Annotated in this window: 54 protein-coding genes (2 of these 54 only partly in view); 31 read left to right on the top strand and 23 right to left on the bottom strand. The window is 73.7% G+C overall.

The genetic code is table 11. The features are described from left to right. The 4 genes in view from ABTY59_RS18440 to ABTY59_RS18425 are tightly spaced (at most 47 nt apart) and all read left to right on the top strand, a layout consistent with a single transcriptional unit that may run on beyond the window. Positions 1-1,240 carry the 3' portion of a glutamate synthase-related protein gene (locus tag ABTY59_RS18440; RefSeq protein WP_352020013.1) on the top strand. Its footprint begins 59 nt before the window's first position, so only the last 1,240 of its 1,299 coding nucleotides appear in the window; its start codon lies beyond the left edge, outside the window; it ends in the stop codon at positions 1,238-1,240. Then, the gene (locus ABTY59_RS18435; RefSeq protein ID WP_352020012.1) at positions 1,237-1,590 is read left to right on the top strand and encodes a hypothetical protein; all 354 of its coding nucleotides are present in this window, start codon (positions 1,237-1,239) and stop codon (positions 1,588-1,590) included. Before ABTY59_RS18440 ends, ABTY59_RS18435 begins: the two co-directional genes overlap by 4 nt. Before the next feature lie 47 nt (positions 1,591-1,637). Next, complete coding sequence (locus tag ABTY59_RS18430; RefSeq protein WP_352020011.1) at positions 1,638-2,930, top strand: MFS transporter; 1,293 nt, start codon at positions 1,638-1,640, stop codon at positions 2,928-2,930. Between the two features lie 7 nt (positions 2,931-2,937). Then, positions 2,938-3,717, top strand: coding sequence for a 4'-phosphopantetheinyl transferase family protein (locus ABTY59_RS18425; protein WP_352020010.1), 780 nt, complete (start codon positions 2,938-2,940; stop codon positions 3,715-3,717). 102 nt (positions 3,718-3,819) lie between these two features. Here the strand turns inward: ABTY59_RS18425 and ABTY59_RS18420 are convergent, their stop codons facing one another. Both ABTY59_RS18420 and ABTY59_RS18415 read right to left on the bottom strand, forming a co-directional pair. Further along, positions 3,820-4,626: a bestrophin-like domain gene (locus tag ABTY59_RS18420; protein ID WP_352020009.1), complete on the bottom strand. Its 807-nt coding sequence runs from the start codon at positions 4,624-4,626 to the stop codon at positions 3,820-3,822. Positions 4,627-4,793: 167 nt separating this feature from the next. Continuing rightward, entirely contained in the window at positions 4,794-6,572 is a 1,779-nt protein-coding gene (locus ABTY59_RS18415) for a CocE/NonD family hydrolase (protein WP_352020008.1), read from the bottom strand. Positions 6,573-6,963: 391 nt separating this feature from the next. On the opposite strand from ABTY59_RS18415, the gene ABTY59_RS18410 reads away from it, so the two are divergent. The 4 genes from ABTY59_RS18410 to ABTY59_RS18395 all read left to right on the top strand — a co-directional run bounded on the left by ABTY59_RS18410 (position 6,964) and on the right by ABTY59_RS18395 (position 10,340). Continuing rightward, entirely contained in the window at positions 6,964-7,815 is an 852-nt protein-coding gene (locus ABTY59_RS18410; protein WP_352020007.1) for a hypothetical protein, read from the top strand. A 410-nt stretch (positions 7,816-8,225) separates the two neighbouring features. Further along, the gene (locus ABTY59_RS18405) at positions 8,226-9,017 is read left to right on the top strand and encodes a bestrophin-like domain (RefSeq protein ID WP_352020006.1); all 792 of its coding nucleotides are present in this window, start codon (positions 8,226-8,228) and stop codon (positions 9,015-9,017) included. Positions 9,018-9,090: 73 nt separating this feature from the next. After that, positions 9,091-9,621, top strand: coding sequence for an MFS transporter (locus ABTY59_RS18400; RefSeq protein WP_352020005.1), 531 nt, complete (start codon positions 9,091-9,093; stop codon positions 9,619-9,621). Continuing rightward, entirely contained in the window at positions 9,528-10,340 is an 813-nt protein-coding gene (locus tag ABTY59_RS18395) for an MFS transporter (RefSeq protein WP_352020200.1), read from the top strand. The genes ABTY59_RS18400 and ABTY59_RS18395 overlap by 94 nt, the downstream gene beginning before the upstream one ends. A 96-nt stretch (positions 10,341-10,436) precedes the next feature. Here ABTY59_RS18395 and ABTY59_RS18390 read toward each other — a convergent pair whose 3' ends face one another. Beyond that, positions 10,437-10,832, bottom strand: coding sequence for a nuclear transport factor 2 family protein (locus ABTY59_RS18390; RefSeq protein WP_352020004.1), 396 nt, complete (start codon positions 10,830-10,832; stop codon positions 10,437-10,439). 91 nt (positions 10,833-10,923) lie between these two features. Between ABTY59_RS18390 and ABTY59_RS18385 the strand changes: the two genes are divergently transcribed. After that, on the top strand, positions 10,924-11,508 hold the full coding sequence (locus tag ABTY59_RS18385) for a TetR/AcrR family transcriptional regulator (protein ID WP_352020003.1): 585 nt from the start codon (positions 10,924-10,926) through the stop codon (positions 11,506-11,508). A 25-nt stretch (positions 11,509-11,533) separates the two neighbouring features. Here the strand turns inward: ABTY59_RS18385 and ABTY59_RS18380 are convergent, their stop codons facing one another. Then, positions 11,534-12,487: a terpene synthase family protein gene (locus ABTY59_RS18380; RefSeq protein WP_352020002.1), complete on the bottom strand. Its 954-nt coding sequence runs from the start codon at positions 12,485-12,487 to the stop codon at positions 11,534-11,536. Positions 12,488-12,882: 395 nt separating this feature from the next. Between ABTY59_RS18380 and ABTY59_RS18375 the strand changes: the two genes are divergently transcribed. Continuing rightward, positions 12,883-14,970, top strand: coding sequence for an AAA family ATPase (locus ABTY59_RS18375; RefSeq protein ID WP_352020199.1), 2,088 nt, complete (start codon positions 12,883-12,885; stop codon positions 14,968-14,970). A gap of 85 nt (positions 14,971-15,055) precedes the next feature. On the opposite strand, the gene ABTY59_RS18370 is transcribed toward ABTY59_RS18375, so the two are convergent. Continuing rightward, on the bottom strand, positions 15,056-15,814 hold the full coding sequence (locus ABTY59_RS18370) for a MerR family transcriptional regulator (protein ID WP_352020001.1): 759 nt from the start codon (positions 15,812-15,814) through the stop codon (positions 15,056-15,058). A gap of 228 nt (positions 15,815-16,042) precedes the next feature. Between ABTY59_RS18370 and ABTY59_RS18365 the strand changes: the two genes are divergently transcribed. The 5 genes from ABTY59_RS18365 (at position 16,043) to ABTY59_RS18345 (ending at position 21,414) form a co-directional block, all read left to right on the top strand. Then, on the top strand, positions 16,043-16,450 hold the full coding sequence (locus ABTY59_RS18365; protein WP_352020198.1) for a YciI family protein: 408 nt from the start codon (positions 16,043-16,045) through the stop codon (positions 16,448-16,450). Positions 16,451-16,457: 7 nt separating this feature from the next. After that, on the top strand, positions 16,458-17,603 hold the full coding sequence (locus tag ABTY59_RS18360) for an RNA polymerase sigma factor (protein WP_352020000.1): 1,146 nt from the start codon (positions 16,458-16,460) through the stop codon (positions 17,601-17,603). Between the two features lie 225 nt (positions 17,604-17,828). Then, a complete protein-coding gene (locus ABTY59_RS18355) occupies positions 17,829-19,028 on the top strand; it encodes a S8 family peptidase (RefSeq protein ID WP_352019999.1) in 1,200 nt (399 codons plus the stop codon). 140 nt (positions 19,029-19,168) lie between these two features. Then, positions 19,169-20,809, top strand: coding sequence for a serine/threonine-protein kinase (locus tag ABTY59_RS18350; protein ID WP_352019998.1), 1,641 nt, complete (start codon positions 19,169-19,171; stop codon positions 20,807-20,809). Then, positions 20,806-21,414, top strand: a complete 609-nt coding sequence (locus tag ABTY59_RS18345; protein WP_352019997.1) for a hypothetical protein — start codon at positions 20,806-20,808, stop codon at positions 21,412-21,414. Before ABTY59_RS18350 ends, ABTY59_RS18345 begins: the two co-directional genes overlap by 4 nt. Positions 21,415-21,519: 105 nt before the next feature. Here the strand turns inward: ABTY59_RS18345 and ABTY59_RS18340 are convergent, their stop codons facing one another. Then, positions 21,520-22,188 carry a response regulator transcription factor gene (locus ABTY59_RS18340; RefSeq protein WP_352019996.1) on the bottom strand — a complete coding sequence of 223 codons (669 nt, stop codon included), beginning with the start codon at positions 22,186-22,188 and terminating at the stop codon, positions 21,520-21,522. Next, on the bottom strand, positions 22,185-23,399 hold the full coding sequence (locus tag ABTY59_RS18335; RefSeq protein WP_352019995.1) for a sensor histidine kinase: 1,215 nt from the start codon (positions 23,397-23,399) through the stop codon (positions 22,185-22,187). Before ABTY59_RS18335 ends, ABTY59_RS18340 begins: the two co-directional genes overlap by 4 nt. Before the next feature lie 119 nt (positions 23,400-23,518). Between ABTY59_RS18335 and ABTY59_RS18330 the strand changes: the two genes are divergently transcribed. Beyond that, positions 23,519-25,060, top strand: a complete 1,542-nt coding sequence (locus ABTY59_RS18330; RefSeq protein WP_352019994.1) for a DUF1349 domain-containing protein — start codon at positions 23,519-23,521, stop codon at positions 25,058-25,060. A gap of 271 nt (positions 25,061-25,331) precedes the next feature. Next, a complete protein-coding gene (locus ABTY59_RS18325; RefSeq protein ID WP_352019993.1) occupies positions 25,332-27,035 on the top strand; it encodes a TROVE domain-containing protein in 1,704 nt (567 codons plus the stop codon). On the opposite strand, the gene ABTY59_RS18320 is transcribed toward ABTY59_RS18325, so the two are convergent. Next, complete coding sequence (locus tag ABTY59_RS18320) at positions 26,946-27,212, bottom strand: PH domain-containing protein (RefSeq protein WP_352020197.1); 267 nt, start codon at positions 27,210-27,212, stop codon at positions 26,946-26,948. The two genes, ABTY59_RS18325 and ABTY59_RS18320, sit on opposite strands and share 90 nt — an antisense overlap. Before the next feature lie 269 nt (positions 27,213-27,481). Between ABTY59_RS18320 and ABTY59_RS18315 the strand changes: the two genes are divergently transcribed. Genes ABTY59_RS18315 through ABTY59_RS18305 form a run of 3 tightly spaced genes read left to right on the top strand, consistent with a single transcriptional unit; the run spans position 27,482 to position 29,797 of the window. Then, positions 27,482-28,429: a nitrilase-related carbon-nitrogen hydrolase gene (locus tag ABTY59_RS18315; protein ID WP_352019992.1), complete on the top strand. Its 948-nt coding sequence runs from the start codon at positions 27,482-27,484 to the stop codon at positions 28,427-28,429. Positions 28,430-28,475: 46 nt separating this feature from the next. After that, positions 28,476-29,273, top strand: a complete 798-nt coding sequence (locus ABTY59_RS18310; protein ID WP_352019991.1) for a thymidylate synthase — start codon at positions 28,476-28,478, stop codon at positions 29,271-29,273. Continuing rightward, positions 29,270-29,797, top strand: coding sequence for a dihydrofolate reductase (locus ABTY59_RS18305; protein ID WP_352019990.1), 528 nt, complete (start codon positions 29,270-29,272; stop codon positions 29,795-29,797). Before ABTY59_RS18310 ends, ABTY59_RS18305 begins: the two co-directional genes overlap by 4 nt. 22 nt (positions 29,798-29,819) lie before the next feature. Here ABTY59_RS18305 and ABTY59_RS18300 read toward each other — a convergent pair whose 3' ends face one another. The 5 genes from ABTY59_RS18300 to ABTY59_RS18280 all read right to left on the bottom strand — a co-directional run bounded on the left by ABTY59_RS18300 (position 29,820) and on the right by ABTY59_RS18280 (position 34,247). Beyond that, positions 29,820-30,827 carry a HEAT repeat domain-containing protein gene (locus ABTY59_RS18300; RefSeq protein ID WP_352019989.1) on the bottom strand — a complete coding sequence of 336 codons (1,008 nt, stop codon included), beginning with the start codon at positions 30,825-30,827 and terminating at the stop codon, positions 29,820-29,822. Between the two features lie 6 nt (positions 30,828-30,833). Continuing rightward, positions 30,834-31,493, bottom strand: coding sequence for a HEAT repeat domain-containing protein (locus ABTY59_RS18295; protein WP_352019988.1), 660 nt, complete (start codon positions 31,491-31,493; stop codon positions 30,834-30,836). Positions 31,494-31,582: 89 nt separating this feature from the next. After that, on the bottom strand, positions 31,583-32,110 hold the full coding sequence (locus ABTY59_RS18290; RefSeq protein ID WP_352020196.1) for an NUDIX hydrolase family protein: 528 nt from the start codon (positions 32,108-32,110) through the stop codon (positions 31,583-31,585). A 203-nt stretch (positions 32,111-32,313) separates the two neighbouring features. After that, on the bottom strand, positions 32,314-33,246 hold the full coding sequence (locus ABTY59_RS18285; protein ID WP_352019987.1) for a peptidoglycan-binding protein: 933 nt from the start codon (positions 33,244-33,246) through the stop codon (positions 32,314-32,316). Positions 33,247-33,497: 251 nt separating this feature from the next. Further along, positions 33,498-34,247 (bottom strand): GntR family transcriptional regulator, encoded by a 750-nt coding sequence (locus ABTY59_RS18280; protein ID WP_502995379.1) that lies wholly within the window; start codon positions 34,245-34,247, stop codon positions 33,498-33,500. 262 nt (positions 34,248-34,509) lie between these two features. Between ABTY59_RS18280 and ABTY59_RS18275 the strand changes: the two genes are divergently transcribed. The 6 genes from ABTY59_RS18275 to ABTY59_RS18250 all read left to right on the top strand — a co-directional run bounded on the left by ABTY59_RS18275 (position 34,510) and on the right by ABTY59_RS18250 (position 40,116). Then, positions 34,510-35,661, top strand: coding sequence for an ABC transporter substrate-binding protein (locus ABTY59_RS18275; protein WP_352019986.1), 1,152 nt, complete (start codon positions 34,510-34,512; stop codon positions 35,659-35,661). Then, positions 35,661-36,554: an ABC transporter permease gene (locus tag ABTY59_RS18270; protein WP_352019985.1), complete on the top strand. Its 894-nt coding sequence runs from the start codon at positions 35,661-35,663 to the stop codon at positions 36,552-36,554. The genes ABTY59_RS18275 and ABTY59_RS18270 overlap by 1 nt, the downstream gene beginning before the upstream one ends. Next, entirely contained in the window at positions 36,542-37,465 is a 924-nt protein-coding gene (locus ABTY59_RS18265; RefSeq protein ID WP_352019984.1) for an ABC transporter permease, read from the top strand. The genes ABTY59_RS18270 and ABTY59_RS18265 overlap by 13 nt, the downstream gene beginning before the upstream one ends. Before the next feature lie 3 nt (positions 37,466-37,468). Continuing rightward, positions 37,469-38,554, top strand: coding sequence for an ABC transporter ATP-binding protein (locus ABTY59_RS18260; RefSeq protein WP_352019983.1), 1,086 nt, complete (start codon positions 37,469-37,471; stop codon positions 38,552-38,554). Further along, positions 38,551-39,222, top strand: a complete 672-nt coding sequence (locus ABTY59_RS18255) for an HAD family hydrolase (protein ID WP_352019982.1) — start codon at positions 38,551-38,553, stop codon at positions 39,220-39,222. The genes ABTY59_RS18260 and ABTY59_RS18255 overlap by 4 nt, the downstream gene beginning before the upstream one ends. Before the next feature lie 84 nt (positions 39,223-39,306). Then, positions 39,307-40,116 carry an alpha/beta fold hydrolase gene (locus ABTY59_RS18250; protein ID WP_352019981.1) on the top strand — a complete coding sequence of 270 codons (810 nt, stop codon included), beginning with the start codon at positions 39,307-39,309 and terminating at the stop codon, positions 40,114-40,116. Between the two features lie 21 nt (positions 40,117-40,137). On the opposite strand, the gene ABTY59_RS18245 is transcribed toward ABTY59_RS18250, so the two are convergent. Next, complete coding sequence (locus ABTY59_RS18245) at positions 40,138-40,686, bottom strand: GNAT family N-acetyltransferase (protein ID WP_352019980.1); 549 nt, start codon at positions 40,684-40,686, stop codon at positions 40,138-40,140. A 187-nt stretch (positions 40,687-40,873) separates the two neighbouring features. On the opposite strand from ABTY59_RS18245, the gene ABTY59_RS18240 reads away from it, so the two are divergent. Both ABTY59_RS18240 and ABTY59_RS18235 read left to right on the top strand, forming a co-directional pair. Next, positions 40,874-41,122: a hypothetical protein gene (locus ABTY59_RS18240; RefSeq protein ID WP_352019979.1), complete on the top strand. Its 249-nt coding sequence runs from the start codon at positions 40,874-40,876 to the stop codon at positions 41,120-41,122. Positions 41,123-41,141: 19 nt separating this feature from the next. Then, positions 41,142-41,606 (top strand): hypothetical protein, encoded by a 465-nt coding sequence (locus ABTY59_RS18235; protein WP_352019978.1) that lies wholly within the window; start codon positions 41,142-41,144, stop codon positions 41,604-41,606. A gap of 59 nt (positions 41,607-41,665) precedes the next feature. Here ABTY59_RS18235 and ABTY59_RS18230 read toward each other — a convergent pair whose 3' ends face one another. The 9 genes from ABTY59_RS18230 to ABTY59_RS18190 all read right to left on the bottom strand — a co-directional run bounded on the left by ABTY59_RS18230 (position 41,666) and on the right by ABTY59_RS18190 (position 52,222). Then, complete coding sequence (locus tag ABTY59_RS18230; RefSeq protein ID WP_352019977.1) at positions 41,666-42,580, bottom strand: NAD-dependent protein deacetylase; 915 nt, start codon at positions 42,578-42,580, stop codon at positions 41,666-41,668. A 128-nt stretch (positions 42,581-42,708) separates the two neighbouring features. After that, the gene (locus tag ABTY59_RS18225) at positions 42,709-43,749 is read right to left on the bottom strand and encodes a vWA domain-containing protein (protein ID WP_352019976.1); all 1,041 of its coding nucleotides are present in this window, start codon (positions 43,747-43,749) and stop codon (positions 42,709-42,711) included. A gap of 104 nt (positions 43,750-43,853) precedes the next feature. Continuing rightward, on the bottom strand, positions 43,854-44,708 hold the full coding sequence (locus ABTY59_RS18220; RefSeq protein ID WP_352019975.1) for an ABC transporter permease: 855 nt from the start codon (positions 44,706-44,708) through the stop codon (positions 43,854-43,856). Then, complete coding sequence (locus tag ABTY59_RS18215; RefSeq protein ID WP_352019974.1) at positions 44,705-45,787, bottom strand: ATP-binding cassette domain-containing protein; 1,083 nt, start codon at positions 45,785-45,787, stop codon at positions 44,705-44,707. Before ABTY59_RS18215 ends, ABTY59_RS18220 begins: the two co-directional genes overlap by 4 nt. A gap of 110 nt (positions 45,788-45,897) precedes the next feature. Continuing rightward, positions 45,898-46,053 carry a VenA family class IV lanthipeptide gene (locus tag ABTY59_RS18210; protein ID WP_352019973.1) on the bottom strand — a complete coding sequence of 52 codons (156 nt, stop codon included), beginning with the start codon at positions 46,051-46,053 and terminating at the stop codon, positions 45,898-45,900. A gap of 144 nt (positions 46,054-46,197) precedes the next feature. Then, positions 46,198-48,936, bottom strand: coding sequence for a class IV lanthionine synthetase LanL (gene lanL / locus ABTY59_RS18205; protein ID WP_352019972.1), 2,739 nt, complete (start codon positions 48,934-48,936; stop codon positions 46,198-46,200). Positions 48,937-49,118: 182 nt separating this feature from the next. Then, positions 49,119-49,778 carry a CoA transferase subunit B gene (locus ABTY59_RS18200; protein WP_352019971.1) on the bottom strand — a complete coding sequence of 220 codons (660 nt, stop codon included), beginning with the start codon at positions 49,776-49,778 and terminating at the stop codon, positions 49,119-49,121. Then, entirely contained in the window at positions 49,778-50,554 is a 777-nt protein-coding gene (locus tag ABTY59_RS18195) for a CoA transferase subunit A (RefSeq protein ID WP_352019970.1), read from the bottom strand. The genes ABTY59_RS18200 and ABTY59_RS18195 overlap by 1 nt, the downstream gene beginning before the upstream one ends. Positions 50,555-50,725: 171 nt before the next feature. After that, positions 50,726-52,222 (bottom strand): extracellular catalytic domain type 1 short-chain-length polyhydroxyalkanoate depolymerase, encoded by a 1,497-nt coding sequence (locus ABTY59_RS18190; RefSeq protein WP_352019969.1) that lies wholly within the window; start codon positions 52,220-52,222, stop codon positions 50,726-50,728. A gap of 304 nt (positions 52,223-52,526) precedes the next feature. Here ABTY59_RS18190 and ABTY59_RS18185 point away from each other — a divergent pair, with 304 nt between their 5' ends. The 3 genes from ABTY59_RS18185 to ABTY59_RS18175 form a co-directional block, all read left to right on the top strand. Then, positions 52,527-53,321 (top strand): 3-hydroxybutyrate dehydrogenase, encoded by a 795-nt coding sequence (locus tag ABTY59_RS18185; protein WP_352019968.1) that lies wholly within the window; start codon positions 52,527-52,529, stop codon positions 53,319-53,321. A gap of 107 nt (positions 53,322-53,428) precedes the next feature. Continuing rightward, positions 53,429-54,793, top strand: a complete 1,365-nt coding sequence (locus ABTY59_RS18180; RefSeq protein WP_352019967.1) for an MFS transporter — start codon at positions 53,429-53,431, stop codon at positions 54,791-54,793. Positions 54,794-54,890: 97 nt separating this feature from the next. Further along, positions 54,891-55,826, top strand: partial view of a helix-turn-helix domain-containing protein gene (locus ABTY59_RS18175; protein ID WP_352019966.1) — the start only. 1,107 nt of this gene lie beyond the right edge of the window; only the first 936 of its 2,043 coding nucleotides appear in the window; the start codon lies at positions 54,891-54,893; the stop codon falls past the right edge of the window.

Genomic DNA, 55,826 nt, shown 5'->3' with positions numbered 1-55,826 from the left:
CGGCACCGCCGAGGTCTTCCCCGACCCCGCCACCTACGGCACACGGCTGTACGGACCGGGTGCGGCGGCCGTCGCTGCCGACGACCTCGACCGGGCCCGCATCGTCCCGCCCGTGTTCATGCCCCAGCGCCTCGAGAAGCTCATCGACCTCGCCCGGGAACCGGAGTTCACCGACGTCGACCTCGGCACCCGCGTCGGCGGCTTCACCTCCCGGCTGCCCCTCTACCTGTCCGCCTTCGGCTCCACCCGCGCCGGCAGCGGAGACCTCGCCGTCCACGCGAGCCGGCAGGCCGCCCGCCTCGGCATCCCCATGGTCATCGGGGAGAACATGATCCCCGTGCACGGCTACCGCCGTGCCGGCGACGCCACCCGCTCCGCCCTCCTCGCCCGCGTCGAGGCCTACCTCGACGCCGCACCCGACGGAGCCGGCGGCATCGTCGTCCAGCAGTCCACCGAGGACGCCGACTCCGAGGTGTGGAACCTCCTCTACAGCGACCCCGCCTTCCGCCCCCTCCTGGAGACCGGACGGCTCGCCTTCGAGCTGAAGACCGGGCAGGGCGCCAAACCCGGCCTCGGCGGCATGACCGTCGTCGACCGCGCGGAGGCCGAGCAGCTCGCTCGCCGCTTCACCGTCCGCCCGGTGCTCGACGCAGACGGCGAGCGCCAGCTCCGCTGCGCCACCCCCGGCACCTTCACCGACGAGATCCTCCGCCAGCAGCTGCGCTTCATGCGGAACAACTTCCCCAAGGCCCGCACCTGGGTGAAGTTCCACCCCGGCCGTGACATCGCCCATGCCGCCCGCACCGCCTGGACCGCCGGCGCGGACGCCGTCACCGTCGACGGAGCCGAGGGCGGCACCGGCTGGGCCCCGGGGGTCTTCCTCGACCACGTCGGCCTGCCCCTCGCCGCCTGCCTGCGCAGCATCGGCCGCCCCGACGGCTGTCTCCTCGCCACCGGCGGCATGTGGGAGGGCGGCCGCGCCGTGCGCGCCCTCGCCCTCGGAGCCACCGCCGTCGGCCTGGGCCGCGCCGCCCTCGTGGCCGTCGACGAGGACCCCGAGCACGGCCTGGAGCGTCTCGCCGACAGCATCGCCCTCGAACTGCGGCTGCTCATCAGCGCGCTGGGCAAGTACGCGGTCGACGCACTGGGCCCCGAGGACCTGTGGTGGCCCGACACCCACCACCACCGTGCCGAGGCGCCCGCGCCGGGCGTCACCGACCCGGCGGGAGCGATGCCGTGACCGCGCACCGGCGGCGCGGCGGGAACGACGCCGTCCACGCCTGCTTCTCCGTCCGTGAGACCCCCGGCATCACCGTGGCCGTCACCCACGACGGCACCGGCCTCGCCACCACCGCCCGGCACACGGCCCAGCGCGCCCTGGCCGAGGCCGGCCGAGGCTACCTCGGCGGCCGCGTCGAACTCCGTACGCCCCGGACGGCCGCCCCGGCCGGCTCCCGGCCCAGTGCCCTCGGCACACGCCGGCGCCGCGCCGTGCGCCGGGCCGCGGACCGCGCCGTGGCCCTGGCCGTCGCCGCCACCCTCCGGGGCGACGCCGCCCACGTCCGGGTCCACGTCCGTCCGCCCCTCTGACGTCCCGTCCTCCCGCCCGCCCCCTTCGACCACAGAAAGCCGACCCCATGGGAACGACCACCACGACCAGCGCACCGGCGGACGGACAGCCCGCCGTCGACTGGCGCCGCGTCAGCAGCCTCGTCATCGGCCAGGCCGCCGTCCAGGCCGGCAGTTTCGCCCTGCTCATCGCCATGAGCTGGACGGCGGTCCAGATCGACGGCCGTGAGGCCGTCACGTACGTCACCCTCGCCGCCACCCTGCCCCGCGCCCTGCTCCTCCTCTTCGGCGGAGCCCTCGCCGACGTCCTCGGCCCCCGCGCCGTCCTGCTGCGCGCGACCGGCGTGCGCGTGCTCGTCCTCGCGGCGGGCGTCGCGGTCACCGCCACCACCGAGACCCTCTGGCCGCTGATCGCCGTCGCCCTCGTCGACGGCGTCCTGCTCGGCCTCACCGGCCCCGCGTCGGGCGTCCTGCTGCCACGCCTGGCCCCCCAGGACCAGCTCGGCCGTGCCAACTCGCTCTTCTCCATGGTGCTCCGCCTCGCCCCCATCGCCGGCTCGCCCCTCGGGGCCTGGCTGGTCGTCGTCGGAGGCCTCCCCGTGGCCATGACGGCCGCGGCCGTCGGCTGCGCCGTCTGGCTGGCCTGCGCCACCCATGTCACCCACGGCATGACCCGGCCCGAGCGCGCCCCGCAGGGACCCTCCCTGCTGCGCCGCTCCGGCGACGGCTTCCGGCTCCTGGCCGCCCATCCGCGACTGCGGTGGATGTTCGTCGCGTGCTTCTGCATGGACCTCGCGTTCCTGTGGCCGGCGGAGGTCGCGCTGCCCCTGCGGGCCGCCGACGAGGGCTGGGGCGTCGGCGCCGTCGCCATGGTCCTCTCCGTCTTCGGCGCCGGCGCGCTGGCGTCCGCCGCGCTGGGCGCGGCCCTGGCCCACCGCATCCCGGCACACACCAAGCTCGTGGTGACCGGCGTGGGCCTCGCGGCCGGCATGGCCGCCATGGCCCTGGTCCCCTCGCCCGTCGTCCTGGCCGCCACGGCCGGCGCCGTCGGTCTGCTCTCCGGCCTCAACGGGCCCGCCCTGGTCACCGCCTACCAGCAGGCCGTCCCCGAGGGCCGGATGGGCGCAGCGATGTCCACCTTCGCGCTCTCCGGCATCGGCGCGGCGCCGCTGTCCCTCGCCGTGTTCAGCCCCGTCTCGCTCTACCTGGGCGTCACCGGGACCTGGCTGCTGTGCGCCGGTCTCGCCCTGCTCTCCCCGGTCGCCGCGGCCGTCGCGCTGCGCGGTGGGGCGGCCTCCGCCGTGCCGCGCGCCGAGGCCCGCACCCGTACCGCACCGGAGCCCACCGCCACTTCCGTGTGAGGCAGACATGATTCCCCTGGTTCCCCTGGACTCCCTGGATTCCCTGGACCCCTTGGACTCCCCGCCACCCCCGACGGCCCCTCCGGCCGGCCCGCTCGTCCCGACCACCCTGCCGCCCCTGACCACCGCCCTGCCGCGCCCGCCCGGACTGGGCCCGGTCCGACCGCAGCTGTGGCTGGTGGCCACCGAGACCCACCAGGACACCGTCACCCGGTACGCCCCCCTCGTCCTGGACACCACCGAACTGGCCCGTGCCGAGGAGTTCCGCCGGCCCGGCGACCGTGCCACCTACCTGTGCGCCCACGTGGGGCTGCGCCGCCTGCTCGGCGCCCACCTGGACCTCGCGCCCCGCGCCGTGTCGGTGGCCCGGGCGCCGTGCCCCTGCTGCGGAGAACCGCACGGACGGCCAGTGCTGCCCGACGGCCGGCTGCACTTCTCGCTCTCCCACTGCGAGGGACTGAGCCTGATCGCCGTCGCGTCCACCCCCGTCGGCGTGGACATCGAGCGGGTGCCGGCGCCGCACACCGTCGCGGAGGCCTCGGAGGTCCTCCATCCGGCGGAGGCGGCGGAGCTCGCCGCCCTCACCCCGGCCCTGCGCCCCGCCGCGTTCGCCAGGGTGTGGACGAGGAAGGAGGCCTATCTGAAGGGACTCGGCATCGGTCTGGGCGCCGACCCGTCCGCCGAGTACGTGGGGGCGGGCCCGCTCCCCGCCGCCCCGACCGGCTGGCTGCTCGCGGACGTCGCCGTCCCGGAGGGACACCACGCCGCCGTGGCACTGCGACGGTGAGGAGCCCCGGGAGGTTGCGCCCCAACGGTTCGCCACGCCACCCGTTCGCGCCCGGCGCGCGTCCGCGAGGCCCGCCGCTGAGGGCCGCTGCCGGGCGCCGGCTCAGGTCGCGACCCGCGTCCCGTCCGCGTCGCACGGCAGCGTGCCCGTCGGGTGGTCGGCGGTGAAGTCCTCCGTGATGTCCTCGGAGGCCTGTCGCATCACCTCGCCGGTGATGCGGATCCGGCCGGTGAACGGGCTGTCGATGTCCTCGATGAGCAGCAGGGAGCCGGTGAAGAGCCCCGCGAGCACGTAGAGCAGGACGAGGTGCGCGGGCCTGCGGTCGCGGGGCAGGCCGTAGGCGAAGGCGCCCACGGTGGCGGCCAGGGCCACGACCATGAACCAGTAGACGAACGAGGGGATGGCGGGGCTCGCTTCGGAGATCCGGGTCTGCCGGGCCTTGGACCGTTCGTCGTCGGCGGCCACCAGGAGGGGGAAGGTGGGGTCACCCCCGTGGGCGAGCTCCTTGAAGTGCCGCCGGAAGTCGGTGGACCAGACCGACGCGACGGGCGACTTCGAGCCGCCCTCGGCCATCAGGGGCCATTCGGCGGCCTCGATGGCCCGCGCGTAGCAGACGGCGGCGGCCTGGAGCCGCTCGCGCTGCGGTTCCGGGGCGTAGTCGGCCACCTCGTAGAGCTGGTCGACCCGGCCGGCCTCGGCCTCGACAGCTGCCGAGGCCGCACCGTACGACTCGGCCGCGACGACGATGACGAAGGCCACGAGGAGGACGGCGAGGGTCTCCAGGGGACTGATCAGGTCGCCGAACGACGCCTCGGCGTCCTCGTCGCCGGCGGGGCGCCGACGACGGCGCCGGCCGGCGGTCAGACCGAGTGCGAGTGCCGTGGCGATGGCCACGACGGTGATGGTCATGGTGAGGGTCATGATCATGGCCCCGGTGGGATCGGATGAGCGGACACCCCCCGCCGGCCTCAGCCCACCACGGGGCGGGGTGCGCCGCGACGGCGGTGACCCAGGTGGACCTGCGGCACCGGCACCCCGCGACCGGGGTGCCGGTGCCGGTCCCTGCCGGTCCCGTGTCAGCCGAGGGGCAGCACCAGGCGCGCGGCGGAGTCGTCGACGGAGGTGATCGTCGTGGTGCTGTCCGCGACGCTCGCGTCGGAGTAGAGCGGGTCCTTGCTGGTGAGGACCAGCATGAGCCGGTGCTCGGCGGCGAGGTCGTAGGCCGCGGGCTGGAGCCGCCAGACGGCGGTGCGGTTCTCACCCGGGGTGAGCTCGGTGAAGGTGAACGGCTCGTGCGTGATGATGCGGGCCGTGTGGTCGGCGCTGACGTCGAAGAGGTACGCGACGAGCGTGGTCTCCGTGGCCGTGCTGCGGACCGTGAGGGTCAGCTCGGGGACGCCCCGCACGCGACGGGCGGCGGGGAGCGGGGCGCTCGTCCACGCCGCGAGGTGCTGGCGGTCGAACTTGTCGGTCTCGTACGTCTTCGGGTTGCCCTGCCACTCGGCCTGGCCGGTCTTGATGATCTCGTCCACGGCGACGGCGTCCGTGAGCCGCCCCGCGGTGAACTCGCGCTTCCAGCCCGGCTCCGGCGCGGTGGTGACGAGGCCGCCGTCCTGGTGGGCGGCTTCCGACGTGGCGGTGAGGTACCACTGCTCGGTACCGGTGGTGACCTCGGACCAGGACGGCGCGTCCTCGCGGACGGACGGCGTGAACATGACCTGGCTGCGGACCGGCGACCACTCGGGGACGCCGTTGGCGGCACCGAGGACGTGGTGGTCCAGCCAGGCGAACGCCTCTTCCACGGGGACGTTCGGTCCGCTGCACGGGACGGAGAGCCCGGCGCCCTCGGGCGCGGCGTGGTCGCCGATCCACAGGTTGAGGTGCTTCGGCGCGGTGAGCTGCTCGAAGTGCCGGACGACCTGACCGGCCGGGAAGAGGGTCTCGTGCCAGGTGTTCGAGAGGAACGTCGGGACGCCGCGGGCGTTGGTCTCGTCGGCGTACGAGTGCGGCGAGCGCTCCTTGCCCCACGCCACGACGTCGTCGAGGTTCTGGCCGGTCAGGAAGTCGTGCAGGATCTGACGGGTGGCGGGGTCGAACTTGCGCGCCTCGGGGCCGCCCGTGAAGGCGATCAGGGCCTTCACCGCCGCCTCGTGGCGCGTGTCGTTCTGGTAGAGGCTGTCGGCCAGGTCGCCCCAGGTGCTGAGGGCCACGACCGCGTCCACGCGCCCGGCCGGGTCGTGCGCCGCGACGAGCTGGCTGATGCCGGAGCCGTACGACTCGCCGAGGAAGGCGATGCGGCTGGGGTTGAGGTGCTCCTGGGCGTAGTCGATGACGGTGGAGCCGTCGGCCCAGTCCAGCGGCCCGGCCACGTCGATGGTGCCGCCGGAGGTGAAGGGCGCGTCGACGTAGCCGCCGCCGGTGACGGGGAAGGTCAGGCCGATGCCGCGCGGGGTGTAGGCGAGCACGTGGTAGCCGCGCAGGGCCAGTTGGAGGTACGCGTACTCGAACAGGATCCAGCCGAAGGGGGTCCAGCCCGCGGGCACGATCACCACGGGGCGGGGCTCGTCGCCGTTGAGCTTGATGGTGTGGGCCGACAGCCGGACGCCGTCGTGGGCGGTGATCCTCGGGAAGCCGATGCTCGCCTTCGCCTTCACCTGCTCCGTCAGCGTCTGCAGGTCGGCGGGGAGCAGCGGTTGCTCCGCCGAGCCGTCCAGGGTGGCGATCAGTGCCTGCGCGAGGCCGGCGGCGGCGGGGTCGATCGTGGTGGGCGAGGTGTAGAGGCCGTTCTCGGCGATGTGGCGCACCTGTGCCGCGGTGACCGGGCTGACGGCGTCGTCTTCCTGCGGGTTGCTCACGAAGGATCCTCTCGGTACGGCCGGCCGGCGTCCGCCGGCCGGAACGGTCTCTCGGCGGACAGTTCTAGTCGCGTGCCGACGGCCGACACGGAGAACAGGCCAGCCCTGCCCTCGGCGGGGGATGTGCCGGTTTCACTCTCCAGAAGGGTTTGAAATTCTTTCGATACGTGGCACTCCGACGATCGGTCACGACACGGTTGTGACCGATCGGGCACAGTCATCGAAGGGAAGCGATCGATCGTCCTGAACTCGGCCCCCGTCCGGCAGGTCAGGGACACCCCGCGGCCCCGCCCCGGGTCTCCCGCTCGACCGGGTGACGGACGCCCGGCAACCGGCCGAGCCGCCCCGGGTGCGGAGGTGGGCGACCGGGCGAGCGGCGACAGTGGGCGGTGTGGACGTCGAGAAGGTCACCGAGGAGCTGTACGGGCTGAAGCCGGCGGACTTCGTCGCGGCCCGGGACGCCTACGTCGCCGAGGCCCGCGGGGCGAAGGACCCCACGTCGGCGAAGGCCATCGCCGCGCTGCGCAGGCCGGCCACGGCCGCCTGGGCGGCGAACCTGCTCGCCCGGGAACGGCCCCAGGAGGCGCGCGGGTTCCTGAGCCTGGGGAGGACCCTCAGGGAGGCGCACCGGACGCTCGACGCCGAGCGAATGCGGGAGGCGAGCCGGGAGCGGCACCGGCTCGTCGGCACGCTCGCCCGGACGGCCGCCGCGCTGGCGCGGGACGCGGGACAGCCCGTGAGCGACACCGTGGTCCGCGAGATCGAGCAGACCCTGCAGGGTGTGCTCGCCCACCAGGACGTGGCCGAGCTGTGGTCGAAGGGCCGGCTCGTGAAGGTGCCCGAGGCCGCCGTGGACTTCACGGAGATCACCCCGGACACGGTGCCGCCCCGCCCCGCGCCGAAGCGGGAGCGGAAGGAGAGGAACGGTGACACCGCGCGGCTCGACCGCGCCCGGGCCGCGGCGACGGAGGCCGATGCCGAGGTCGCCCGGCGCGAGCGGGAGCTCGACGAGGCGGAACGGGCGCGGCGGACGGCGGCGACGGCGGCCGGGGAGGCCGCCGACCGGGTCGGACGTCTTGAGGCCGACCTGCGGGAGGCCAGGCGGGCCCGGGGGGACACGGAGGCGGCCGCGTCCACGGCCGGCACGTCGGTGACGGCCGCGGAACGCGCCCTGAAGGAGGCACGCCGCACGGCGGACCGGGCGGCCCGCGCCCTGGAAGGCCTGGAGCGACACGACTCGTAGGGCCTGCCCGGCAACTCCCCCGGAGAAGGGGGGGTGAAGGGAGTCGTGACGGCGCAGGTCGCACAACCCTGTGTGTCACACCGGCCCGGGGGCCGGTGTCTTGAGGCCGAACACCTTGGAACACCCCAAGGCGAACACCTCGAAGCGGAGCACACGTCATGAGCGAGAACACCGAAGTGGTCGTGATCGGCGGCGGTTACGCGGGACGGCGTCCGCGCGACCCGTTCGTGACGAGCCTAGGTCGACCCCGACGGGCGGCGAGGAGCACGGAGTCGAGAGCCCGCTCCGGCCGCCGGAGCGCGGGACCGTGGCGACAGCGTGTTCCATCCCCGACACGAGCGAGTGATCATTCACCCGCGGGGTGGCCGAGCGGCGGGAACGGCCGCTCGGCGCACCTAGACTCCCCGCACATGTCGCTCTGGCTGCTCAATCACTTCAGCACCTTCACCCTGGCCGTGGTCACCGTCGGCGGAACGGTCCTCCTCGCCGTGGCCGGCAGCGTGCTGCTGCGTCGCAGGTACCCGTCGCTGGCCCGGGGAGAGCACAACGACATGGTCGGGGTGACCCTCGGCATGTTCGGCGCGATCTACGGGATCATCCTCGCGTTCGTCATCGTCACCCTCTGGACCCAGCTCGACAGCACGCAGACCATCGTCGCCAGCGAGGCGACCGACGCCGCGCTCATCGCCCGCGACGCCGCCGCCTTCCCGCCGGAGGTCCGCGCCGACCTCGACGCGGCCCTCAGCGGCTACGTCCACGCGGTCGTCGAGGACCAGTGGCCCCGCATGCGCGCCGGGCAGCCGAGCTACGGGGCGACCGAGACGCACCTCCGGACGGCGTTCTCCGTCCTCCAGGCGTACGACCCGAAGTCCCCGCGCGAGGAGGTCTTCTACGAGGAGGCCGTCACCCACCTCAACGACGTCGCCGCACAGCGCCGCGCCCGCCTGAACATGGCCGAGCAGGAACTGCCGCCCCTGCTCCAGGTCCTGGCCTTCGGCGGCGCGATCGTCCTCGTCCCGCTCACGTTCCTCTACGGCATGCGCAAGCTCCGGATCCAGCTGCTCTTCGTCGCCTCGGTCGCCGCCCTCATCGGCTTCAGCCTGCTCCTGGTCTTCGTCCTGGACCGCCCCTTCGCCGGCGACCTGAGCGTGAGCCCGGCCCCGTACCGCGAGGGCGCCCTCGCCCAGTACTGGGAGCGGTGAACGGAGCCGCCGGAGGGCGCCCCGATCTTCGTGCGACCGCGACGGTTTCTGCGGCGCTGCTAGCCTGCGGTCCATGATCAAGGACGGTTCGGCAGGCCGAATAGGCCGGATGGCGGGGGACACCGGGCCGGAGCGCGTGCTGGTCGCCGCCAGCTTCGTCAACCGGGTCGGCAATGGTCTGTTCAACGCGGCGTCGGCGCTCTATTTCACCTTGGTGGTGGGCCTCCCGGCGGTGCAGGTCGGCGCCGCGCTCACCATCGCCGGGGTGGTCGGCCTGTGCGCGGGGATACCCGGGGGTCATCTCGCCGACCGGCGCGGGGCACGCGTGATCATGATGTCGGCCCTCGCGGTCCAGGCGGTGTCGATGGCGGCCCTCGTCCTCGTCGAGAGCTGGGCCGCGCTCACGGTCATCGCGACCTTCGACCAGATCGCCGCGGCGGTCGGCGGGGCGGCGTGGGGCGCTCTGGTGGCCCGGGTCGGGGGTGAGCGACCGGCCGTGTCCGGGCGAAGCTGCGCACCTTCGTCAACCTGGGCGTCGTCCTGGGAACGACGGGTGCCGGGCTGGCCCTGGCCGCGGGCACCCGCGGCGCCTTTGTCACGCTGATTCTCGGCAACGCGGCGAGCTTCGCCCTGTGCGCGGTGCTGCTGCTCCTGCTGCCCCGCTGTCCGGTGCTGCCGGCGCCGCCGCAGCAGCGGCGCTGGCTGGTCTTCGCGGACCGGCCGTTCCTGGCGTTCACCGCCCTCTACGGGGCCATGGGACTGCAGTATCCGGTGGTCTCCCTGCTCCTGCCGATCTGGATCGCCGAGCACACCGAAGCGCCACGCTGGACGGTGGCCGCGCTGTTCGCCGTCAACTCCCTCTTCTGCGTGCTGACACAGACCAGGATCGGCTCGCGTATCGAGACCCCTGACGACGGCGGCAGGGCGTTTCGCACCGCGGGGCTGCTCTTCCTCGTCAGCTGCCCGATGATGGCGCTGGCGGCGTACGCCCCCGTCTGGGCGGCAGCGGGACTGGTCCTGGCGGCGATCTTCGTCCACAGCCTGGGGGAGGTCTGGGAGTCCTCGGCGTGCTTCGCCCTGGGTTTCGGTCTTGCCCCCGACCACGCCCAGGGCCAGTACCAAGGTGTCCTCGGCCTCGGCTTCAACGCGGGGCAGGCACTGGCCCCCGCGATCCTCACCACGGTGGTGCTGGGCCTCGGCACGGCGGGCTGGCTGCTGCTGGCCTCGTTCTTCGCCTTGCTGGGTGCCGCCGGCCCCTCCCTCGCCCGCTGGGGCATGCGGACCCGGCCGCAGCCGGGCGTTGCCGTGGAGGCGGCGCGATGACCAGGGAGTAGCTGCCAGGAGCCTTCCGCGTGCCCGGAGCGAAGCCGACGTCCGGATCCGGGTCGTACGCCTCGGGCACGGCCGGGATGACGAACCTCACGCCTGGTCGGACTCGGCGGCCAGCGGGACTTCGCCCGCGGTCTTGCTGAAGCCGAGCGCCTCCACGATCCGTCCGTCCGCCACCCGCATGACGTTGACGCCCTGCACCCACTGGTCCGGCCCGTCCCCGAAGCGGTACGTCCAGACGATCGTCGCGCGGTCGCCCGCCACGATCACCTCCTGCGGGGTGAACCGCGTGGCGTCGTCGTCGACGAGCGCCGTCCACCACTCCGTACAGGCTTCGCGTCCGGAGACCCGCTCCCCGCGCGGCGCCGGCTGGACGCTCTCCATGACGCAGTCCTCGGCGACCAGATCGGCCAGGAGGCCGGCCTCGCGCTCGGTGAACGCGCGGTTGAACAGGTCGATGACTTCGGCGGTGGTGCGTACGGACATGACGCCTCCTCGGAAGAGATAGACCGTTCGGTCTACGAGAACCATAGATAGACCGGTTGATCTACCGTGTCAACCGAGGGAGAATCGGTCCATGACCACTTCCGCGAAGCCCGGCCCCCGCGAGCGACTCCTGCTCACCGCACAGGAGTTGACGTACGCGCAGGGCGTCGGCGTGGGCGTCGACGCCCTCCTGAAGGGGGCCGGCGTCGCCCGCCGTTCGCTGTACGAGCACTTCGGCGGGAAGGACGGCCTCATCGCCGAGGTGCTGCGCCGCAGCACCGCCGAGGACGTGGAGCGCTACCGAGCCACCATGGATGCCGCCGGGGCCGACCCCCGGGCCCGTCTCCTCGCCGTCGTCGACCGGCTCGGCCGGATCGCCGCCGGCCCCGACTTCCACGGGTGCCGCTACCTCGCCGCCGACCTCGCGCTCACGGACCCGGACCACCCGGGGCACGAGGTCACGCGGGCCTACCGGCGGACCCTCCACGGCCTGTTCGAGGACGAGTTCGCCGCCCTCGGGCACGTGCGGCCGGGGTTCGCAGCCGACCAGCTCCTGCTCCTCGTCGACGGTCTCCTCGCGGCCGGCGCGACCCGCCCGGGCAGCGATCCCGCCGCCGCGGCCCGGGAGCTCGCCGGGCACCTCATCGACGCCTGCCCGGCCGGCGCTCCCGAGTGACGGTGCGGGAGAGGGGCCGCGCGGCTCAGCGCTCGTAGCGGCCGGTGTCGATCTCCCAGCGGTGGTAGCCGGAGATCCAGGAGGCGAGGCCGTCGACGTACCGGTGGGCCGCCGCGCGTGCGGCCGGGTCGAGGCCGAGGACGTCGCAGATCCCGGGAACCTCGGACGACAGCTCCACGAAGCGGTCGACCATCGTCTGGGCCTCGCTCATGACCTGGACGGCCGCCTCGGCAGGGGTGCCGCCGCGCTCCTCGCAGACGATCATCACCATGTTGGCGACGTCGCCGCGGGCGAGCTCCTGGGTGTACGAGTGCACGTCGTTGGTGAACGACGGTATGTCGGCGGCCAGTTGGCGCAGCCGACGGAACTCGGGGAAGTGCAGCACCTCCTGGGGCAGTTCGAAGTGGTTGAGCCGCTCGACCATGTCGAAGAGGGTCTCCATGGCGGCCGTGCCCCGCCGGAGCGCGAGATAGCTCTCCCGGTCGGGGAGGTGGCCCGACAGCCGGCCGGCGGCCTCGGCGGGGTGGCACGCGAAGTACCACTCCCAGTTGTACGCGGACCGGGCCCGCCAGCGGGCGGACATGCCGCGGGTGCTGCGATCCCAGAGATCGGCGAAGGCCCGCTCGACGGGTGTGCGGGCATCGGGGGCGGGCCCCTCCCCGTGCAGAAGCCCCGTCAGACGGGTGCAGATCTCGGCCACTTGGGCCGGAGCCCGGCCGAGCTCGGAGTCGAACCGGTCGTCGAAGAGGAAGTAGAAACTGAGCAGGTCGGCGGCGAGAGCGAGGTCTTCGGCGGGGGAGTCCGGGCTGGTGAACGCGGCGAGTCGGGGAACGTCCCACTTCTCGTACGCCGACAGGGAGAGGGTGGCGACGAGGCCGTCGTGACGGAGCAGCCAGTCCCGGTGGGGTCGGCCGACGAAGGCGCGGTGCGGGTTGCTGCGTGACGGAAACGGCAGGTCGAGCGTGGTCGCGTTGGACACTGGCCCCCCAGGTTTCTGATCCCCCGGGTGATCCCAAGACGCCCCCGGCGCGATCGAAGAGTACTTGAACTGATCATCAACTGCTAGAAGGGTCCGGCAGATCGCAATCAAGCCAACGGAACTGTTACGTCCGGATGGGCGGACAACGTTGGCGCAGGAGGGCCGGAAGGCGCCGAGGGTGACGGTTCCCGGTCTCGGTCACGCGTTCTTCCGTTCGTCGCGGCGGGTGGTTCGTGCTCCGTCCGCGCCACCTGAGGGTGGCGGAGCGCGTTGGGGTTGCCGTGACGCCGGGTGCAGTGACGGTTCTGCATCCGGGACCTGCGGTGTCCGTACCGACCTTCGCCCCTCGGCGGGACGGTGGCGAACGACGATCTGGAGGATGCGCGGTGCCGGAGATGTGGACTCGGGACGACGGACACGACACCAGGCTCGCGGGCCGCGTCCTGGACGGCCGCGCCCTCTTCGGGCGCGACGAGGAACTCGCCGCACTCCGGCGCGCCCTGACGGAGCACCGACTCGTCACCGTGACCGGCGCGGCCGGGACGGGGAAGAGCCGACTGGCCCTGGCCGTCGCCACCTCGTGTCCCGACGGCACCTGGCGGACGGTGCTCCGGGTGCGCTGGCACGACGGGATCCCCGTGGGACGCCGGGCGTTGACCGCGAGGGTCGACCGGGCCCTGGCCCTGGCGGGGCCGCCCGACGGGCCCGCCTCCCCACCGGGCCGCGCCGACCGGGACGGGCGTGCGGACCCGGACCCCGCCGAGCCGGGGCGCACCCGCCCCGAGGCCGCCGCCGACGACGGGCGTGCGGACCCGGACCCCGCCGAGCCGGGGCGCACCCGCCCCGAGGCCGCCGCCGACGACGTGCTGCTCCTCCTGGACGACGTCGACCCCGTGCACACGGAGTGCACCGGCCTGGTCCAGACGCTCCTGATGTCCCGGCCGGCCGTACGGATCCTGGTGACCTCGCGCCGCCCGCTCGGCCTCGGTGACGAGAACGTGGTCAGACTGGCTCCGCTGGCGGTGGACGCGGCGCCCGGCCGGGCGGACGTGTCCCCCGCGGCGGCCCTGCTCATCTCCCGGGCGCGGGAGCGCGGCTGGAGCGAGGAGCCCGACCCCGCCGCCGTGACCCGGGTGTGCCGCCTCCTCGAAGGCGTACCCCTCGCCCTCGAACTGGCCGCGGGCCGGCTGGGGGAGTGGACGCTGGACGAACTCGCCACCCACCTCGCGTCCGGCCAGTGCGGGCTCGCCGACCCCGCCCCGCTCCTGCTGCGGCACCGTACGCTCCGCGCCTCCATCGGGGCGGTCCACGCCCTGTGCGAACCGGCGCAGCGCAAGGTCTGGCGCCGGCTCAGCGTCTTCGCGGGCCCCTTCACCGAGGCCGCGGCGGTCTTCGTGTGCTCCGGTTCCGACCTCGCACCGCACGAGGTGCCTCCCGCCCTGGCGATGCTGGGCGCCATGGGCGTCCTCCGGACCCTCGGGGACCCGGGCGCGGTGCGCCCGCAGCGCCACCGCATGGCCCTGGCCGCCCGCGACTTCGGTACGGAGCGGCTCGCCGCGGCGGGCGAACGGCCCCTGACACGGGACCGGCACGCCGCCCATCTCCGCGGTGTCGCGGCCGTCGCCGAGACCCTGTGGCACACCGGCCTCCAGCGCCAGGCGCTGCGGACCGTCCGGGAGGAGTACGAGGACCTGACGGACCTCGTGCGCCGTGCCGAGGGCGGGAGCGGGCACCCCGAGACGGCCCTGGCGGTCGTGCTGCACCTCTGGTTCTGGTGGGCGGTCCACGAACACGCCGGCGAGGGCGGCGACCACCTGCGCGTCCTGCTGACCCGGGTGGCGGCCGACAGCCCACTCGTGGCGCGGGCCCGCTGGCTCGCGGCCTGGCTCTGCGCGGCCCGGGACCCGCGGGCGGCGGACGCCCTGCTGTCCCTGGCCTGGCCGGCGGCCGTCCTCGCCGGCGACGACGCCCTCCTGGGCCGCATCGCCCACGTGCGGGGAACCCTCGCATGGCAGCGACGGGACGCCGCCGCGGCCGCCGCGTACTACCGGCAGGCGGCCGACGGCACCCCCGGCGGCGTCCCCGGAGGCCCGTCACCCGCCGTGAGCCTGGCCGCCCTGGCCGTGGTGCAGGCGCACCACGCCCCCGAGGCAGCGGCCCGCACCGCCCACCGCGCCCTCGCGCAGCCGACCTGCGCGAACGACGCCTGGGCCGCGGCCCTCGCCCACTACGCCCGCGCCTTCGCCGACCACCGTGCCGGACGCACCGGCCGCGCCCGGCACCGCGCCCGGCGCGCCCTCGCGGACCTCGAAGCCCGGGTCGACGCCCCGCAGGCGCACCGCGCCCTGCGGCTCCTGCTGACCGCGCTCGACCCGGCCACGTCCGCGTCCGGCGCGCCGACCGCGCGCCCCCGCCCGCCCGTGCCCGCCCCCCGCGAGGGGACGCGCACCCCACCGGTGGCGGCGGACCTGGCCCGGCGATGACACGACGGCGCGCACCGGGGTCCCCACCGGTCGGCAGGCACGCCGCCACCGAGGGGCCGCATCCCCGGTGGCGGCCCGCCCCCGCTCAGCTCGGCGCGGACGCGGCGTACGCCTCGATCGCCTCCCGCTGGTACGCGGCGAGGCCCGGTGCGATCGACTCGTACGCGGCGAGCCACTGCTCGTTGTCCACGCACGACCGGCCGAAGGCCCGGTACTCCTCGACGGAGGCCGCACGCAGCTCGGTCAGGGCCCGGTACTGGGCGGCCGTCTCCGCCTGCACCGCTGCGGCGTCGGCCGGCAGGCCGGAGGCCATCAGCTCGGCCAGCCGCACCATCCGCGCCGTGCGCTCGCGCTGCCCGGCCTCGACGTCCTCGGCGGACATCGCGGCCACCCGGCGGGTCACCGCCTCGGCGTGCTCGGGGAAGCCGCGCAGGCCCTCCTCGTACTGGGCGGGCTGGATGCCCTCGAACAGGTTCTCGGGTCGGTTGATCGTCATGGTCGTGCCGTCCTTCCTGGACTGCTCCAGTTCGCCGATCGTGCGGAGGACGGTGCCGGCCAGGGCGTCCAGCCGGTCCCGCTCGTCGAGCAGCCGCCGGTGGTGGCCGCGCAGGGCCTCCACTTCGTCGACCTGCTCGGTCAGGACCCGGCCGATCTCGGGGAGCCCCAGGCCCAAGGCCCTCAGGACGAGGACCTGCTGCAACCGCAGGAGTTCCCGCTCCCCGTAGTGACGGTGGCCGCTGGGCGCGATCCGGGCCGGCGGCAGCAGACCGATCTCGTCGTAGTGCCGCAGGGTCCGCGCGGTCACGCCCGACATCCGGGCGACCTCCGCGATCGGCCAGTCCATCGCCGCCTCCCACACGAGTGCGTTCCGGGGCCGGCCTCTCCGGCCCTGTTCAGGACGGTAGAAGCTGCCGCAACGGCAGCTTCAACCCCGCGCCCCGTTCCGCCGCGGAACCCGGGTGGGACGGAGACGCGGAAAAAGTACCCGTGGTGATGTCGAGAAGCCGTGGCCCGCTCCGTCCCCGGGGTGAGAGCGACCAGAATGGGCCGCACCGGCACCGAGGAGAACACCATGGCGAAGTACCTGCTCCTGAAGCACTACCGCGGCGCTCCGGCTCCGGCCAACGACGTGCCGATGGACCAGTGGACCCCGGAGGAGATCTCCGCGCACATGCGGTACATGCACGACTTCGCGGCCCGGCTGGAGAAGACCGGCGAGTTCGTCGACGGCCAGGCCCTCGCCCCCGAGGGAACGTGGGTCCGCTACGACGGCGAGGGCCGCCCGCCGGTCACCGACGGCCCGTTCGCCGAGACGAAGGACCTCATCGCCGGCTGGATGGTGATCGACGTCGACAGCCACGACCGCGCCGTCGAGCTCGCCGGGGAGCTGTCCGCCGCGCCCGGCGCCGGCGGGAAGCCGATCCACGAGTGGCTGGAGCTGCGCCCCTTCCTGTCCGCCCCGCCCACCATCACGGACTGACCGCCCCGTGGACGAGGCACTGCTCCGCAGCCTCACCCCGCGCGTCCTCGCCGTCCTCGTCCACCGCGGAGCCGACTTCGCGGCGGCCGAGGACGCCGTCCAGGACGCCCTGGTCGAGGCGGTCCGGGTCTGGCCGGCCGACCCTCCCCGGGACGCCAAGGGGTGGCTGGTCACCGTGGCCTGGCGCAAGTTCCTGGACGCCGCCAGGGCGGACACCGCGCGGCGGCGGCGCGAGGACCGCGTCGACGAGGAACCGGCGCCCGGTCCCGCCCCGGGGGTGGACGACACGCTCCAGCTGTACTTCCTGTGCGCCCACCCCTCACTGACACCGTCGTCGGCCGTCGCGCTCACCCTGCGCGCGGTCGGCGGCCTGACCACCCGGCAGATCGCGCAGGCCTATCTCGTCCCCGAGGCGACCATGGCGCAGCGCATCAGCCGCGCCAAGCGCACCGTCTCGACGGTGCGCCTCGACCGCCCCGGCGACGTCGCCACCGTGCTGCGCGTCCTCTACCTGGTCTTCAACGAGGGCTACTCCGGTGACGTCGACCTCAGCGCCGAGGCCATCCGGCTCACCCGGCAGCTCGCGGCCGCCGTCGACCACCCGGAGGTGGCGGGACTCCTCGCCCTCATGCTGCTCCACCATGCCCGGCGCGCCGCCCGCACCGCACCCGACGGCAGTCTGGTGCCGCTCGCCGAGCAGGACCGACGCCGCTGGGACACCACGGCGATCGCCGAGGGCGTGGAGATCCTGCAGGCGGCCCTCGCCCGGGACCGCCTCGGCGAGTTCCAGGCGCAGGCCGCCATCGCCGCGCTCCATGCCGACGCCCCCACGGCCGGGGAGACCGACTGGGTGCAGATCGTGGAGTGGTACGACGAGCTCGCGCGTCTGACGGAGAGCCCGGTCGTCCGCCTCAACCGCGCGGTCGCGGTCGGCGAGGCCGACGGACCGCGCGCCGGTCTGGCGGTGCTCGCGGAGCTGGACGGCTCCCTGCCCCGGTACGCGGCGGTGGCGGCGTACCTCCACGAACGCGCCGGAGACCTCACGACGGCGGCCCGTCTGTACGCCGAGGCGGCGGGGAAGGCGGCCGACGCACGGGAGCGCGACCACCTGACCCGTCGGGCCGCCCGACTCAACACCCTCCTGCGCCACTGACCTCCGCCCGCCTCCCGTCCCGAGCGGCGCCGAACGTGACCGTTTCACGGAGGAGTTCGCGGCATGGCGTGAGGAACGTGGAGGCGATGCGGGGGGCTTTTTAAGAAACCTTGTTGAATAACCCCCTACCCCCGGTTCGCACTTGATTTGCTCCTGCCAACCCGCACAGGGTTTCTCTCGAACGTTTGACGCCCCACACGTCAACACGAGGAGAGATCCCTTTTCATGGCAACTCACAAGCGATCCCGCGGACTTCGAAACGCGGCCATAGCCGCAGGAGTAGCAGGCGCCGCCACCGTGGCGCTGCTCGCGGGCAACATCGCCGGCGCGGCCGCACCGGCCGAGGGCACCGTGCACGGACTCGGCGCCCCCGGCGCCGTCGCCGGCAGCTTCGTCGTCATCCTCGACGCATCCGCGAACAAGGCGGACCTCGCGAAGAAGTACGGCGGAACACTCCAGCGCTCCTACGGCTCGGAGGTCAACGGCTTCTCGGCCTCGGGCCTGACCGTCCAGGAGGCCAAGCGGCTCGCCGCCGACCCCGCCGTCGACACGGTCGTCCAGAACAAGCGCTTCACCATCAACGAGACCCAGGAGAAGCCCCCGTCCTGGGGTCTGGACCGGATCGACCAGACCGAGACGACCGGTGACGAGAAGTACACCTACCCCGACGCCGGCGGAGAGGGCGTCACCGCGTACGTCATCGACACCGGCGTCCGGATCACGCACCAGGACTTCGGCGGCCGCGCCGCGCACGGCTTCGACGCCATCGACAACGACGACACGGCCGACGACGGCAACGGCCACGGCACGCACGTGGCGGGCACCATCGCCGGCACCTCCCACGGCGTCGCCAAGAAGGCCAAGATCGTCGCCGTGCGGGTGCTCGACGACAACGGCTCCGGCACCACCGAGCAGGTCGTGGCGGGCATCGACTGGGTGACGAAGAACCACTCCGGCCCCTCCGTCGCGAACATGAGCCTCGGCGGCGGCGCCGACGAGGCTCTCGACGCGGCGGTCCAGCGCGCCATCGCCTCCGGCGTGACCTTCGCGGTCGCCGCGGGCAACGAGTCCTCCGACGCGGGCCAGGGCTCGCCGTCCCGCGTGCCCGAGGCCCTCACCGTGGCCTCCAGCACCAAGGACGACGAGCAGTCGGACTTCTCGAACTTCGGTGCCGTGGTGGACCTGTACGCCCCCGGCTCCGAGATCACCTCGGACTGGAACGACAGCGACACCGGCGTCAAGACCATCTCCGGGACGTCGATGGCCACGCCCCACGTGACCGGTGCGGCGGCCCTCTACCTGGCGGCCCACCCGTCGGCGACGCCCGCCGAGACGGCGGCCGCGCTGACCGGGGCCGCCACCCCGGACGCCATCAAGAACGCCTCCTCCGGCACGGCGAACAAGCTCCTGAAGGTCACCCCGTAACAACACCGCGTCTCGGACGGCCCCCCACGACCCGTGGGGGGCCGTCCCCGTTTCCTCCTCCCCCTTTCGCCCGGAACCGGCCGTGGCGAGAATCTGTCCCTGTGGGGGAAGGCAGCTGCGGCGCCGAGGGGGGAACGGGGATGAACGCGTGGATCGTCCCGGGATACACGGAGTCCCGGGAACTGGGGGCGGGCGGCAGCGGACGCGTGGCGCTCGCCACCCACGACGCGACCGGACTGCCGGTGGCGGTCAAGTACCTGAGCGAGCGGCTGCGCTCGGACGAGACGTTCGTCCGCGGCTTCCGCTCCGAGGCCCGGCTCCTGGGCGCCCTCGACACACCGCACGTCGTGGGGCTCTACGAGTACGTCGAAGCACCGGCGGGCGCGGCCATCGTCATGGAACTGGTCGACGGCATCGCGCTGCGCGCCCTCCTCGCCCGCGAGGGCGCGACCGGGCCCGAGGCCGCCCTCGCGGTCCTCAAGGGCTCGCTCCTCGGCCTCGCCGCCGCGCACCGGGCCGGCGTCGTCCACCGCGACTACAAGCCCGAGAACGTCCTCGTCGCCGCCGACGGCTCCTCCAAGCTGGTCGACTTCGGGATCGCCGCCGGACGGGACAGCAGACCCGGCATCGCCGGGACGCCCGCCTACATGGCGCCCGAACAGTGGAACGGCGCGCCCGCCTCGCCCGCCGCCGACGTCTACGCGGCGACCGCGACCTTCTTCGAGTGCCTGACCGGCCGCAAGCCCTTCGCGGGCGACAACTTCGCCGAACTCGCCCTCCAGCACCTGGAGGCGCCCGTACCCGACGGACAGGCACCGGAGGCCCTGCGCCCGCTGATCCGGCGCGGCCTGGCCAAGACCCCGGACGAGCGGCCCGAGAACGCCGAGGTGTTCGTCGGCGAACTGGAGGCGGTCGCCACGGCCGCGTACGGACCGGACTGGGAGGAGCGGGGGCGCGGCCGGCTGGCGGCCCTCGCGGCACTCCTGCCGCTGCTCTTCCCCTCCTCCGGCGGCCCGGCCCAGGGAACGACGGCGCTCGCCACGACGACCCTGCCCGCACCACCGGCGCGGCGCCTCGGCCGGAGGCTTCCGCAGGGGCTGCCCGCGGGGGCGGCCGCACTGGTCCTGGCACTGCTGCTCGCCCTCGCCGCACGGGCCGGGGCAGGGGTGCCGGACGGGGACCGGGCGGCGCAGGCCTTCGCGACGACGAACACGACACGGAGCCCGAGCGCACCGGCGCCGCAGGAGTCTCCGACGCCACCGCCCACGTCGGCGCCACCCACCACGGCGGAGCCCACGGAGACGACGACGCCTCCGACGCCGCCACCCACCACGACCACCCCGCCCACCACGACCGCGCCACCCACGGCGACCACCCCGCCCACGACTCCACCGCCGACGACACCCCCGACCACCCAGGCGCCCCCGACGACCGAGGCACCCCCGACGAAGCCCCCGGTCTCCGTCACGGCGGTCTCGGTCACGAGCCTGCGCCAGACGGGGCCGACGACCGCCGAGGCCACAGTCGAGGTCACGACGGACGGAACGGGCCCGGTGGCGCTCCTCGTCGAATGGTTCACGGGCGACGAGAAGGGCACGCCGGGCGCGCCGGACGGCTCGGAGACGCTCCGGCGCGAAGGAGCGGACCGCTACACGTTCACGCTCACGCACACGGTCCAGGGCAGCGGCTGCTACTGGGGAGTGCGCGCCACCACGGACCCGGCCGCCCCGAACGGCGGCTCCCTGCAGCAGATCTTCATCAGGCGGTGTGTGATCACATGAACGACGACGCCTACAGCGCCACCGAACTGGGCAGCCACTGGTTCGAGGGCCCCACACCGGACCCCACACCCGACCGCGTGGAGGGCGACGTCCTCCGCTTCGGACCGGGCGTGACGGCCGCCGCGGCCCGCCGCGCCGCGCACACCCCCACGGCGGCCCAGATCTGGCACGGCACGCTGCCCGGCACCCCACCACCCCGCCCGCGCCGCTCCCGGCGGCGCGCGCTGCGGTACGCGCCGGCGGCCCTGATCCTCCTCCTCACCCTGGCGCTCCTCGCCTGGCGCGAGTACGGCCCCCGGGTCTCGGTCCGGGACGTGACGGTCACCGTGCCGGAAGGACGGCTCGGCTGCGACGGCACGGCGAACGTCCTGGCCGTCGTCCGCACCGACGGCCGCCCGGGCACGCTCACGTACCACTGGGAACGCAGCGACGGCACGCACTCGGCCACCCTCCGCGAAACGGTGCCCCGAGGCAGCGACGAGGCCCGCCTCCACCTCCTCTGGACCTTCGAGGGACGAGGCACCCACGCGGCGGTGGCCCGCCTGGTCCTCACGTCCCCCACCCGCCACACGGCCGAGGCGACGTTCACGTACCGCTGCGACTGAGACCGCCGGACCTCGGCGCTCACCGGCACTTCCCGAGAACCCGCTCCCTCACGTGCACCGGCAGTGATGACCGATGCAGCCGCAGGGGCGGCCGGTGCGTCCACCTCATTCCGACGGCGGGGCGATGCGGTAGCCCACCCCGGTCGTCGTCGTGATGACGGGAGGGCCGCCCAGCTTCCGGCGCAGCCTGCTGACGGTGACCGTCACGGTGTGGGTGAACGGATCGGCGTTCTCGTCCCACACCCGCTCCAGCAGCGCCTCGGCGCTCAGGAACCCCGGAGCGGCACGCAGGAGCGCCTCCAGGACGGCGAACTCCTTGACGGACAGGGCGATCGGATGACCGTCCCGGAGGACGGTGCGGCGCACCGGGTCGAGTTCGAGGCCGGCGGCACGCAGCGTACGGGCCCGTGCCGACGGTCTGCGGTGGGCCAGGGCCCGGACGCGCAGGACCAGTTCGGGGAAGTGGAAGGGCTTGGCGAGATAGTCGTCGGCTCCGAGGGTGAGCCCGCTGACCCGGTCGCCGGGTGCGCCCGCCGCGGTCAGCATGAGGACCATCGGACGGTCGTCCTGCCCGGTGATCATCTGACAGAGCACGTCCCCGTGGATACCGGGCAGATCCCGGTCGAGGAGCACCACCTCGTACGCGTGCGCGTCGAGCTTCGCGGCGGCCTCCAGTCCGTCGTGCGCGAGGTCGACAGCCATCCCCTGGTCCCGCAGCCCCTCGGCGACGACCTCGGCGAGGGGCCGCGCGTCCTCCACCAGCAGAACCCTCACGCCCGCACCCCCGCCCGTACGGCGTCGTGCTCCGGCGCGGCGGACGCCAGCGTCACGCTCACGCTCAGACCGCCCTCCGGACGCGCCAGGAGCGCGAGCCGGCCGCCGTGCGCGGCGACGATCGCCGCCACGATCGACAGGCCGAGGCCCGCGTGCCCCTCCGCTCCCGTACGGGCGACGCCGAGCCGCTCGAACGGCCGCCCGAGCCGGTCCACCTGGCTCTGCTCCAGGACGTCGCCGCCGGTCTCGACGACCAGGCGCACCCCGGAGCCGTCACCGTCGGCGGCGACCCGGATCCAGCCGCCCTCCCGGTTGTGGGTGATCGCGTTGTCCACGAGGTTGCGCACCATCCGGGCCAACAGCACCGCGCTGCCCCGCGTCCGGACCGTCGGATCCACCTCGGCGTCGAGGGTCAGGGCCTTCGCGGCGATGCCGGGAGCCAGGTCGCCCAGCGCCTCCCGCGCCAGCTCGCCCAGCGACACGAGCGTCCGGTCGGAGAAGGCGCCGTGCTGCGCCCGGGCGAGGAGGAGGAAGCCGTCGAGGAGGAGGTCCACGCGGTCCAGCTCGGCCCGCACCCGGTCGGCGAGCAGCACGGTCTGCGCCGCCGGCTCCGGTTTGGCGACGGCCACGTCCAGCGACGCCCGGATCGTCGCCAGCGGCGTACGGAGCTCGTGCGAGGCGTTGCCGACGAAACGGCGCTGTGCGACGAACGAGGCTTCGAGCCGTTCGAGGAGGCCGTCGACGGTGTCGGCGAGTTCCTTGACCTCGTCGGCGGGACCGGTCACGGCGAGCCGCTCGTGGAGGTTCTCGGCGGAGACCCGCCGTGTCGCCGCGGTGATGAGCCGCAGCGGGCGCAGGACCCGGCGGGCCAGCAGGCGCCCGAGGAGGAGGGACAGGCCCGCCATCACCACCAGGGCGATGAACGAGGCGACGATCCACCGCCGCTGCTCCTGCGCGTGCACCTCCGCGAGCAGGCTCCGCAGGTCCCGGATCTGCGCCTGAGCCGCGGCGAGTTCGGGCGAGGTGCCAGGAGCGGTCGCGGGGACGCCGCCGGGTGCCGGTACGGACAGCCGGACACCGGACATCACGTACGTCAGGACGAGCAGGACGGTCCCGGACCCGAGGAACCCCGCCGTGTACAGGATCGTGAAGCGCCGTCCGACCGTTCCGCCGCGCGGCGTCCACCCGCTCGCCGCTCCCGTGTCCCGCATCCCCGTGCTCCCCGCTCCCGCGTGTGTCAGGCCGGACCCAGCATGCCCCGCCGCACCTCACAGCGAGATGACAACGACCGTTCGGACCCTGTGACGGCGCCACCCGTACAACCGTGGTCATGCCTTCGAACCACGCGATACGCGACGCGGTCCACCGCGAGTGGACCGGCTTCCGCCGTCCGGGCAGGCTGATCGCCATGGCGACGGCGATGCTGGCGATCGTCGCCCTCGGACTGCTGTACGCCTCCGGCAACCACGCGTCCTGCGACGGACCGTGCCCCGTCGAGCCCACCGGGCCGGACGGATCCCTCGTCGACGACCAGTTCTCCCTCCTGCACCGCGAACTCGGCGAACACGGCGGCATCACCGTCCGGATGACGTCCCTGACGGGCACGATCACCTACCCGCCACCGCACCACGACCGGATCGTCCCCGGCCTCGTGCCCTGGGCGAAGGCCGGGATCGTCATCAAGGACGGGACCCGCCAGGGTTCCTCGTACGCGGCTCTCATGGTCACCGGTGCCCATGGCGTCCGCATGCAGTACGACTACCGCCACGACATCGCCGGAAGCGACGGCGACGGCAGTGAGGTCTCCACCCGGGTCCCGCGCTGGCTGAGGCTGACCCGGTCCGGCGAGACCGTCACCGGCCACGAGTCCGCCGACGGCACGCACTGGACGCGGGTCGGCACGGCGCGCCTGCCGGGGCTGCCCCGGACCGTACGGGTCGGCCTCTTCGCCACGTCGCCGGGCGACCTGACACTCCGGCGCGTCGCACTCGGCGGCGCCACGGAGCAGGTGCGCTGGACCCAGGCCGTCGGCGTCTTCGACCAGGTCCGGCTCACCGGTACGGCCCCCGGCGCGAGGTGGCGGAGCGACACCGTGGGGGAGGCGAACCGGACCGACTGGGAGAAGTACGTCCGGGCCTCCGGCGCGGTCGAGAGGAACGGCACGGTCACCGTCACCGGCTCCGGCGACATCGGTCCGGCGGGCGCGGTGGACGGCGCCCGGCCGGTCGAGCGGACTCTCGGCGGCCTGGGCCTCGCCCTGCTCGTCGTGCTCGTGGTCGGGGCGCGGCTCGCCACCACGGCGTCCCGTCGTACGGCAGCGGGCGGCCCACCGCTCACCCGCGGGGAACTCGCCGCCAAGGCGGTCGTCCTCGCGGCCGTCACGTTCGCGACCGGGCTCCTGGCCACGGGCGTCGTGCTGCCGGTCGGCGTGGCGATCCTGAAGGGGAACGGCATCCCCGTCCTCCCCGTGTCCGCGCTCACGGGCACGCGGATCGTCGTCGGCACCGCAGCGGCGCTCGCCCTCGCCGCCGTACTGTCCCTCGCGCTCGGCGCCCTGCTGCGGCGCGCCCGGGCCGCGATCCCCGTCGCCGTCCTCGCGGTCGCCGTGCCGTACCTGGTGACGTCGTTCCCGCTGCTTCCCGACGGCCTCGCGCGGTGGCTGCTGCGTGTCACCCCGGCCGCCGGCTTCGCCACGCAGCAGTCGCTGATCGCGTATCCGCAGCTCACCGCCCACTACGCGCCCTCCACCGGCTACTTCCCGCTCACCTGGTGGGCCGGAGCGGGCGTACTGGGCGCGTACGCGGCGCTGTTGCTGGGGCTGGCCCTGAGGCGGCTGCCGGGTGCGGGCACACCGGGGACGGACCCGCGTTAATCGGTGGTGTGCGGGGCGGCGGGACTTGTAGGTTGGCGGAGCGACCGCGCCTCCGATGCGCTCGGCTGCGGCTCCTTCCTTCGACAGCACAAGTGACGCCGCCGCCTTCTCTGATCTCGGAGGACGCGGGCGCCCTCGGGTGTCGGGCCGGTCAGGCCGGGCTCGCCACCCCTCAGCCCCGCCGCACCTGGTGCCCGGGCCCCATACCCTTTGCGTTCAGGGGGATTCACTGCCTCGTCACACCCCGCGCGTCTCCAAGACGTGGCCCGCCATGCTCGTGGCCCCGCACATCCTGGCGACCGCCCGCTCCATGCCTTCGTCGCCGCCACGGCCCCGCCACGGGCCCTACGGGCCGGGCCCCCGCACCCACGCGGGCGGTCCGGCCTTCGTCCGGGAGCCCCGCGAGGAGCTGTTCCTCCTCGCGGTCGGCAACTTCGTCGCGCAGGAGACCTTCTACGAGAGCGGCGTGGAGCGCGACGCGCGGTACACCCGCCTCGTGGGCGAACTCGCCGTCCGGGACCCCGAGTGGACCGCCGGCCTGCTGCGCTGGCTGCGCGGCGAGGGCAACATGCGCACGACGTCGCTCGTGGGCGCGGCCGCGTACGTCCGGGCCCGGCTCCGGGCCGGGGCGACCGGGGGCCCGTCCCACAGGTCCGTCATCGACTCCGTGCTCCAGCGCGCCGACGAGCCCGGCGACCTGCTCGCCCACTGGATCTCCACGTACGGACGGAACGTGCCGCAGCCCGTGAAGCGGGGCGTCGCCGACGCCGTACGGCGGCTGTACACGTCCCGCGCCCTGCTCAAGTACGACACCCCGTCCAGGGAGTTCCGCTTCGGCGACGTCCTCAACCTCGTGCACGCCACACCCGATCCGGAGAAGCCCTGGCAGGGCGCGCTCTTCCGGTACGCCCTGGACCGCCGCCACCACCCGGAGCGGGCGGTCCCGCCTTCCACCGACCGGATGCTGACCGCCCACCGGGCGCTGCTCGCATCTCCGGCGGACGGGCGGCGGGAGCTGGTGACCGGGCCGGGCGGCGCCGACCGCCTCGCGGCCGCGGGCATGACGTGGGAGGCCCTGGCGGGATGGCTCCACGGACCGCTGGACGCCGCCGTCTGGGAGGCCGTGATCCCCACCATGGGGCCGATGGCCCTCCTGAGGAACCTGCGGAACTTCGACGAGGCGGGGGTCTCCGACGAGGTCGCGGCCGGGGTCGCCGAGCGCCTCTCGGACGCCGCCGAGGTCGCCAGGGCCCGGCAGTTCCCCTTCCGCTACCTGGCGGCGCACCGGAACGCGCCGTCGCCCCGCTGGGCGGCCCCGCTGGAACGGGCCCTCGGCCACTCGCTCGCCCACGTGCCGGCCCTGCCCGGCCGGACCCTGATCCTGGTGGACCGGTCCGACTCCATGTTCTGGGACACGGTCTCGGAGCGGTCCACGCTGACGCGGGCGGACGCGGCGGCCGTGTTCGGCACCGCGCTCGCGATGCGCGCCGAACAGGCGGACCTGGTGGAGTTCGGCTGGGGCAGCGCGGCGGTGCCGTTCGCGGCGGGCGAGCCGGTGCTCGACGTGCTGAAACGCTTCCGCGATCTGGGCGGCACCTACACCGCGAAGGCCGTGCGCAAGCACTACCGGGACCACGACCGGATCCTGATCGTCACCGACGAACAGTCCGCCCCGTACGAGCCCGTCACCCCGACCGACGTGGTCCCGGCCACCACCCCGGTCTACACCTGGAACCTGGCCGGCTACCGCCCCGCCCACGCCCCCACGGGCCGCCACCGCCACACCTTCGGCGGCCTCACGGACGCGGCGTTCCGCATGGTGGGGCTCATCGAGTCCGGCGGGGGAGCCGCGTGGCCGTGGAGGGCGGGGCCCCTGACGCAGGCGTCACCCGCAGCCGGGGCAGTCGGTGACGTGGGCGGCGTGCAGGGACTTGATCAGGGCGAAGTCGTCGCCGACCGCACGGCTGGACGGTGAAGCGAGAGCACCGAGTGCCACCCGTTCACCGTTCTTGAGGACCAGTCCAGGAGCCTGCCCCGGGCCCACCCCAGGGCCGTCACCGATACCGACTTCGCCGATCGCGCACCACCGAACGACCTTCGAGCGTCCCAGTCCGCGTGCGGTGAGTCCCGCGGAGTCGATCCGCACGCCCATGAAACAGCTGCGGAACGCGAGCCAGACACCGCCGGCGCCACTCACGGCGTAGATCACCGTGCCGGCGGGATCCGCGGCGACCGCCCCACTGACCAACATCCCGGCGCCCAGCAGCGCGAAGAGACCCCCCACCATGAACAGGGCTGTCTGCTGCCCCGGCCTGCGGAGGGTCCGGGTGGGCATCGGGCGCGATGAAGAGGACTCCATGGCCACGACCTTAAGCCGTGGACGTACAGCGCGTGCGGGCTTTCACCGCCTAGCGTCAGGGCATGACTCCGACCTCCGCCGAGCCCCGCCGCACCCTGACCGTCGCCGTCGTCCAGGCGGCCGCCCCGCTCTTCGACACCCCGGCCGCCGTCGCCCGGGCCGAGGAGTTCCTCCGCGAGGCCTCGGGCCGGGGCGCCGAGGTCGTCGTCCTCCCCGAGGCGTTCATCGGCGGCTACCCCAAGGGCCTCGACTTCGGCATCACCGTCGGCAGCCGCACCCCCGCGGGCCGTGACCTCTTCCGCCGCTACCACGCCGCCGCCGTCGAGGTCCCCGGCCCGGAGACCGAGACGCTCGCCGCCGTCACCCGCGAACTCGGCTGCCACGCCGTGATCGGCGCCGTCGAACGGCGGGGCGCCACCCTGTACTGCGTCGCCCTGTTCTTCGGCCCCGACGGCTACCAGGGCCTCCACCGCAAGCTCATGCCCACTGCCGCCGAGCGCTACCTGTGGGGCCAGGGCGACGGCTCCACACTCCCCGTCATCGACACCGGGACCGCCCGCATCGGCGCCGCCATCTGCTGGGAGAACTACATGCCGCTCCTGCGCACCGCGATGTACGCCAAGGGCGTCGACCTGTGGTGCGCGCCCACCGTCGACGACCGCGACGCCTGGCAGGCCACCATGCGGCACATCGCCCTGGAAGGACGCTGCCACGTCCTCAGCGCCTGCCAGTACCTGCGCCGCGACGCCCTGCCGGACGACGTCCACCCCGTCCAGGGCGACGCGCCCGACACCGTACTGATCGGCGGCGGCTCGGTCATCGTCTCGCCGCTGGGCGAGGTCCTCGCCGGGCCCCTGCGCGACGGCGAGGGCGTCCTGACCGCCGAGCTCGACCTCGACGACCTCGCGCGCGCCCGCTTCGACCTCGACACCGTCGGTCACTACGCCCGCCCCGACGTCTTCACCCTGCACGTCGACGAGACCGCCCGCACGACCGTGACCAGCGGGTAGACCGCCGGTCGAGGGCGCGCCGCCCCCGGCGGTAGACTCGGCGACCGTGGCGGATACCCAGTACGAAGACCTTGTGAAGATGGTGCTCACCTCGGGGACGGCGAAGGCCGACCGGACGGGCACAGGCACCCGGAGCGTCTTCGGGCACCAGCTCCGCTACGACCTCTCGCAGGGGTTCCCGCTGGTCACCACCAAGAAGGTGCACCTCAAGTCCATCGTGTACGAGCTGCTGTGGTTCCTCCGCGGCGACTCGAACGTGCGCTGGCTCCAGGAGAACGGCGTCAGCATCTGGGACGAGTGGGCCGACGAGCAGGGCGAGCTCGGCCCCGTCTACGGCGTCCAGTGGCGCTCCTGGCCCACGCCCGACGGCCGGCACGTCGACCAGATCACCCAGGTCCTCGACACGCTCCGCCGCGACCCGGACTCCCGGCGCATCATCGTGTCCGCGTGGAACGTGGCCGAACTGGAGCGGATGGCCCTGGCTCCCTGCCACGCCTTCTTCCAGTTCTACGTCGCCGACGGCAGGCTCTCCTGCCAGCTCTACCAGCGCAGCGCCGACCTGTTCCTCGGCGTCCCGTTCAACATCGCCAGCTACGCCCTGCTCACGCACATGGTGGCGCAGCAGGTCGGGCTCGAACCGGGCGACTTCATCTGGACCGGCGGCGACTGCCACATCTACGACAACCACGTGGACCAGGTGACCGAGCAGCTCTCCCGCACCCCGTACGACTTCCCCGAGCTGAAGCTGCACAAGGCCGACTCGCTCTTCGACTACGCGTACGCCGACGTGGAGATCGTGGGCTACCAGCACCACCCGGCGATCAAGGCTCCGGTCGCCGTATGAGCGGGCGCGCGAACGACGGGACGGCCATCGGGCTCATCTGGGCCCAGACGTCCGACGGCGTGATCGGCGCCGACAACACGATCCCGTGGCGGCTGCCCGAGGACATGGCGCACTTCAAGGCGACCACCCTCGGCCACCCCGTGATCATGGGCCGCAAGACCTGGGACTCGCTGCCCCCGCGTTTCCGCCCCCTCTCCGGCCGACGGAACATCGTGCTCACCCGCGACCCGGAATGGACGGCCGAGGGCGCCGAGCGCGCGGGCTCCGTCGAGGCGGCCCTCGACCTGGCGGCCGCGGCTCCGGAGCGGGCCGGGGGAGTCGCCTGGGTGATGGGCGGCGGCGAGATCTACCGCGCCGCGCTGCCCCACGCCACGACGCTCTCGGTGACGGAGGTCGCCACCGAGCTGGCCGGCGACACGTACGCCCCGGCCGTCGACGCCGACTGGGAGACCGCGGAGGACTCCGGCTGGCAGCAGTCCACGACCGGCCTGCGCTACCGCATCCGCCGCTACACCCGACCGTAGCGACCGGACCGGGCCGGGCCGGTCAGTCCGTCCCGCGCAGTCCCAGGACGTACGAGGCGGTCATCGCGACCACGCGGTCCTCGTCGTGGACCAGCTCCGTGAGCGCCCGGGACGCCGGTTCTCCGGGGATGTCCGCGAGGGCCTGCGTCAGGCGCAGGCGCGCCGGGGGCCGCGTCGTGCCCCGGGCGAGACGCTCGACGAGCAGACCGGTGATCCGTTCCGCGAGCGCGGGCCGGCCCGCCAGGGCGCCCAGCGCCTCGGCAGCGTCGACGTCGTTCACCTCCTCGACGACCATGTCGACGAGCGTGGGCACCCCGTCGGGCACTCCGCGTGACCCGAGCTCCAGCGCCGCGCACCTGCGCAGAGCGAGGTCCGGGGCCGCCACGGCCTCCCGCAGCAGGGCGGTCGCCCGGTCGCCCGGGATCTCGGCGACGCACTGGACGGCCCGCTTGCGCACCTCCGCCAGCGGCGAACCGAGACCCCGTGCGAGCAGCGGCAGCGCGGCGTCGCCCGAGCGCGCCACCGCCCAGCGCAGCGCGCCCGCGACGACCGGGTCCCGCTCGCTCAGCACCGCCTCGACCAGCGCCTCCACCGGTGGCTCCTCGGCCGAGGAGGCCGAGGACAGGGCCGCGCGCTGGCGCGTCTCGGGGCTCTTCGATCCCAGCGCCTGGAGGAGCGAGACGATGCGCAGGACGTCCTGCCAGCCGGCCGGCTCCGCGGAACCGATCCGGCGCAGCCGGGTGAGCAGCTCCGTCTCGGCGGCGATGCGTGCGCGGGTCTGCCGGATGAGGTCGTCGACGAGGGCGGAGGGCGCGAAGCCGGGGTCGTCGAGCGCGCGCCCGACCTCCCGCAGCGAGAGGCCCAGCGACCGCAGGCTCTCGATGTGGAAGATGCGCCGGATGTCCTCGTCGGAGTACTCCCGGTAACCACTGCCCGTGCGGTCCGCCGGCCGCACCAGCCCGAGCGATTCGTAGTGCCGGAGCATGCGGGCGCTGACGCCCGAGTGCCGGGCCACCTCACCGATCAACACGGGACGTCACTCCTTGGGGCCGAGGGCCACGATCCGCTTCGCCTCCTCGATCGCGAAGTCGAATCCGGCGTCCGGGTCGAGGGACAGCTTCTCCGTGGCGATGGCGTGCGCGCGCACGGCGGGGCGGGGGTCGGACGTCGCGGCCCGCACGGCCGGCGTCATCGCCTCGCCGAGCGCGATCAGCGCGCGGCTGAGGCTCAGCCGCGTCTCGCGTCCGCCCCGCCCGAGCTGGGCCGCCAGCGCTGCGGCCAGCCCGGCCTCCGCGCCCCCGGGCACGAGGACGACCGCCGCACGCCAGGCGCTCCGGGCCACCTCGTCGTCGGGGTCGGTCATGAGCTCGGGCGTGATCGCGGGCCAGGCCCGCCCGTCCCCGATCTTGGACAGGGTGTGCAGGGCCTGGCTCCGCGCCTGGGTCCGCTCCGAGCGGAGCTCGCCGAGGAGCGGGGGGAGCGTCAGCGCCGCCGGGTGGCGGGTGAGGGCCCAGGTGAGCATCTCGCGGACCTGGAAGTCGGGCTCGATCGCGCAGCGCCCGACGAGCTCGTCGACGCTCCGCGGGTCCGGCGCCGTGCCCACCGCCAGCGCGGCCCGCAGCCGCGTCGACGCGTTGTCGCTCGCCAGCCCCCGCAGGGCCCGCCCCACCGTCGTGTCCTCGTTCGCCATGGTCATCGGGACCACCTCCTCGTGGCCGCAGTGAAGACCTTGTCATCGTGTCAAGGTCAAGCGGCCACGAGCCGGCCGGGCGGGGGAGCGGGGGTTCAGTAGGTGTGTCCGACGTGGGCGAGGGCCTGCTTGAGGAGGTGTCCCTGGCCGCCGGGCATCTCGTTCTGCACGGTGGGCGAGGCGGCCTCCTGCGGGCTGAACCAGACCAGGTCGAGGGCGTCCTGCCGCGGACGGCAGTCGCCGCTGACCGGGACGATGTAGGCGAGGGACACGGCGTGCTGGCGGGGGTCGTGGAAGGGCGTGATGCCGGCCGTGGGGAAGTACTCGGCGACGGTGAAGGGCTGCAGGGAGGCGGGGATCCGGGGCAGGGCCACGGGCCCGAGGTCCTTCTCCAGATGGCGCAGGAGTGCGTCACGGACCCGCTCGTGGTGCATGACGCGGCCGGACACCAGGGTGCGGCTGATCGTTCCTTCGGAGCCGATCCGCAGGAGCAGCCCGATGCTGGTGACTTCGCCGCTGTCGTCCACGCGCACGGGGACGGCCTCGACGTACAGGATCGGCATCCGGGACCTGGCCGTGTCCAGTTCGTCCGTGGTCAGCCAGCCGGGCGTGGTCTCAGTCATGTCGGACATCGCTTGATCATACTTTCCGGGCTGCGCTTCGGCCCAGGCCGCGTGTCTGCCAGCCGGGTGGTGGGAGTGCGGGCCGCCGTCGGGGGCCGGGGTTCGGTTCGGTGTTGCGGCATGCCATGACGGTGAGTGTACGCGGGGAGTCGTCGTGACAAGTCGTCAATTAGGTGCATCGAAGCCCCGGTTGGCCCGAGGCGTCAGAAGTCCCAGTCGTCCCCGTCCTCCCAGGGGTCCCAGTCGTGACGGTCCCCGCGGCCGGGACGGTGGGTCTCGGCGTACAGGGCCGCGCGCGTCAGCGGGCCGTAGACGCCGGGCTCCTCCGGAATGTCACGCGCCATCTGGAAGCGGCTGAGGGCCACCTCCAGGGACGTGCCGAACGTCCCGTCGGCCGAACCGAGGTACAGGTACAGCTGCTGGAGCCGGAGCTGGAGGTCCACCACGTCGGGTCCGGTGCTGCCGAGCGAGAGCAGGGGCGAGTCCGTCCGTCCGGGCCGGGAGGGGCCGGGGGCCGGCGCCGTCGACGTCGCCGGGTGGGTGGCGGGGGGAGCGGGCGGGGCCGGGGGAGTGGGGGAGGGCGGGGGCGCGGTCGTCCGGGGCGGAGTGCGCGGGGCGGCGGGGGCGGAGGAGGGCGCGCGGGGGGCGGGTGACGCCTTCGCCGTCGGGAGGGCGCTCGACGGCGCGGCGTCCGGGGTCGGATCGGGAGCCGGGAGGTCGGGCATCGTGAGGGTCACGGCGTCCGGGCTCGCCCGGTCCGGCTCGGACGTCAGGCCGACGGTGAGCCCGATGCCGGCGGCGAGCGCGCCGGTGAGCAGCAGGGGGAGGGACAGTCCGCCCCGGCTCCCGCGCTCGGACGCCTCGGCGGCCCGCTCCGGCCGGGGAGCCCTGCGGGGGGCCTTCCTCGCGTACCGGGGCTTCCCGGCTCCGTGGCGTCCTCGCGGCCGTGCCTCCCCGGGGGCGGGCGACGGGGCCGGCGGGATGTCGAACAGCTCGACGTCCTGCACGCGTGCCCCCGGCCCGCGCTCGTCGGGGCGGGCGACCTTCCCGAAGATGCGGTCGCCCCGCGCGGGACCTGGTTCCTCTGCGGGGGCGCCGGACGTGACTGCTGTGGTCAGGGCAGTCCTGTTGGGCATCATCTGCTCCAGATGTGGTGAAGCCGTGGACGTTGCGGCGAAGCCGAGGAGAATTTGACTGGCACTCAATGCAAGCGTCAACTGCGCCCAAGGCGTGCGAAAGGGGTACCTTCGCGACGTTGATTCTTAAACAACCCTTAATAAGTGACGCAGGTCACCTCATGGGGGTTTCGTTGCGTCAGGTCGTCACGCCAGGTGGCCACATCGGGTCGTCACATCGGGTCGTCACATCAGGTCGTCACATCAGGGCGTCACGTCAGCAGGGAGCCGGCGTCGCGCACGAGCGGCGCCGTGCCCACCGAGTTGCTCACGTTGAACGTGACGCTGCCCGCGCGATAGCGGTCCTCCGTCCACTCGATGGGACGGCCGTCCTGGTTGCTCGTCAGGTGGCGCTGGCGGAGGAGCGGGCTGCCCCGCCGGACGCGGAGCAGTCGGGCGTCGTCGCTCCCCGCGGGGACGGCGTCGATGAGGTGCTCGCCGTAGTGGGCGACGATCCCCGCGTCCTCGGCCATGCTGTCCATGATCGAGGCGCAGTCGGCCGGCAGCGACTCCACGGTGGGCGCGACCCACTCCGCGTACGCCGTGCGCTCCACCATGACCGGTTCGTCGTCCAGGCAACGCAGGCGCAGGACGTCGAGGACCCCGGACCCCTCCGGGAGGGCGAGGCGGCGCGACTCCTCCGGCGTGGCCCGGCGGCGCTCGCGGTGCAGGAACCGGCTGGACGACCGGTAGCCCATGGTCCGCGCCCACTGGGCGAAGCTGTGGAGCTCGGCGAAGCTGTGCCGGCGCTCCCTGCGGAGCACGATGCGCCGGGCGCCCTGACGGGAGCCGATGATGCCCTCCGAGGTGAGCAGCGCGACGGCCTGGCGTACGGTGCCGCGCGAGGCGGACCAGCGGTCGGCGAGGTCGCTCTCGGACGGCAGCCGGGCGCCCACGGCGTACTCGCCGCTCAGGATCGAGCGGCGGAGTTCCTCCGCGATCTCCACGTACAGCGCCGTCACAATGCCCCCATCTCGTCCATGACGGTGCACACCCGGTCACGGGCTGTGCTGTCGGAGGCTCACCCTAACCCGGCGATCTGACGCGGCAGGGCTCCGTCCGTTCATCCCAAGTCCATGGCGTTCACCTGTGGTTCACCACAACCGGCTCTTCCGGGAGGCGTCTGAATCTCGCCATGTCGCGTTCACTTTCCGGACAGCGGGCGCGGGCGAACTAGGGGCGGCTTGTTCAGACAAGTTCCGTCACTCGCTTCTGGGAGAACCCGTGCGCAGAACCCCCGTCCGCGGCGCCGCAGTCCTGCTCGGCGCCGTCGCCCTGACCACCCTCACCGCCTGCGGTGCCGCCCCCGAGGGCGCCGCGGGCGCCACGGGCGCGGGAGCGAAGTCGGCCACCGCGGCGTCGGTGAAGGACTTCGGCGGCATGGACGCCCTCGTCAAGGCGGCGAAGGAAGAGGGCGCGCTGCACGTCATCGCCCTGCCGCCGGACTGGGCCAACTACGGTGAGCTGATCAAGGCGTTCGAGACCAAGTACGGGATCAAGGTCGAGAGCGAGAACCCGGACGCCTCCAGCGCCGACGAGATCGCCGCCGTCAAGTCCCGCAAGGGCCAGAAGCGCGCCCCCGACGTCCTCGACCTGGGCATCGCCTTCGCCCGCAGCGGCGCCGAGGAGGGCCTGTTCGCCCCGTACAAGGTCGAGGCCTGGGACAAGATCCCCGCCGGGCAGAAGGACGAGGCCGGCCGCTGGTACAACGACTACGGCGGCTACGTCTCCATCGGCTGCGACGCCAAGCGCATCCCGAACTGCCCGAAGACCTTCGCCGACCTCCTCAAGCCCGAGTACAAGGGCAAGGTCGCCCTCAACGGCAACCCCACCAAGTCCGGCTCCGCCTTCGGCGGCGTCTACGCGGCCGCCCTCGCCAACAAGGGCTCCTTCGCCGACATCCAGCCCGGCATCGACTTCTTCGGCACCCTGAAGAAGAGCGGCAACTTCATCCCCGTCGAGTCCACCCCGGCCACGGTCGAGAAGGGCGAGACGCCCATCAGCATCGACTGGGACTACCTCAACGCCGGCTACGCCGACCAGTTCAAGGGCAAGGGCGTCGACTGGCAGGTCGCCGTCCCGACCGACGGCGTGTACGCCCAGTTCTACTCCCAGGCCGTCAACAAGGACGCCCCGCACCCCGCCGCCGCCCGCCTGTGGATGGAGTTCCTCTACAGCACCGAGGGCCAGAACCTCTGGCTCAAGGGATACGCCCGCCCCGTCCTGCTCCCGGCCATGACCGCCGACGGCAGCGCCGACAAGACCTTCGTCGCCAAGCTCCCCGCGGTCGCCGGCACCCCCGCCTTCCCGGCCTCCGCCGAGCTCGACAAGGCCAAGGCCACCCTCGCCGAGAAGTGGGACAAGGCCCTCTCCTGATGTCCTCAGCCACCCCCACCGAGGGAACCGCCGGCGGCACCCGCCGCCGGCGGCGCGGCCCCCGCACCTGGCTCGCCGCCCTCCCCCTGATCGTCTTCACCGGCCTCTGCTTCGGACTGCCCCTCGGCGCCCTCCTGTACGGCGCCGTCACCCGCACCGACCCGGCCACCGGCACCACCGCCCTGACCGGCGAGCACCTCAGCCGCTCGCTCCAGGGCCCCTACCTCGGCTCCCTCGTCGGCAGCCTCCAGCTCTCCGCGCTCACCGCCCTGATCGGCTCGGTCCTCGGCGTCCTCATCGCCCAGGCCGTCGTCACCTCCCGGTCCCGGGCCCTGCGCAGCGCCGTCCTCACCGCCTCCGGAGTCCTCGCCAACTTCGGCGGCGTCCCCCTCGCGTTCGCGTTCATCGCGACCGTCGGCATCTCCGGCGTCGTCACCCAGCTCGCCGACCTGACCGGCCTCGGCTGGAACCTGTACTCCTTCGGCGGCCTGGCCGTCGTCTACCTGTACTTCCTCATCCCCCTCATGGTCCTGGTGATCCTGCCCGCGCTCGACGGCCTGCGCCCCCAGTGGCGGGAGGCCGCGCAGAACGCGGGAGCGGGCGGCCTGCAGTACTGGCGCCACGTCGGCATCCCCGTCCTCGCGCCCTCCCTGCTCGGCGGGTTCGTGCTGCTCTTCGGCAGTGCCTTCGCCGCCCACGCGACCGCCGCCGCGCTCGTCGGCGGCTCCGTGCCCCTGGTCACCCTGAAGATCGCGGACGCCCTCTCCGGGAACGTCCTGGTCGGCCAGGAGAACGTCGCCCTCGCCCTCGGCCTCGACATGATCCTGATCGCCGGCCTGGTCATGGCGGTCTACCTCCCCCTCCAGCGCAGGAGCGCCCGATGGCTGCGATGACCCCCACCGCCCCGGACGTCACCCCCGAGTCCGGGACGCGCGCGGCGGCCCCGCCCACCACCCCCGTACGGGCCCGGCGGCGCCCGCGACTGTGGCGCGGACTCGTCCTCGGCCTCGGCGGCGCGTACTTCCTCGTCCCGCTGATCGCCTCGTTCGTGTTCACCGTGCACACCCCCGGCCAGGGCGTCTCCTTCGAGGCGTACACCGCGCTGCTCTCCGCAGACGGGTTCACCGAGAGCCTGCTGCTCTCCCTCGGCCTCGCCGCCGCCACCATCGCGCTCGCCCTGCTGCTCGCCGTGCCCGCCCTGGTGGCGGTCCGGCTCGGCGCGCCGCGCCTGCGGCCCGTCGTCGAGGTGATGTGCATGCTGCCGCTCGTCGTGCCGCCGATCGCGCTCGTCACCGGGATCAGCACCGTACTGCGCTGGGGCCCCGACCACCTGTCACGGACCCCGCTCTACCAGACGTTCCTCGCCGTCCAGAACGAGGACTTCCCCTTCGTCCTGGTCCTCGCGTACACCGTCATGGCCCTGCCGTTCGTGTACCGCTCGCTCGACGCGGGCCTGCGCGCCGTCGACGTCCCGACCCTCGTCGAGGCCGCCCGCAACTGCGGGGCCTCCTGGCCGTACGTCATGCTCCGGGTGATCCTGCCCAACCTGCGCTCCTCGCTGGCCGGCGCCGCCTTCCTCACCCTGGCGCTCGTCCTCGGCGAGTTCACCATCGCCTCGATCCTCGGCTTCCGGCCCTTCGCCGTCTGGATCGTCTCCATCTCCGGAGCCCAGGCCCGCATGTCCGTGGCCGTCTCCCTCCTCAGCCTTCTCATCACCTGGCTGCTGCTGCTCGTCCTGTCCCGGGCCGGAACGGCACAGACCGGCACGCCCGGCGCCCCCCGCACCTCCCGCAAGGAGTCCTGACCCATGACCTCTGCCACAGCGGAACGGACGGAGTCCACCGCCGCCACCGGGGCCCGCGTCGAATTCCGCGGCCTGCGCCGCGCCTTCGGCACCACCGTCGCCCTCGACGGCCTCGACCTCACCGTCGAGCCCGGCGAACTCCTCGCGCTCCTCGGCCCGTCGGGCTGCGGCAAGACCACCGCCCTCCGGGTCCTCGCGGGCTTCGAACGCCCCGACTCCGGCGAGGTCCTCGTGGACGGCAAGGACATCACGCACGTCCCCGCCAACCGCCGCGACGCCGGCATGGTCTTCCAGTCGTACAGCCTCTTCCCCAACCTCACCGCCCGTGACAACGTCGCCTTCGGCCTCCGCGTCCGCAAGACCGGAGCCGCCGAGCGCCACGCCCGCGCCGCCGAACTCCTCGACCTCGTCGGCCTGCCCGACCACGGCGACCGCTACCCGCACCAGATGTCCGGCGGCCAGCAGCAGCGCGTCGCCCTGGCCCGGGCCCTCGCCCTGCGCCCCCGCGTCCTCCTCCTGGACGAACCCCTCTCCGCGCTCGACGCCAAGGTCCGGCTCAGCCTCCGCGAGGAGATCCGGCGGCTCCAGCTCTCCCTCGGCATCACCACCGTCTTCGTCACCCACGACCAGGAGGAGGCGCTGTCCATGGCGGACCGCGTCGCCGTCCTCAACGCCGGGAAACTGGAGCAGTGCGCGGCCCCCGCCGAGCTGTACCGCCGCCCGGCGACCGCCTTCGTCGCCGAGTTCGTCGGCACCATGAACCGGCTGCCCGGCCGGCTCACCGACTCCGGGCGGGTGGAAGCCGCCGGCAGCCGCCTCCCCGTCGACGGGGACGTCCCCGGCACCCGCGACGTCGAGGTGCTCGTCCGCCCCGAGAACGTCACCGTCACCGCCGACCCCGAGGGCGAGGCCGTCATCGTCTCCACCTCCTTCTTCGGCTCCGTCACCCGCGTCCACCTCGACCACCGCGGTACGACGGTCAAGGCGGACCTCCCCTCGCGCGACGCGGGCGCACTCACCCCGGGCACCCGCGCCACCGTCGGCATCGCCCCACACCCCGCACTCGTCGTGCCGAGGGCGGAGCGGTGAGCGGACTCGCCGCCGTCCTCTTCGACATGGACGGCACCCTCGTCGACACCGAGGTCCTCTGGTGGAACGCCACGGAGGAGGTCGCCGCCCGGCTCGGACACCGGCTCGGCGACGCCGACGCGCCCGAGGTCGTCGGACGCGCCGTCGAGGACACCGCCGCGCACCTGGCACGCGCCACCGGCGCGCCCGACCCGGAGTCCATCGCGACCGCGCTGACCGCCGCCTTCCAGGAACGCGTCGACGCGGGCGCGCCGATGCGCCCCGGCGCCGACCGGCTCCTCGCCGAACTGCACCGGGCGGGCGTGCCGTTCGCGCTGGTCAGCGCGTCACCGCGATCCGTGGTCGACTCGGTAGTCGGCGGCGCTCTCGCCCACGTCCCCTTCGCCCTCACGCTCTCCGCCGACGACACCGTACGGACGAAGCCGCACCCCGACCCGTACCGCACGGCCGCCGAACGCCTCGGCGTCCCGGCCGGCGCCTGCGTGGCCGTCGAGGACTCGCCCGACGGAGCCGCCTCGGCCGACGCCGCCGGCTGCGCCGTCCTGGTCGTCCCCTCCCTCCTGCCGGTCCCTCCCGGCCCGGAACGGCTGTTCGCGGAGAGCCTGGAGGACGTGGACCTCGACGGCCTGCGCCGCCACCTCCTGGACAGGACGGCGGCGCGGGGCTGACCGCCTCCGGGCGGAGAACAGCCCGACTGTCGCCCCACCCCTCTCCTTCCTATCCTGGAGGGAGGAGAGGTGAGGAGGGCCGCGATGGCCGCCGTCGCCGTGCACAGCGCCGCCCTGGGGGAGGGGCGCCCCACGCTCCCCTACGCCGAAGCGGGCCGGCCGGGGAGCACCCCGCTCCTCCTCGTGCACGGCTACCTGGACTCCTGGTGGACCTTCGAACCGCTGCTGCGCCGCATGCCGCCCGGCCTGCACGCGTACGCCCCCACCCAGCGGGGCCACGGCGACGCCGGAAAGCCGCCCGACGGCTATCTGCCGGAGGACTTCGCCGACGACCTGTTGGCGTTCATGGACGGCGTCGGCATCGAACGAGCCGTCCTGGTCGGCGGATCCAGCGGCGGGGTCCAGGCCCGCATCGTCGCGGGACGACGGCCGGACCGGGTGGCCGGACTCGTCCTGCTCGGGGTCCCGGCCACCCTCGCCGACAAGCCCCGAGCGGCGGAATTCTGGGAAGCCGTGAGGGAGTTGCGGGACCCCGTGGACCCCGCGCTGGCCGCGGCGCTCTCCGAGGGCCTGACCGAGACGCCCATGGGGCGCGGCTTCCTGCAGACCGTCGTCGACGAGATGCTCAAGGCCCCGGCCCACGTATGGCGCGAGACCCTGCGCGGCCTCCTGGAGACCGATCTCCGCGCCACCCTGTCGGGGATCCTCGTCCCGACCCTGCTCGTCTGGGGTGAACGGGATCCCATCCTGACGCGCGAGGAACAGCAGACGATCCTCGACGCGATCCCCGACTCGCGGCTCGTCGTCTACGAGGGCGTGGGGCACCTCGCCTACTGGGAGACCCCGGACCGCGTGCTCCGCGACCTGGCCACGTTCGTGACGGACCGGACCTGAGGGGTGCCGGGGGCGGGTGCCTCAGACCAGGGGGAGGGACGGGTCGGGCGTCCAGGGGGCGGGGGCGGTGATCGCCCAGCGCTCGTGGTCGCGCCAGGCGCCGTCGATGTACAGGTAGGCGGGCGAGACGCCCTCGAAGCGGAAGCCCAGGCGCTGGACCAGGGCCAGGGAGGCCTTGTTCCCCGGCTGGATGCAGGCCTCAAGGCGGTGGAGCCGCAGGTCGGTGAAGGCGTGGTCCAGGACGAGGGCGATCCCCTCGGTCATGTACCCGTGCCCGGCGGACGGCGCGAAGGCCGCGTAGCCGATCGACGCGCCCTGGTAACGGCCCCGGATGACGGAGTTGATGTTGACCATGCCGGCGGCCTCGCCGGTCGCCCGGACGCGGACCAGGAAGCCCAGGTTGTCGCCGGCGTCGAAGCGGCGCATCCAGTCCGCGAACTCCTGCGCCGTGGCGGGCAGTTGCATCCACGGGTGGTGCAGCGCTGAGCTGGCGTCCACGAGCCCGCAGAACTCGTCCTGGTCGGCGTGGGTGAGGGGGCGCAGTTCGACACGCGTCGCGATTTCGTGCATGCGCCCACGGTAGGCGCTTCCCGTGCGGCGCCGCGAGGAGGATCGGGACCCGCGCCCGCCGTGAGCGCCCCGCCTCCGGCCGGGGTCCGTGGCGGAACTGCCGGAAGGCTGCCGCCTCCGAGTGCCGACCCCGTGCCCGCGGCGTACCTACGCTCCTGACCCCACCCCCTCGAGACAGGAGTACGTCATGGACAGTCCGAAGCGCAGGGCGGCCGCGGCCGGAGCCGCCGCGTTGCTGGCCGCCGGCCTGGTGACCGTGGTCGCCGGCGCGCAGAGCGAGGCGACGCCCGCCGGGGCCGACCGGATCACGACGGTGGCCCAGCTCAAGGAGGGCATCGGTGTGGCCGCCGAGCGGGAGCGGCAGGACGGTGCCGCCGAGATCGGCGGGAACACCGGCGGCCAGGCCACGCGGACCACGTCCCGCACCGCCTGCTGAGGCGGGGGAGGTGACCACCGTGGGCGGAGACGAACCGCTGCCGACCTGGTGCCCCAGCGGCGACGCGCACGCGCCGGAGTCCGTCGTCCTGGGCGTACGGTCCGGGCAGGACGGGAACGTCGTCTACCTGGCCGATCCCGTGCCGGCGTCCGAGGTGCTCGGCGACGTCCCCGAGGGCGTCGAACCGCGCCGCATCCTGCGATTCGCCTCGCACTGCGCCGCCGGCTGCGTGAACCGCAGGGGCGACGACTGCACGCTGGTCGAGCGGGTCCTGGTGCGCCCGGTCGCGCGCGAGGACGGCTCCGTCCCGCGGTGTCACCTGCGGCCCCGCTGCCAGTGGTGGAACCAGACCGGGATCGCCGCGTGCCTGCGCTGCCCGGCCGTCTCGACGCTCCACCGCGCCGACGACACCCTCGCGGAACTCGTGGCCGACCCGGCCACGACGAAGGAGCAGCTCGACGCCTGGGTCGCGGCCTCCGGCTGACGCTCCACCCGGCACAGGACCGAGCCCCCGGCCTCGTACGCAGTGGCCGGGGGCTCGCGTCAGTCGAGCACCCGCTCCGCGCCGGGCGCCGGGTCCCCGGGGACGTCCAACCGCTCGGCGAGCGCCGTGAGTGCCTCGCCCAGGGGAAGCGCGACACGGGTGAGGGCGCTCCGGTCGCCCCGGGTCGGGTCCCGGTTGACGATCAGCACCGGCGTCCCCGCCGCGGCCGCCTGCCGGACGAACCGCAATCCCGACATCACCGTCAGCGAGGAGCCCAGGACGAGCAGTGAGCGCGCCTCGCGCACCAGGGCCCGGCAGTGCTCGACCCGCGGGGGCGGCACCGCCTCGCCGAAGAACACCACGTCGGGCTTGAGGACACCGCCGCAGCGCGCGCAGGGCATCACCCGGAAGTCCCCGACCTGCTCGTCGGTGAGATCGGCGTCACCGTCCGGGTTGATACCGGCCGCCACCGGCTCGAAGCCCGCGTTGGCCTCCTCAAGGCGCCGGGCGAGTTCGCGGCGCGGACTGTACGTGCCGCAGGACAGACAGACCACCCGGGCCAGGCTGCCGTGCAGCTCGACGACCCCACCGCTGCCCGCCGCCTGGTGGAGGCCGTCGACGTTCTGGGTGATCACCCCGGACAGCAGGCCGTGGCGGGCGAAGGCGGCCACGGCCCGGTGTCCCGCGTTCGGACGGGCACGGCCGAAGGTCCGCCAGCCGAGGTGGCTGCGCGCCCAGTAACGGCGCCGGGCATGGGCGCTGCCGGTGAAGTCCTGGTAGGTCATCGGGGTGTGCCGGCTCAGGCTTCCGCCCTCGCCCCGGTAGTCGGGGATGCCCGACTCCGTGGAGATGCCCGCACCGGTGAGGACCAGCACGCCGCCCACGCCCAGCGCGTCGGCGACCGGCCCCAGGTCGGTCGTACCCGGTGGCAGGTCCTCATCGGGGGTCCAGCTCAGCGTGGGACGCATACGCATGCTGCCAGGGTACGGAACCGGGCCGGGACCGTCCTGCCCCGTGCCGGGCCCGGCACGGGGAGCACACGCGAGCGGGACGCGCACGGGGTGGTGGCGGCCCGTCGGGCGCGCCCCGCTCGGCCGGGTCGTCAGCTCATGAGGAGGAGCCGCGTGCCGGAGGCGAGCTTGCGGTTCACGCTGGTGCTCTGCACGAAGATCGTGAAGTCGTCGTTGTGGTCGGGCTTCACGCGCGTCTCCACGTCCGGAAGACCGAGCAGCGCCCGCGCCTGGGGACCCGTGTAGACCCGGTCCGTCTTCTTCTCCAGCACCGCGATCTGCTTTCGCGCCTGGATCTTCTCCGTCTTGCTCAGCTGGTAGAAAGCGCACCCCGTGCGATAGGTGTTTCCGGATTCGACGACCCATTCCCGGATTCCCGCGTCCCGGGCCACCGGAATGAGCTGGTAGTCCGATGCATTCGCCGGCGTGAGACCGGCCGCCTCGATGGTTTTCTTGTTGACGGCCTCCGCGCCCGTGGAGAAGACCGCCCGCGATCCTCGAATTCCCTGCGCGCGACCCACCATGAACTTCTCGGTGGCCTCCCGGATGACCTCTCCGGCCTCCTCCAGGCCCCGGGTGCTCGTGGCGTCCCAGACGGCGACGTTCTCCTTCGGGAAGCCGCAGTTCATGGCCTCGCGCCGGCCCATCTGGTCCGGGACGAGGACGGCGAGGGTCCAGTTGTCCTCCTGCGTCTCGATCATCCCGGCCACGGCCCGCACCAGCTCGCGCGCGTTGCCCGCGGGGGCGTCGGGGCAGCGGTGACTGGCGTTCTCCTGGCCGTCGGTCAGCACGAACGTCAGGAAGCTGTGGTCGCCGTACAGCTGGGCGGTCTGCGCCAGCTCCCGCTGGGACTTCAGCGTCGCGGCGAGCAGCGCGGTCATGCCGCCGACCCGGTACAGCTGCTTCAGCGACGGCATCCGCAGGACGTCCTTGTCGTAGATGACGCATTCCACCTTGTCGGCGAACACGTACACCGTGACACGGGTTTCCTGGTCCAGTTCCCTGGAGCGGCGGGCGAGATAGGCGATCTGCTGGTCGGCGACCTCGACCACCTTGCGGCTCAAATGCGACATGGACGAACTCGCGTCCAGGACGAGGGCGACGTGATTGATGTAGTTCTGCGCTCCGGACATGACGGCTTCCCCCACTTTTCGAAGCTTTCCGACGTGATGCTCCTACTCTTTCACCCGCCACTGACAATCGGTCCGTCGTGCGCGGCGGGGCTTCGGGAGGCCTGTCACTCCGGTCGGTTGAAGCGGTGGGCGGCCCACAGGAGCGCGAGCGTGCCGGCGGCCAGGAGGACCCCCGCTTCGAGCAGGAGCGGCGGTTGGCGCCCCGCCCATTCGATGCCGGCGCCGGCCGCCTGCTCCGGAACCCGGAGCGCGATCGTGCGGCGGAGGAGGTCGACCGCGTACGCGAGGGGGTTGACGTCCGACAGGGCACGGGCCCAGCCGGGCAGGGCCGTGAGGGGGAAGAACCCCCCGGACAGGAAGAGCAGCGGCATCATCACCAGGCCGAGGAGCGTGTGGAACGTCTCGGCCCTGCGCAGGCTCACCGCCAGGGCCAGGGCCAGGGCGGTGATGGTGAACGAGGCCAGGACCATGCCGCAGAGCAGCAGCACGAGCAGGATCGGATCGTAGGGCAGCCCCACCACCCCCACCAGGCCGAGCAGGACCGCGCCCTGGACCGTGGCGGTCAGGGAGCCGCCGGCACAGCTGCCCAGGAGCAGCGTGGAGCGGCGGACCGGCGCCATCAGGAGTTCTCGGAGGTAGCCGCTCTGCCGGTCCGTGATCAGACGGATCCCGACCATGATCGCCGGTGTCTGCACCGTCATCATCAGCATGCCCGGGAACAGGTACGTCTGGTAGCCGACGCCCAGGGAGGAGCGCGGGATGAGGGCGGCCAGGCCGCCCCCGAGGAGGAACAGGTAGAGCACCGGGTGCAGCAGCATCAGCGCGGTGTGGGTGCGCTGGCACGCCAGCCGCAGCAGATCGCGGTGGACCAGGGCGTGGACCGCGCGCAGTTCGTGACGCAGGCGGGTGGTCCGTCCGCCGGCGAGGCCGGCCGCGGGCTTCCAGACGAGACCGGTCACCGGCCACCACCCGTCACGGTCGTGGGCGGCTGCGTGGCGTCGAGGCTGCGGCCCGTGTGATGGAAGAAGACGTCGTCGAGCGTCGGCGGCGTCGCCGACGCGGCGCGCACCGCGATCCCGCTCGCCTCAAGTGCCGCACACAGCCGGGGGATCCACGCACTGCCGTCCGGAAGCCGCAGGCCGACACCGTCCGCGTCGACCCCGACGGCGCGGTCGGGCGGCGCGATCCGGCCGACCACCCGTTGCGCGGCCGCGTCGTCACCGGTGCGCAGCACGACCCGGTCGTCCCCGATCTCCGCCTTCAGTGCGACGGCCGTCCCCTGCGCGACCAGCCGGCCGCGGTCGATGATGGCGATCCGGTCGCAGTTCTCCGCCTCCTCCAGGTAGTGGGTCGTGACGAAGAGGGTGCTGCCGTGCCGCGCGCGCAGGGCGCGCAGGTGGTCCCAGACCTGGGCCCGGGCGTGCGGGTCGAGCCCGGTGGTCGGCTCGTCGAGGAACAGGACCTCGGGCGCGTGCAGCAGTTGACGGGCGATCTCCAGGCGGCGCCGCATCCCGCCGGACAGGGTCCGTACGAGGGAGCGGCGGCGGTCGGTCAGGCCGGCCGTGTCGAGGACCTCGGCCACGCGGAGGCGGGCGTCACGGCGGGGCAGGCCGTACAGGCGGGCGTGGATGTGGAGGTTCTGCTCGGCCGTCAGATCCGGGTCCACGGCGCTGTGCTGGAACAGCATCCCGACCCGTCGCCTCACCTCGTGCGGCTGGGTGAGGACGTCGGCGCCGGCCACCGTGGCCCGACCCGAGGTCGGCCGGGCGAGGGCGCACAGCATCGCGATCGTGGTGGACTTCCCCGCGCCGTTGGGGCCGAGGAAGGCGAACGTCTCGCCCCGCGTCACGTCGAGGTCCAGGCCCCGCACCGCGTCGACGGGCACCCCGTCCGGCCCCGGATAGCTCTTGACCAGAGCGCGCGTGCGGACGGCGTACACCGGCTCGGAGGCCGGGTGCGCGGGGGGCGGGCTCACGGTCGTGGCCGTGCCGAGGGCGGCCGCGGGGGCGAGGTCGCCCTGGCCGGTGTGTCGTCGCATGTGGTCCGGTCCTCGTCTACGGGTACCTGCTCCGGCTCCGGCCCCGTGTCGGTCGTGGCTCCGGCCGGCGGCTGCCCGGGACAGCCGCCGGCCGGGTGGTGCCGGGTGTGCTACGCGCAGCTGATGCCGATGCAGACGGTGTTGAGGAGCGTCAGCAGGCCGATGCACTCACAGGTGGCGGCGAACGGGGCTCCGTCGACGCCGACGGGGTCGGTCTCGGGAAGGGCGTGGAGCTGAGCCAGCAGTTCGATGTCCTGGTTCTCCATGGGTTTCTCCTTCTTCTGTGCGGTCGGCGGCAGCACTGCTCTGCCGCTCGCCCCGGCACCGGACGGGCCGGCGCCGGGAGTCTGTGGGGCGGATCCACGCGAAGGGCGGATCCAGCGGGAAGGGGCGGGCGGTACGGGAGGACGTCAGTGCGTCGTCCCGCCGTGGCGCGGCACCTCGACCAGCCAGTGCCGCGGTCCGCCGTGGCCGATCCTCAGGAGGAAGGCGAGGATTCCGGCGGACCCGTCGCTCCAGCTGGTGGAGACGTCCCCGTACTCGGTGGGGAAGACCACGTGACCCTGCCGGTGTGTCCTCTCGGCCAGGAGGAGCGACGCCAGGTCCTGGGCCATGTCGTGGTAGACGCGCTCCCCGGTGGCCTCGGCCATGTCGAGGAGGAAGTCCCCGTTGCCCGCGAGGCCGTGACACTGGGTGAGGGCGGCGCGGGAGGCGCGCTCCATGACTGCGTGGGTGCTGCGGTGGGCGAGATCGCCGTACCTGTCGTCCCCGGTGACCTGCCACAGCCGGACGAGGAAGGTGCCGATGCCCGCCGAGCCGTGACACCAGTACGGGGCGGTGGGCACGTCACCGGCCTGGGCGGGCCACTGGGCGGCCTCGCCGGTCCGCACCGAGGCGGCCAGGAGGCCCTCGCCGACCTCCAGGGCCAGGTCGCCGTGGTCGGCGCGCTGCGAGAGCTCCGCGGCGGCGAGGAGGAAGCAGCCGATGCCGGCCGTGCCGTGCGCGAAGCCGAGATAGCGTTTGCCGCCCTCGGGGGAGTCGGCCTCGCCGGGAACCGCCCAGCCCACCCCGCCGGATGCGCGCCGCGCGGCGGCGGTCAGCCGGTCGGCCGCGTCCACGGCCAGCTCGGCGAAGCGCGCGTCCCCGGTGTGCCGCCACAGGTGGAGGGCGGCGAGCCCGCTGCCCGCCGTTCCGTGCGTGATGTCGTGATGCGGCGTCTTCTGCTGGGGTGCCAGGGCGAGGGCGACCGCGTGGTCGATGAGCCGGCGGTCGTCGAGGGCCCGCCCCGCGTCGTACAGCGCCCACGCGGTGCCACGGCCGCCGAAGTGCAGGCCCGGGCGCGGGGAGCCGAGGTCGGTGCGCTCGGCGATCCAGTGGCCGGCGGTGGAGAGCAGCTCGGGCAGCCGTGGGTCGCCGGTGAGGGTGAAGTACCGCGTCAGGACGGCCAGGACACCCGCCGCGCCCTGCTGCACGGTGCAGGGGTCGCTCTCCCCGGCCCGGGTCGACACGGGCCACAGCCGCCCGTCCTCGGGGGTCATCGAGTCGACGAGATGACCCACGATCCCGTCCACGAGCCCGTCCACGAGCCCGTCCGGTCCCGGGGGCACGAGGTCCTCCGGTACGCGGGGCGCACCGCCTGACGGCGCCCGGCAGGCGCGGTCCTCCGGGCTTCCGTCGGCGAAGGCGTCCGGTGCCGCCCGCCGCAGGGCCTCGCGGGCCCTGGTCGGGTCCCACCGCTCCGCGGGTTCGTCGCGCATCAGGCCCAGGATCACGTCCACGACGCCGCCGGGGAGCCGCAGCGGCCCGGCGCAGGCCGTCAGCCACGCGGCGAGCCGCTGGTCGGCCGCCCGGTCCGCCGGCTCCTCGGCCAGCAGGTTCGGCACCTTTCCGGCCAGGACGAAGCACACGGTGGCACCGAGGCTGTAGTAGTCGGCCGTCGGGCACACGGGCGCGTCGGCCAGGCGTTCGGGCGCGCTGAATCCGGGCGTCCCCACGCGGGTCGGCAGCGCGGTCCCGTCCTCCAGGACGGCCAGCTCCAGATCGATGAGGCGGAGTTCACCGTCGGGGCGGACCATGACGTTCCCCGGTGTGAAGTCCCTCAGCACCAGGCCGCGCGCGTGCGCCGCCGCCACCAGGTCCACCAGGCGGGCGACCTGCGCCAGCGCGTCCGCCCGGTAGCGCTCACCGCCCACGTCACGGAAGTGCTCGGCGACCCAGCTGCGCAGGGTCACGCCCGGCACCTCGTCCTGGGCGAGGAACAGGTGTCCCGCGTGGTCGAAGACGGCCACGGCTTCCGGTGCGAGGCCCGTGCCCGAGAGCAGCTCCAGCGTCCTGGCCTCGGCCCGCAGCCAGTCCCGGACGTCGCCGCCGGAGGCGTCGCCCTCCACGTGGGGCCGGGCCTCCTTGATCACCACGCCCGCGCCGGTACGGGTGTCGCTGCCCCGGTACACGCCGCCCTTGTTCGTCTGACGGATGGCCTCCCGCACTTCGAAGCGACCGCCGAGCACCACCGGGCGGGCACTCTTGGCGTCCCCGCCGCGCGCCGCCACCGGCACCGCGGCGGGGAAGGGACAGACGGCCCAGGGCGGCGGGGAGTACTGGCCCGTGCGCTTGTCCTCCACGGGGTTGCCGTCGGGGTCCTCGATGAACCACACCAGCAGTCCGTCCTCGGACAGCCTCCGCCGGCCGACGAAGGAGCCGTAGCGGTAGTGCACCAGGCTGTGCGCGGCGTACGGCTGGTCGGACAGGATCCGGGGGCCGGCGAGCCCCGCCGTGGCCCCGTGCAGCTCCTGGGCGAGCGCGGCCGCCTCCGCGTCGGAGCGCGGGTAGACGGTGAGGAACTTGCCTGAGCTCCCCCGGGGCGTCGCACGGGAGTTCAGCGCGCTGACCTGCTCCAGCGAGCGGGCGAACTTGAACCCCGACCGCTCCCGCAGGAGCACGTCCAGGGCCTTGGTGAGGACCGTCGGCGCGGAGGCGATCGTGGCCGAGAGGTGCAGTTTCCATCCCTGGTCGCGCCGGGTCCCGCCCAGGGGCGCGACCCGGCACCACATCTCGTCCGCCTCGACCGCCCAGCGCGCACCCGTTCCCGTGGTGTGCAGCGCCTGGCGGAGGAGGTCCTCCAGCTCGACTTCGGTGGCGTGGCTCGTCATTGCGTGTCCCTCTCAACGGTGACAACCGCTGACGGGAGACGTGCCCGGTGACATTAACGGACCAACACACACCCACCCGGATTCACTTCATTCAGCGAGCGCGCGACGTGAGAATCCGATCATGGGAAGCGCCCGGCGCAGCTGGCGGCGCACTCGTGCTCCCACCTGGGAAAAGACCCCGTTCAGCGCTGCTGTACGGCCCCGGTGCCGGCCGGCACCAGCAGGTCCGCGCCCGTCGCGGCCCGGACCTCCGCGACGGTGACGCCCGGGGCGAGTTCGGCGAGTACGAAGCCGTCCGGAGTGACGTCGACGACGGCGAGGTCGGTGATCACGCGGTGGACGACGGCCCGGCCGGTCAAGGGCAGGGAGCAGGTCTCCACGAGCTTGGGGGTGCCGTCCTTCGCGGTGTGCTCCATGAGGACGACGACGCGGCCGGCCCCGTGGACGAGGTCCATCGCCCCGCCCATGCCCTTGATCATCTTTCCGGGGATCGTCCAGTTGGCGAGGTCGCCCGCGGAGGAGACCTGCATGGCGCCGAGGACCGCGGTGTCGATGTGGCCGCCCCGGATCATGCCGAAGGACAGGGCGGAGTCGAAGAACGAGGCGCCGGGCCGGGTGGTGACCGTCTCCTTGCCGGCGTTGACGAGGTCGGGGTCGAGTTCGTCCTCGGTCGGGTAGGGGCCGACTCCCAGGATCCCGTTCTCCGACTGCAGGACCACCTCGATGCCGGGCGGCAGGTGGTTGGGGACGAGGGTGGGCAGGCCGATGCCGAGGTTGACGTACGAGCCGTCCGTCAGCTCCCGGGCGGCGCGGGCCGCCATCTGCTCGCGGGTGAGCGCCATCAGGCGTCGCCTTCCTGTCGGACGGTGCGGCGCTCGACGCGCCGTTCGGCTGCCGGGTCGCCGGGCGTGACCCGGACGACGCGCTGGACGAAGACGCCGGGGAGGTGGACCTCGTCGGGGTCGAGCTCGCCCGGTTCGACGAGGTGGTCGACCTCGGCGACGGTGATGCGTCCGGCCATGGCGGCCAGCGGGTTGAAGTTGCGCGCGGACGAGCGGAAGACGAGGTTGCCGTGCCGGTCGCCGATGGTCGCGCGGACCAGCGCGAAGTCGGTGGTGATGCCGTGTTCCAGCAGGTGGGGGCGGCCGTCGAAGTCCCGGGTCTCCTTGGCCGGCGAGGCGACCGCGACCGTGCCGTCGGGGGCGTACCTCCAGGGCAGTCCGCCGTCGCCGACCTGGGTCCCGGTCCCGGCCGGGGTGTAGAAGGCGGGGATGCCGGCGCCGCCGGCCCGCAGCCGTTCCGCCAGGGTGCCCTGGGGCACGAGCTCGACCTCGAGCTCTCCGCTGAGGTACTGGCGGGCGAACTCCTTGTTCTCGCCCACGTACGAGCTCGTCATGCGGGAGATCTGCCCGGCGGCGAGCAGGAGGCCGAGGCCCCAGTCGTCGACGCCGCAGTTGTTCGACACGATCCGGAGGTCCCGCGTCTGACGCTGCCACAGCGCGTCGATGAGCGTCCCCGGTATGCCGCACAGCCCGAAGCCGCCCACCGCGAGCGAGGCGCCGTCGGGGATGTCGGCCACCGCCTCCGCGGCGCTCGCGACTGTCTTGTCCAGACCCATGCAGGTCCCTTTCCCTCGGGCAGCCGGGCCGACCGTGCAGGTCAGAGCCGGTGCCAGTACTACCGACGGGCAGCGAGCCTAGGCAGCCTGCGGAGGCCGGGCCATGGCTGCCGGCCACACATCGCACCGGGGGGAGGTGGTGGTGACCACCTCCCCCCGGGGCGCGGGAGATCAGGCCGGGCAGCCGGAATCGGCCAGGACGTAGTAGCCGGGCGCGGTCTGCTTGAGGGTGTGTGTGGTGAACGTGTTCCACAGACCCATCGCCTGGCCGGAACCGGTCGCGAACGTGGAACCGCCGCTCTGGTAGGCGCGCCCGGCGACGGTGTGGTCGTAGTTGCTGGCCGTGTGGCACGTGGGCGTGTACCCGCTCGTGGTCGCGGCCACGGCCGCCGAGACCGCGCCCACCGCTCCCGAGGCGTCGACGGCCGCGACCGTGTAGGCGTACGCCGTCCCCGACGCCAGCCCGGTGTCGGTGTATCCGGCCGAGGACCCGCCGCCCACCCTCGTACCGCCTCGATAGACCTGGTACGAGGCGGCGCCGGCCACCGCGCTCCAGCTCAGGGACACCGTGGTGTCGGTGACCGAGGTGACGGCGAGGCCGCTCGGGGCGGGCAGGGAGCCGGGTCCGGGCTCCTGTCCCGCATCGCCGTCGAGGCCCCAGAAGCGGGCCGTGTGATAGCTGGAGCAGAGGGTGTCGAGGTAGTAGGTGCCGGTGGCGCCGCACTGGTCGGGGCCGGTGCCCGGGTCGACCGCGAGGCCGTGGGCCATGCCGGCGAGGGAGTAGACCTGGACGGCGGGCTCGCCGGAGGCGTCGTCGTACTCGCTGAGCGTGGCGCCCCCGCCGAGGGTGCTGGTGCGGCTGGGCGTCTGGCCGATGCCCCACACGTCGGTCCACTGGTCCCGCAGCTCGGTGGCGTTCGCCGGCTTGACGGTGGTGTCGGCGGTGCCCTGCCAGATCGCCACCCGGGGCCAGGACGTGGTGCCCGCGGGGGCGGCCGAGCGGACGAGGGCGCCCCACTGCGCGGGGCTCTTGTCCGGCGGGCTGTACATGCAGGTGTACGCGGTGGAGACGCTGTTCGCGCAGAAGGCGGGCAGTCCGGAGGCGAGGGAGCCGCCGGCGAAGACGTCGGGATAGGCGGCCAGCATGTCCGCGGTCATGCCGGCGCCGGCGGAGAGGCCGGTGATGTACACCCGACGGGTGTCGCTGCCGTACTGGGCGACGGCCTTGTCGACCATCTGCTTGATCGACAGCGCCTCGCCCTGGCCGCGGGCGGTGTCGCCCGGCTCGAACCAGTTGAAGCAGGAGTTGGCGTTGTTGGCGCTGGTCGTCTGCGGGAAGACCAGCGCGAAACCGTAGCTGTCGGCGAACTTGGGCCAGCCGGACTTCGCGTAGTAGTCGCTCGCGCTCTGCGTACAGCCGTGCAGCGCGACGACGAGCGGCGCACCGGCCGGGAGCGCGTCGGGCACGTAGGCGTACATGGACAGGTTGCCCGGGTTGGAACCGAAGCCGGTGACCTGCGTCAGGCCCGCGGCGGAGGCCTGCGGGCCCACGGCGACCAGCCCGCCGGTCAGGGCCAGGGCCCCCGCGGCGGCGGTGACCCAGCGGCGGACGCCCCTGACGAGGCGACGGCTCTTCGTGAAGCGGAACGGTGGGTGCGGCTGTCCCATGACGACTGCCTCCTGGTGGAGTGAACTGAGGGGGGCACCGGCCGGAACCACCGGTGGGGAGCCGGGGTGCGGTCGGTGTGGCGTGCATCATCGGCGCGCCCGCGCCCGCACTGACATGGGCCGGACAGCCAGCCTTCGCCGGTGTCCTGTGTGACGGCGATCCATGGCCGCCGCCGCGGCGCGCCGGGTACCGCTCCAGCGCGCCCCCGCCTCCTGGCATGGTGGGCGACACCACTCCCGGGTAGCGGTTTGTGGTGGCCACCGACATGGGAGACGCCTGAGGCTCTCCCTACTGTTTCCGGCCATGACGAACACGTTTCCCCGTCCGATTCCCCTGCCGCCTCCCGCCGCGGCGGTCGACCTGAGCGGCCGCACCGCCCTGGTGACCGGCGGCGGCAGCGGCATAGGCCGGGCCTGTGTGCTCGCCCTGGCCCAGGCGGGCGCCCTCGTCCACGTCGTCGACCGGGACGCCGAGGCGGCCGAGGCGGTCGCCGGGATCTCCGGCGGCCGGGCCCACGTCGCCGACCTCGCGGACCCGGCCGCCGTCGACGCGCTGCCGACCGGGGCCGACATCCTGGTCAACAACGCCGGCCTCCAGCACGTGGCTCCGCTCACGGAGTTCCCCCCGGAGCGTTTCGAGCTGATCCAGAAGGTGATGGTCACCGCCCCGTTCCTGCTCATGCGCCGCGTCCTGCCGCACATGTACGGGCAGGGGTGGGGCCGGATCGTCAACGTCTCCAGCGTCCACGGCCTGCGGGCCAGCGCCTACAAATCCGCGTACGTCGCCGCCAAGCACGCCCTGGAGGGGCTCAGCAAGGTCGCCGCGATCGAAGGCGCCCCGCACGGAGTGACCAGCAACTGCGTCAACCCCGGATACGTCCGTACGCCCCTGGTCGAGGGACAGGTACGGGACCAGGCCGCCGCCCACGGCATCAGCGAGGGCGATGTGCTCACCGACGTCATGCTGGCCCGCTCGCCCGTCAAGAGGCTCCTGGAGTCCGAGGAGGTGGCCGCCGCCGTCCTGTGGCTGTGCGGCCCCCACGCCGGCTACCTCACCGGAGTCTCCCTGCCGCTCGACGGCGGCTGGACCGCCGGCTGAACGGCCGCCCGTGGAACGGCCCCTCACCGACGTCACCCGACGAGGGCCCGTTCCCCCACCTGCCGCACCACCCCGTCCCGTCCCCACCCGCGAGAACCCGGTGAACCATGTCTGACACCACCACGCCGAGAGGCGGCATCGGCCGCGTCGTCGCCGCCTCCCTCATCGGCACGACCATCGAGTGGTACGACTTCTTCCTCTACGGCTCGGCCGCCGCCCTCGTCTTCAACACGCTGTTCTTCCCCAGCGCCGACCCGCTCGTCGGCACCCTGATCGCGTTCATCACCTACGCCATCGGCTTCGCCGCCCGACCCCTCGGCGGCGTCGTCTTCGGCCACTTCGGCGACAGGATCGGCCGCAAGAAGTTGCTGGTGGTCAGCCTCGTCATGATGGGCGGCGCGACCTTCGCGATGGGCCTCCTGCCCACGTACGAGACGCTAGGCGCCGGGGCACCGATCCTGCTGACCGTCCTGCGCCTCGTCCAGGGCTTCGCGCTCGGCGGCGAGTGGGGCGGGGCCGTCCTGATCGTCTCCGAGCACGGCGGCGCGCGGCACCGTGGCTTCTGGGCCTCCTGGCCGCAGGCCGGCGCCCCGGGCGGCAATCTGCTCGCCACCGGCGTCCTGGCGCTGCTCGCCGCGTTCCAGTCGGAGGAGGCGTTCCAGTCCTGGGGCTGGCGCGTCCCCTTCCTCCTCTCCGGCGTCCTCGTCCTGATCGGCCTCTGGATCCGCGTCTCGGTCTCCGAGTCCCCGGTCTTCCTCGCCGCCCAGGCCAGGGCCGAGGCCGCCGCCGCGCAGGGCGTGAAGGAGAAGGCCCCGGTCGTCGAGGTGTTCCGGCGCAGCTGGCGCGAGGTGCTGTCGGCCATCGGCACCCGCTTCGGCGAGAACATCTCGTACTACATCCTGACCTCCTTCCTCCTCGTGTACGTCACCGTCCACCTGGAACTGCCGAAGAGCACCGCCCTGAACGCCGTCCTCATCGGCTCCGCCGTCCACTTCGTCACCATCCCGCTCTGGGGCGCCCTGTCCGACCGCGTGGGCCGCAGGCCCGTCACGCTCATCGGCTCCGTGGGCATGGCGGTCTGGGCCTTCGTCTTCTTCGGCCTCGTCGACTCCGAGTCCTTCGCCGTGATCGCCCTCGCCGTCACCGCCGGCCTGCTGCTGCACGGCGCGATGTACGGTCCCCAGGCCGCGTTCATCTCGGAGATGTTCGACACCAAGGTCCGCTACTCGGGCGCCTCCATGGGCTCCCAGCTCGCCTCCATCGTCGCCGGAGCCCTCGCGCCGATCATCGCCGTGGAACTCCTCAAGGACTACGGCTCCTCGACCCCCGTCAGCCTCTACCTCTGCCTGGCCGCCGTCGTCACCACCATCACCGTGGCGGTCACCCGCGAGACCAGGGGCCGCGACCTGGCCGGCTCGCGGGACGAGGAGCCGGCGGCCGCCCCCGCGGTCCCGGCGGGAGACCGCGCGTAGGAGCGCCGGGCCCGGTCCGCCGCCCCGCCGGGGGCGAGCGCGGCGGACCGGGTCGCCGCGCCCATCCACCCGGAACCACGGCCCGCGAGGAGACCTCATGACCGCCGACCGCAGCGCCGGCGCCGGTTCGCCCGCCCGCTCCGGGACGCCGGCAGCCGACGGGGGCCCCGCCGGTTCGCCCGCGCGCACCGGGACGGCGGCACCCGACGGCATCCCCACCAGGCCGTCGTCCTCCGCCGAGGGAGCCGCCCGACGGCTGCTCGGGCTCCTCGCCGCGGACGCCCCCGCGGAGGAGCTCGCCTCCCAGCCCGCCCGCTCACGCGCCGCAGGGGTCCCCGCGCCGGACATCGCCGGCGTCGAGCGGGCCACCGAGACCGCACTCTCCGTGCGGCGCGTCCTCGACCAGCACCGCCGCCGGGAAGCGGAACTCGTGGCGCTGTTCGACACCGCCGGCGACCTCGCCGCCCTGCGGGACCTCGACGCCGTGCTCCGCGCCATCGTCCGCCGCGCCAGGACACTCCTGGGCTCCGACGTCGCCTACCTCACCCTCCACGACCCGCTCGCCCGCGACACGTTCATGCGGGTCACCGACGGATCCGTCTCCGCGGCCTTCCAGCAGCTCCGCCTGGGCATGGGAGAGGGCCTGGGCGGCCTGGTCGCCCAGACGGCACGCCCCTACGCCAGCACCGACTACCGCACCGACCGCCGCTACCGCCACACGGGAACCATCGACGACGGCGTCGCGGAGGAAGGACTCCGCGGCATCCTCGGCGTCCCGCTGCGCCTGGGGGAGGAGGTCATCGGCGTGCTCTTCGCCGCGGACCGCACCCCGCGCGAGTTCACCCCCGACGCCATCGCCCTCCTCGGATCGCTCGCCGACCACGCCGCCGTCGCGATCGACGGCGCACGCCTCCTGGAGGAGACGCGCAGCGCCCTCACCCGGCTCGAAGCCGCGAACGCGACGGCCCGCGCCCACGCCGAGGCCCTGCACGTGGCCTCGGACGCGCACGACCGTCTCACCCGGCTCGTCCTG

It is taken from the genome of Streptomyces sp. NPDC096079 (assembly GCF_040303145.1).
In the GTDB taxonomy this organism is placed as follows: domain Bacteria; phylum Actinomycetota; class Actinomycetes; order Streptomycetales; family Streptomycetaceae; genus Streptomyces.
This window is presented reverse-complemented; position numbering and strand designations above follow the sequence as displayed.

Excerpts from the sequence above, each read along its gene's own strand:
- ABTY59_RS18430 (WP_352020011.1), top strand. The coding sequence starts at position 1,638 with ATGGGAACGACCACCACGACCAGCGCACCGGCGGACGGACAGCCCGCC.
- ABTY59_RS18425 (WP_352020010.1), top strand. The coding sequence starts at position 2,938 with ATGATTCCCCTGGTTCCCCTGGACTCCCTGGATTCCCTGGACCCCTTG.
- ABTY59_RS18420 (WP_352020009.1), bottom strand. The coding sequence starts at position 4,626 with ATGACCATCACCGTCGTGGCCATCGCCACGGCACTCGCACTCGGTCTG.
- ABTY59_RS18405 (WP_352020006.1), top strand. The coding sequence starts at position 8,226 with ATGTCGCTCTGGCTGCTCAATCACTTCAGCACCTTCACCCTGGCCGTG.
- ABTY59_RS18400 (WP_352020005.1), top strand. The coding sequence starts at position 9,091 with ATGATCAAGGACGGTTCGGCAGGCCGAATAGGCCGGATGGCGGGGGAC.
- ABTY59_RS18390 (WP_352020004.1), bottom strand. The coding sequence starts at position 10,832 with ATGTCCGTACGCACCACCGCCGAAGTCATCGACCTGTTCAACCGCGCG.
- ABTY59_RS18385 (WP_352020003.1), top strand. The coding sequence starts at position 10,924 with ATGACCACTTCCGCGAAGCCCGGCCCCCGCGAGCGACTCCTGCTCACC.
- ABTY59_RS18375 (WP_352020199.1), top strand. The coding sequence starts at position 12,883 with ATGTGGACTCGGGACGACGGACACGACACCAGGCTCGCGGGCCGCGTC.
- ABTY59_RS18370 (WP_352020001.1), bottom strand. The coding sequence starts at position 15,814 with ATGGACTGGCCGATCGCGGAGGTCGCCCGGATGTCGGGCGTGACCGCG.
- ABTY59_RS18365 (WP_352020198.1), top strand. The coding sequence starts at position 16,043 with ATGGCGAAGTACCTGCTCCTGAAGCACTACCGCGGCGCTCCGGCTCCG.
- ABTY59_RS18355 (WP_352019999.1), top strand. The coding sequence starts at position 17,829 with ATGGCAACTCACAAGCGATCCCGCGGACTTCGAAACGCGGCCATAGCC.
- ABTY59_RS18350 (WP_352019998.1), top strand. The coding sequence starts at position 19,169 with ATGAACGCGTGGATCGTCCCGGGATACACGGAGTCCCGGGAACTGGGG.
- ABTY59_RS18345 (WP_352019997.1), top strand. The coding sequence starts at position 20,806 with ATGAACGACGACGCCTACAGCGCCACCGAACTGGGCAGCCACTGGTTC.
- ABTY59_RS18335 (WP_352019995.1), bottom strand. The coding sequence starts at position 23,399 with ATGCGGGACACGGGAGCGGCGAGCGGGTGGACGCCGCGCGGCGGAACG.
- ABTY59_RS18330 (WP_352019994.1), top strand. The coding sequence starts at position 23,519 with ATGCCTTCGAACCACGCGATACGCGACGCGGTCCACCGCGAGTGGACC.
- ABTY59_RS18325 (WP_352019993.1), top strand. The coding sequence starts at position 25,332 with ATGCTCGTGGCCCCGCACATCCTGGCGACCGCCCGCTCCATGCCTTCG.
- ABTY59_RS18320 (WP_352020197.1), bottom strand. The coding sequence starts at position 27,212 with ATGGGCGTGCGGATCGACTCCGCGGGACTCACCGCACGCGGACTGGGA.
- ABTY59_RS18315 (WP_352019992.1), top strand. The coding sequence starts at position 27,482 with ATGACTCCGACCTCCGCCGAGCCCCGCCGCACCCTGACCGTCGCCGTC.
- ABTY59_RS18305 (WP_352019990.1), top strand. The coding sequence starts at position 29,270 with ATGAGCGGGCGCGCGAACGACGGGACGGCCATCGGGCTCATCTGGGCC.
- ABTY59_RS18295 (WP_352019988.1), bottom strand. The coding sequence starts at position 31,493 with ATGACCATGGCGAACGAGGACACGACGGTGGGGCGGGCCCTGCGGGGG.
- ABTY59_RS18290 (WP_352020196.1), bottom strand. The coding sequence starts at position 32,110 with ATGACTGAGACCACGCCCGGCTGGCTGACCACGGACGAACTGGACACG.
- ABTY59_RS18285 (WP_352019987.1), bottom strand. The coding sequence starts at position 33,246 with ATGCCCAACAGGACTGCCCTGACCACAGCAGTCACGTCCGGCGCCCCC.
- ABTY59_RS18270 (WP_352019985.1), top strand. The coding sequence starts at position 35,661 with ATGTCCTCAGCCACCCCCACCGAGGGAACCGCCGGCGGCACCCGCCGC.
- ABTY59_RS18265 (WP_352019984.1), top strand. The coding sequence starts at position 36,542 with ATGGCTGCGATGACCCCCACCGCCCCGGACGTCACCCCCGAGTCCGGG.
- ABTY59_RS18260 (WP_352019983.1), top strand. The coding sequence starts at position 37,469 with ATGACCTCTGCCACAGCGGAACGGACGGAGTCCACCGCCGCCACCGGG.
- ABTY59_RS18250 (WP_352019981.1), top strand. The coding sequence starts at position 39,307 with ATGGCCGCCGTCGCCGTGCACAGCGCCGCCCTGGGGGAGGGGCGCCCC.
- ABTY59_RS18245 (WP_352019980.1), bottom strand. The coding sequence starts at position 40,686 with ATGCACGAAATCGCGACGCGTGTCGAACTGCGCCCCCTCACCCACGCC.
- ABTY59_RS18240 (WP_352019979.1), top strand. The coding sequence starts at position 40,874 with ATGGACAGTCCGAAGCGCAGGGCGGCCGCGGCCGGAGCCGCCGCGTTG.
- ABTY59_RS18230 (WP_352019977.1), bottom strand. The coding sequence starts at position 42,580 with ATGCGTATGCGTCCCACGCTGAGCTGGACCCCCGATGAGGACCTGCCA.
- ABTY59_RS18225 (WP_352019976.1), bottom strand. The coding sequence starts at position 43,749 with ATGTCCGGAGCGCAGAACTACATCAATCACGTCGCCCTCGTCCTGGAC.
- ABTY59_RS18215 (WP_352019974.1), bottom strand. The coding sequence starts at position 45,787 with ATGCGACGACACACCGGCCAGGGCGACCTCGCCCCCGCGGCCGCCCTC.
- ABTY59_RS18210 (WP_352019973.1), bottom strand. The coding sequence starts at position 46,053 with ATGGAGAACCAGGACATCGAACTGCTGGCTCAGCTCCACGCCCTTCCC.
- lanL (WP_352019972.1), bottom strand. The coding sequence starts at position 48,936 with ATGACGAGCCACGCCACCGAAGTCGAGCTGGAGGACCTCCTCCGCCAG.
- ABTY59_RS18200 (WP_352019971.1), bottom strand. The coding sequence starts at position 49,778 with ATGGCGCTCACCCGCGAGCAGATGGCGGCCCGCGCCGCCCGGGAGCTG.
- ABTY59_RS18195 (WP_352019970.1), bottom strand. The coding sequence starts at position 50,554 with ATGGGTCTGGACAAGACAGTCGCGAGCGCCGCGGAGGCGGTGGCCGAC.
- ABTY59_RS18190 (WP_352019969.1), bottom strand. The coding sequence starts at position 52,222 with ATGGGACAGCCGCACCCACCGTTCCGCTTCACGAAGAGCCGTCGCCTC.
- ABTY59_RS18185 (WP_352019968.1), top strand. The coding sequence starts at position 52,527 with ATGACGAACACGTTTCCCCGTCCGATTCCCCTGCCGCCTCCCGCCGCG.
- ABTY59_RS18180 (WP_352019967.1), top strand. The coding sequence starts at position 53,429 with ATGTCTGACACCACCACGCCGAGAGGCGGCATCGGCCGCGTCGTCGCC.